The organism is Phyllobacterium chamaecytisi (genome assembly GCF_020164455.1).
Classification (GTDB): domain Bacteria; phylum Pseudomonadota; class Alphaproteobacteria; order Rhizobiales; family Rhizobiaceae; genus Phyllobacterium; species Phyllobacterium chamaecytisi.
Genome location: NZ_JAIQWW010000007.1, coordinates 115343 through 172082, shown reverse-complemented (window position 1 = coordinate 172082; position 56740 = coordinate 115343). Strand labels below are relative to the sequence as shown.

The 56740-nt window shown below is 56.1% G+C and carries 58 protein-coding genes, 2 tRNA genes, 1 other RNA gene, 1 pseudogene and 1 riboswitch (2 of these 63 cut by a window edge); of the genes and pseudogenes, 43 read left to right on the top strand and 19 right to left on the bottom strand.

Annotated elements, in window-relative coordinates; all coding sequences use genetic code 11:
• Window positions 1-1168, top strand: partial view of an AsmA family protein gene (locus LB462_RS13175; RefSeq protein ID WP_370637144.1) — the end only. Its footprint begins 2708 nt before the window's first position; 1168 of the gene's 3876 nt are visible here — the last part of the coding sequence; its start codon lies beyond the left edge, outside the window; it ends in the stop codon at window positions 1166-1168.
• A gap of 5 nt (window positions 1169-1173) precedes the next feature.
• Here the strand turns inward: LB462_RS13175 and LB462_RS13170 are convergent, their stop codons facing one another.
• The 5 genes from LB462_RS13170 to LB462_RS13150 all read right to left on the bottom strand — a co-directional run bounded on the left by LB462_RS13170 (window position 1174) and on the right by LB462_RS13150 (window position 3702).
• The gene (locus LB462_RS13170; protein ID WP_112530197.1) at window positions 1174-1665 is read right to left on the bottom strand and encodes a VOC family protein; all 492 of its coding nucleotides are present in this window, start codon (window positions 1663-1665) and stop codon (window positions 1174-1176) included.
• Between the two features lie 112 nt (window positions 1666-1777).
• Entirely contained in the window at window positions 1778-2008 is a 231-nt protein-coding gene (locus LB462_RS13165; RefSeq protein WP_224508527.1) for a ribbon-helix-helix domain-containing protein, read from the bottom strand.
• On the bottom strand, window positions 2005-2217 hold the full coding sequence (locus LB462_RS13160; protein WP_224508525.1) for a DUF4169 family protein: 213 nt from the start codon (window positions 2215-2217) through the stop codon (window positions 2005-2007). Before LB462_RS13160 ends, LB462_RS13165 begins: the two co-directional genes overlap by 4 nt.
• A gap of 1 nt (window position 2218) precedes the next feature.
• Complete coding sequence (locus LB462_RS13155) at window positions 2219-2794, bottom strand: SspB family protein (protein ID WP_224508522.1); 576 nt, start codon at window positions 2792-2794, stop codon at window positions 2219-2221.
• 209 nt (window positions 2795-3003) lie between these two features.
• Complete coding sequence (locus LB462_RS13150; protein ID WP_370637132.1) at window positions 3004-3702, bottom strand: TetR/AcrR family transcriptional regulator; 699 nt, start codon at window positions 3700-3702, stop codon at window positions 3004-3006.
• 218 nt (window positions 3703-3920) lie between these two features.
• Here LB462_RS13150 and LB462_RS13145 point away from each other — a divergent pair, with 218 nt between their 5' ends.
• Window positions 3921-5129 carry a multidrug effflux MFS transporter gene (locus LB462_RS13145; RefSeq protein WP_224508519.1) on the top strand — a complete coding sequence of 403 codons (1209 nt, stop codon included), beginning with the start codon at window positions 3921-3923 and terminating at the stop codon, window positions 5127-5129.
• An 89-nt stretch (window positions 5130-5218) separates the two neighbouring features.
• On the opposite strand, the gene LB462_RS13140 is transcribed toward LB462_RS13145, so the two are convergent.
• The 3 genes from LB462_RS13140 to ssrA all read right to left on the bottom strand — a co-directional run bounded on the left by LB462_RS13140 (window position 5219) and on the right by ssrA (window position 6508).
• Window positions 5219-5692 carry an SRPBCC family protein gene (locus LB462_RS13140; protein WP_224508517.1) on the bottom strand — a complete coding sequence of 158 codons (474 nt, stop codon included), beginning with the start codon at window positions 5690-5692 and terminating at the stop codon, window positions 5219-5221.
• The gene (locus LB462_RS13135; protein WP_224508515.1) at window positions 5673-6026 is read right to left on the bottom strand and encodes an ArsR/SmtB family transcription factor; all 354 of its coding nucleotides are present in this window, start codon (window positions 6024-6026) and stop codon (window positions 5673-5675) included. The genes LB462_RS13140 and LB462_RS13135 overlap by 20 nt, the downstream gene beginning before the upstream one ends.
• Window positions 6027-6150: 124 nt before the next feature.
• Window positions 6151-6508, bottom strand: a transfer-messenger RNA (tmRNA) gene (gene ssrA, locus LB462_RS13130).
• 145 nt (window positions 6509-6653) lie between these two features.
• Between ssrA and LB462_RS13125 the strand changes: the two genes are divergently transcribed.
• The 6 genes from LB462_RS13125 (at window position 6654) to LB462_RS13100 (ending at window position 10965) form a co-directional block, all read left to right on the top strand.
• Entirely contained in the window at window positions 6654-6965 is a 312-nt protein-coding gene (locus LB462_RS13125; RefSeq protein ID WP_210000530.1) for a DUF2853 family protein, read from the top strand.
• A 140-nt stretch (window positions 6966-7105) separates the two neighbouring features.
• Window positions 7106-7900, top strand: a complete 795-nt coding sequence (locus LB462_RS13120; protein ID WP_224508514.1) for a thymidylate synthase — start codon at window positions 7106-7108, stop codon at window positions 7898-7900.
• Window positions 7901-7954: 54 nt separating this feature from the next.
• Window positions 7955-8455: a dihydrofolate reductase gene (locus LB462_RS13115; RefSeq protein WP_183663455.1), complete on the top strand. Its 501-nt coding sequence runs from the start codon at window positions 7955-7957 to the stop codon at window positions 8453-8455.
• Window positions 8456-8698: 243 nt separating this feature from the next.
• Entirely contained in the window at window positions 8699-9808 is a 1110-nt protein-coding gene (gene hflK, locus LB462_RS13110) for an FtsH protease activity modulator HflK (protein ID WP_224508512.1), read from the top strand.
• Entirely contained in the window at window positions 9805-10764 is a 960-nt protein-coding gene (gene hflC, locus LB462_RS13105) for a protease modulator HflC (protein WP_224508510.1), read from the top strand. The genes hflK and hflC overlap by 4 nt, the downstream gene beginning before the upstream one ends.
• 15 nt (window positions 10765-10779) lie before the next feature.
• Complete coding sequence (locus LB462_RS13100; RefSeq protein ID WP_112530022.1) at window positions 10780-10965, top strand: DUF2065 domain-containing protein; 186 nt, start codon at window positions 10780-10782, stop codon at window positions 10963-10965.
• A gap of 249 nt (window positions 10966-11214) precedes the next feature.
• On the opposite strand, the gene LB462_RS13095 is transcribed toward LB462_RS13100, so the two are convergent.
• Together LB462_RS13095 and LB462_RS13090 are read right to left on the bottom strand one after the other, a co-directional pair.
• A tRNA-OTHER gene (locus LB462_RS13095) sits at window positions 11215-11311 on the bottom strand.
• Between the two features lie 91 nt (window positions 11312-11402).
• Complete coding sequence (locus tag LB462_RS13090; RefSeq protein ID WP_224508508.1) at window positions 11403-12605, bottom strand: hypothetical protein; 1203 nt, start codon at window positions 12603-12605, stop codon at window positions 11403-11405.
• A gap of 388 nt (window positions 12606-12993) precedes the next feature.
• On the opposite strand from LB462_RS13090, the gene LB462_RS13085 reads away from it, so the two are divergent.
• Entirely contained in the window at window positions 12994-14541 is a 1548-nt protein-coding gene (locus LB462_RS13085) for a DegQ family serine endoprotease (RefSeq protein ID WP_224508506.1), read from the top strand.
• Between the two features lie 175 nt (window positions 14542-14716).
• Here the strand turns inward: LB462_RS13085 and serB are convergent, their stop codons facing one another.
• Entirely contained in the window at window positions 14717-15604 is an 888-nt protein-coding gene (gene serB, locus LB462_RS13080) for a phosphoserine phosphatase SerB (protein ID WP_224508504.1), read from the bottom strand.
• A 26-nt stretch (window positions 15605-15630) separates the two neighbouring features.
• Between serB and miaA the strand changes: the two genes are divergently transcribed.
• The gene (miaA, locus tag LB462_RS13075) at window positions 15631-16515 is read left to right on the top strand and encodes a tRNA (adenosine(37)-N6)-dimethylallyltransferase MiaA (RefSeq protein WP_224508502.1); all 885 of its coding nucleotides are present in this window, start codon (window positions 15631-15633) and stop codon (window positions 16513-16515) included.
• 1 nt (window position 16516) lies between these two features.
• On the opposite strand, the gene LB462_RS13070 is transcribed toward miaA, so the two are convergent.
• Window positions 16517-18400, bottom strand: a complete 1884-nt coding sequence (locus LB462_RS13070) for an ATP-binding protein (RefSeq protein ID WP_224508501.1) — start codon at window positions 18398-18400, stop codon at window positions 16517-16519.
• A gap of 375 nt (window positions 18401-18775) precedes the next feature.
• Between LB462_RS13070 and LB462_RS13065 the strand changes: the two genes are divergently transcribed.
• The 12 genes from LB462_RS13065 to ilvC all read left to right on the top strand — a co-directional run bounded on the left by LB462_RS13065 (window position 18776) and on the right by ilvC (window position 30059).
• Window positions 18776-20581, top strand: a complete 1806-nt coding sequence (locus LB462_RS13065) for an acetolactate synthase 3 large subunit (RefSeq protein ID WP_255626575.1) — start codon at window positions 18776-18778, stop codon at window positions 20579-20581.
• Window positions 20582-20602: 21 nt separating this feature from the next.
• The gene (gene ilvN, locus LB462_RS13060; RefSeq protein ID WP_112530013.1) at window positions 20603-21175 is read left to right on the top strand and encodes an acetolactate synthase small subunit; all 573 of its coding nucleotides are present in this window, start codon (window positions 20603-20605) and stop codon (window positions 21173-21175) included.
• Window positions 21176-21290: 115 nt separating this feature from the next.
• Window positions 21291-21884, top strand: coding sequence for a LysE family translocator (locus LB462_RS13055; protein WP_224508499.1), 594 nt, complete (start codon window positions 21291-21293; stop codon window positions 21882-21884).
• A 38-nt stretch (window positions 21885-21922) separates the two neighbouring features.
• Entirely contained in the window at window positions 21923-22543 is a 621-nt protein-coding gene (gene nthA, locus LB462_RS13050) for a nitrile hydratase subunit alpha (protein ID WP_224508497.1), read from the top strand.
• A complete protein-coding gene (gene nthB, locus LB462_RS13045; protein ID WP_224508495.1) occupies window positions 22540-23199 on the top strand; it encodes a nitrile hydratase subunit beta in 660 nt (219 codons plus the stop codon). The genes nthA and nthB overlap by 4 nt, the downstream gene beginning before the upstream one ends.
• Window positions 23186-23548 carry a nitrile hydratase accessory protein gene (locus tag LB462_RS13040; protein WP_224508493.1) on the top strand — a complete coding sequence of 121 codons (363 nt, stop codon included), beginning with the start codon at window positions 23186-23188 and terminating at the stop codon, window positions 23546-23548. Before nthB ends, LB462_RS13040 begins: the two co-directional genes overlap by 14 nt.
• A 1-nt stretch (window position 23549) precedes the next feature.
• Entirely contained in the window at window positions 23550-23981 is a 432-nt protein-coding gene (locus tag LB462_RS13035; RefSeq protein WP_224508491.1) for a hypothetical protein, read from the top strand.
• A 105-nt stretch (window positions 23982-24086) separates the two neighbouring features.
• A complete protein-coding gene (locus LB462_RS13030; RefSeq protein ID WP_224508489.1) occupies window positions 24087-25214 on the top strand; it encodes an ATP-dependent DNA helicase in 1128 nt (375 codons plus the stop codon).
• Between the two features lie 100 nt (window positions 25215-25314).
• The gene (locus LB462_RS13025; RefSeq protein ID WP_224508487.1) at window positions 25315-26055 is read left to right on the top strand and encodes a pyridoxine 5'-phosphate synthase; all 741 of its coding nucleotides are present in this window, start codon (window positions 25315-25317) and stop codon (window positions 26053-26055) included.
• Between the two features lie 142 nt (window positions 26056-26197).
• Window positions 26198-28123, top strand: a complete 1926-nt coding sequence (locus LB462_RS13020; protein WP_224508485.1) for a potassium transporter Kup — start codon at window positions 26198-26200, stop codon at window positions 28121-28123.
• Between the two features lie 236 nt (window positions 28124-28359).
• Complete coding sequence (locus LB462_RS13015; RefSeq protein WP_224508483.1) at window positions 28360-29013, top strand: TetR/AcrR family transcriptional regulator; 654 nt, start codon at window positions 28360-28362, stop codon at window positions 29011-29013.
• Between the two features lie 26 nt (window positions 29014-29039).
• Window positions 29040-30059 (top strand): ketol-acid reductoisomerase, encoded by a 1020-nt coding sequence (ilvC, locus tag LB462_RS13010; protein WP_224508482.1) that lies wholly within the window; start codon window positions 29040-29042, stop codon window positions 30057-30059.
• A 133-nt stretch (window positions 30060-30192) separates the two neighbouring features.
• Here the strand turns inward: ilvC and LB462_RS13005 are convergent, their stop codons facing one another.
• Window positions 30193-30681 carry a RidA family protein gene (locus LB462_RS13005; protein WP_224508480.1) on the bottom strand — a complete coding sequence of 163 codons (489 nt, stop codon included), beginning with the start codon at window positions 30679-30681 and terminating at the stop codon, window positions 30193-30195.
• Window positions 30682-30877: 196 nt separating this feature from the next.
• Here LB462_RS13005 and LB462_RS13000 point away from each other — a divergent pair, with 196 nt between their 5' ends.
• Window positions 30878-31573 (top strand): TetR/AcrR family transcriptional regulator, encoded by a 696-nt coding sequence (locus LB462_RS13000; protein ID WP_224508477.1) that lies wholly within the window; start codon window positions 30878-30880, stop codon window positions 31571-31573.
• Between the two features lie 81 nt (window positions 31574-31654).
• Here LB462_RS13000 and LB462_RS12995 read toward each other — a convergent pair whose 3' ends face one another.
• The gene (locus tag LB462_RS12995) at window positions 31655-31996 is read right to left on the bottom strand and encodes a BA14K family protein (protein WP_224508475.1); all 342 of its coding nucleotides are present in this window, start codon (window positions 31994-31996) and stop codon (window positions 31655-31657) included.
• Window positions 31997-32120: 124 nt separating this feature from the next.
• Between LB462_RS12995 and LB462_RS12990 the strand changes: the two genes are divergently transcribed.
• The 4 genes from LB462_RS12990 (at window position 32121) to LB462_RS12975 (ending at window position 35163) form a co-directional block, all read left to right on the top strand.
• Window positions 32121-33236 carry an endonuclease/exonuclease/phosphatase family protein gene (locus LB462_RS12990; RefSeq protein WP_224508474.1) on the top strand — a complete coding sequence of 372 codons (1116 nt, stop codon included), beginning with the start codon at window positions 32121-32123 and terminating at the stop codon, window positions 33234-33236.
• A 15-nt stretch (window positions 33237-33251) separates the two neighbouring features.
• Window positions 33252-33965 carry an NUDIX hydrolase gene (locus LB462_RS12985; protein ID WP_224508472.1) on the top strand — a complete coding sequence of 238 codons (714 nt, stop codon included), beginning with the start codon at window positions 33252-33254 and terminating at the stop codon, window positions 33963-33965.
• Window positions 33966-34040: 75 nt separating this feature from the next.
• A complete protein-coding gene (locus LB462_RS12980; protein WP_224508767.1) occupies window positions 34041-34973 on the top strand; it encodes a PhzF family phenazine biosynthesis protein in 933 nt (310 codons plus the stop codon).
• 114 nt (window positions 34974-35087) lie between these two features.
• Window positions 35088-35163: transfer RNA gene (locus LB462_RS12975), tRNA-Lys, on the top strand.
• 63 nt (window positions 35164-35226) lie between these two features.
• Here LB462_RS12975 and LB462_RS12970 read toward each other — a convergent pair.
• Together LB462_RS12970 and LB462_RS12965 are read right to left on the bottom strand one after the other, a co-directional pair.
• Window positions 35227-36704: pseudogene (locus tag LB462_RS12970) on the bottom strand (arylsulfatase).
• A 128-nt stretch (window positions 36705-36832) separates the two neighbouring features.
• On the bottom strand, window positions 36833-37513 hold the full coding sequence (locus LB462_RS12965) for a GntR family transcriptional regulator (RefSeq protein WP_112528787.1): 681 nt from the start codon (window positions 37511-37513) through the stop codon (window positions 36833-36835).
• A 215-nt stretch (window positions 37514-37728) separates the two neighbouring features.
• On the opposite strand from LB462_RS12965, the gene LB462_RS12960 reads away from it, so the two are divergent.
• The 9 genes from LB462_RS12960 to LB462_RS12920 all read left to right on the top strand — a co-directional run bounded on the left by LB462_RS12960 (window position 37729) and on the right by LB462_RS12920 (window position 48838).
• A complete protein-coding gene (locus LB462_RS12960; RefSeq protein ID WP_112528785.1) occupies window positions 37729-38856 on the top strand; it encodes a sugar ABC transporter substrate-binding protein in 1128 nt (375 codons plus the stop codon).
• A gap of 72 nt (window positions 38857-38928) precedes the next feature.
• Entirely contained in the window at window positions 38929-40470 is a 1542-nt protein-coding gene (locus LB462_RS12955; protein WP_224508470.1) for a sugar ABC transporter ATP-binding protein, read from the top strand.
• 50 nt (window positions 40471-40520) lie between these two features.
• A complete protein-coding gene (locus LB462_RS12950) occupies window positions 40521-42533 on the top strand; it encodes an ABC transporter permease (RefSeq protein ID WP_224508765.1) in 2013 nt (670 codons plus the stop codon).
• A gap of 11 nt (window positions 42534-42544) precedes the next feature.
• Window positions 42545-43351 (top strand): SDR family oxidoreductase, encoded by an 807-nt coding sequence (locus LB462_RS12945; RefSeq protein ID WP_224508763.1) that lies wholly within the window; start codon window positions 42545-42547, stop codon window positions 43349-43351.
• A gap of 7 nt (window positions 43352-43358) precedes the next feature.
• A complete protein-coding gene (locus LB462_RS12940; protein ID WP_224508468.1) occupies window positions 43359-44306 on the top strand; it encodes a 3-hydroxyacyl-CoA dehydrogenase in 948 nt (315 codons plus the stop codon).
• Window positions 44303-45265 carry a 3,5-dioxohexanoate:acetyl-CoA acetone transferase gene (kce, locus tag LB462_RS12935; protein ID WP_224508466.1) on the top strand — a complete coding sequence of 321 codons (963 nt, stop codon included), beginning with the start codon at window positions 44303-44305 and terminating at the stop codon, window positions 45263-45265. The genes LB462_RS12940 and kce overlap by 4 nt, the downstream gene beginning before the upstream one ends.
• 9 nt (window positions 45266-45274) lie before the next feature.
• Window positions 45275-46147, top strand: a complete 873-nt coding sequence (locus tag LB462_RS12930; RefSeq protein WP_224508463.1) for an SMP-30/gluconolactonase/LRE family protein — start codon at window positions 45275-45277, stop codon at window positions 46145-46147.
• Window positions 46148-46157: 10 nt separating this feature from the next.
• The gene (locus LB462_RS12925) at window positions 46158-47036 is read left to right on the top strand and encodes an SMP-30/gluconolactonase/LRE family protein (RefSeq protein WP_224508461.1); all 879 of its coding nucleotides are present in this window, start codon (window positions 46158-46160) and stop codon (window positions 47034-47036) included.
• A 104-nt stretch (window positions 47037-47140) separates the two neighbouring features.
• Window positions 47141-48838, top strand: a complete 1698-nt coding sequence (locus LB462_RS12920; RefSeq protein ID WP_224508460.1) for an FAD-dependent oxidoreductase — start codon at window positions 47141-47143, stop codon at window positions 48836-48838.
• Between the two features lie 67 nt (window positions 48839-48905).
• On the opposite strand, the gene LB462_RS12915 is transcribed toward LB462_RS12920, so the two are convergent.
• From LB462_RS12915 to LB462_RS12905, 3 genes are all read right to left on the bottom strand, one after another.
• Entirely contained in the window at window positions 48906-49256 is a 351-nt protein-coding gene (locus tag LB462_RS12915; RefSeq protein WP_224508458.1) for a hypothetical protein, read from the bottom strand.
• Window positions 49257-49372: 116 nt separating this feature from the next.
• The gene (locus tag LB462_RS12910) at window positions 49373-49954 is read right to left on the bottom strand and encodes a histidine phosphatase family protein (RefSeq protein ID WP_224508456.1); all 582 of its coding nucleotides are present in this window, start codon (window positions 49952-49954) and stop codon (window positions 49373-49375) included.
• 37 nt (window positions 49955-49991) lie between these two features.
• On the bottom strand, window positions 49992-50882 hold the full coding sequence (locus LB462_RS12905) for a fatty acid desaturase family protein (RefSeq protein ID WP_224508454.1): 891 nt from the start codon (window positions 50880-50882) through the stop codon (window positions 49992-49994).
• Between the two features lie 313 nt (window positions 50883-51195).
• Between LB462_RS12905 and LB462_RS12900 the strand changes: the two genes are divergently transcribed.
• The 7 genes from LB462_RS12900 to LB462_RS12870 form a co-directional block, all read left to right on the top strand.
• Window positions 51196-51540, top strand: coding sequence for a RidA family protein (locus LB462_RS12900; RefSeq protein WP_224508452.1), 345 nt, complete (start codon window positions 51196-51198; stop codon window positions 51538-51540).
• Between the two features lie 403 nt (window positions 51541-51943).
• Entirely contained in the window at window positions 51944-52219 is a 276-nt protein-coding gene (rpsU, locus tag LB462_RS12895; protein ID WP_112528763.1) for a 30S ribosomal protein S21, read from the top strand.
• 214 nt (window positions 52220-52433) lie between these two features.
• Window positions 52434-53003, top strand: coding sequence for an NADPH-dependent FMN reductase (locus LB462_RS12890; RefSeq protein WP_224508450.1), 570 nt, complete (start codon window positions 52434-52436; stop codon window positions 53001-53003).
• Window positions 53004-53048: 45 nt separating this feature from the next.
• Window positions 53049-53165: riboswitch (TPP riboswitch) on the top strand.
• 205 nt (window positions 53166-53370) lie between these two features.
• Entirely contained in the window at window positions 53371-55191 is a 1821-nt protein-coding gene (gene thiC / locus LB462_RS12885; protein ID WP_224508761.1) for a phosphomethylpyrimidine synthase ThiC, read from the top strand.
• Window positions 55192-55195: 4 nt separating this feature from the next.
• Entirely contained in the window at window positions 55196-56161 is a 966-nt protein-coding gene (gene thiO / locus LB462_RS12880) for a glycine oxidase ThiO (RefSeq protein ID WP_224508448.1), read from the top strand.
• Entirely contained in the window at window positions 56158-56355 is a 198-nt protein-coding gene (gene thiS / locus LB462_RS12875; RefSeq protein ID WP_224508446.1) for a sulfur carrier protein ThiS, read from the top strand. Before thiO ends, thiS begins: the two co-directional genes overlap by 4 nt.
• Window positions 56356-56357: 2 nt before the next feature.
• On the top strand, window positions 56358-56740 hold the beginning of the coding sequence (locus tag LB462_RS12870) for a thiazole synthase (protein ID WP_224508444.1). The gene runs 391 nt beyond the window's last position; the window shows 383 of its 774 coding nt (coding positions 1-383); the start codon lies at window positions 56358-56360; its stop codon lies off the right edge, out of view.

The window sequence follows — 56740 nt, the reverse complement described above, 5'->3', positions numbered from 1 at the left end:
CAATGCTGCGGAAGCCCCGGCGGGGATTCTTGGCACGATGGGTAAATTCCAGACGATTGCCACCCTGAAAGACGGCTCGCTTCGTCTCGACGATGTAAAGGGCGATCTGTTTGGCGGCCAGGTCCATGGCATGTTCGAGTTACGCAATACCAGCGGTACAGGTCTGGCGACCGGACAGTTTACGCTCGACCAGACGGCTCTCGAGGCCCTCTACAAGCCCGACGAAGACCAGACACCGTTGAAGGGCAAGGCGAAAATATCGGCCTCTGTCAATGCGACGGGTACTTCGATTGCCGAGATGATGGAATCTGTCGCCGGCTCAGGCGTGGTCTCGGTCGCGGATCTTGCGATCAACGCGATCAATCCTGGCGCGCTGAAGCCGATCCTTCAAGCGGCGGACGCGATGGAAGGGCCGGTCGCCGCCGCTGCCGTGACCGCCACGATTGGCAAATATTTGCATGAAGGCACGTTCAATGCCGGGGCTGCGGAATTTGCCTTCACGATTGCCGGCGGCATGGCGCGGACCTCGACATTTCAGCTTCAAAGCGAAGCCGCAACGCTGGCTGCTGATCTGCGGCTCAATTTTTCCGATATGAGTGTTGCATCGCAAGGGCGTTTTACCTTCGATCCCGGCAAGGCCGTGGTTGCCGGGGCCGACCCGCTTGTCGAGTTCAGTCTGGCCGGTCCATCGGATAATCCAAAATTGGCTTTGAACCGGCAGCCGCTTGAACAGTTCCTGACCCAGCGCACGCTGGAGCGCGAACAGCAGCGCGTGGAAACGATGCAGGCCGCGCTTGTCGAAAAGCAGCGTCTGCGCCGCGAGGTGCAACTCTATCAGGCCCGCGCGAATGAGCGTGTGCGGCTTGCCGAAGAAGCCCGGCTCAAGGCCGAACAGGAAGCGCGTGCAGCTGCTGAACGCGCCGAAGCTGAAAAGCGCGCCGCAGAGCAGCGGGCTTTAGCGGAAAGACGTGCAGCCGAGGAGGCGGCACAAAAAGCGATCGAACAATCGCAACCGGCACCAGCCCCGGCCGCGCCACAGCCGCAAACGCCCCCCGGACCGGGTGGCGCTGCAGCGGCGCCGCAGGGCACTGGTGCGCTCGACAAGCAGTCAGTCGATGAGTTCCTGAAAACGCTCGAGCCCAAGTCCCTGGACCCGAAGATTCAGTAACGCCATTAATCGCTGGTGCCGTTATATGCGTCCTTGATCTTCTGGATATCGATTTTGTACATCTTCATCATCGCTGCCATGACACGGTCGGCTTTCGCCTGGTCCTTGTCCCGCAGCATTTCGGGAAGAATAGTGGGAACGATCTGCCATGACAGGCCAAATTTGTCCTTGACCCAGCTGCAGGGGCGAATTTGTCCGCCATCGGCCGTCAGTTTTTCCGTCAGTCTATCGACTTCTTCTTGGGTACTGCAGTCAATGGAGAGCGAAATACCCTCGGAAAACTGGAATTCCGGCCCCCCATTCAAGGCAATATATTCCTGGCCTGCAAGCTGGAAAGTGGCGACGAGCAGCGAGCCTTCCTTGCTTCCCCCCTCTTTGCCCCAGTTGAGTCTATTGATAATTTTGCTGTCCTCGAAGATGGACATGTAAAAATCCATTGCCTCTTCGGCGTTTCCGTTGAACCAAAGGCAGGGGGTAATCTTTTGTTTGGCAGGCATCGCTTTCCCTTTCATAGCGGTTTGCACTATCTGTAAGACGAATGAGGGCTTGCCGTTCCGACACGGCAGGATAATTTTTTTCCGCAAGCGATTGATGAGTCAAAACAGGTGGCTATCGCCGCTTATTGCTGTCGTTCCTCACCCAGTCCAGCGCATAGATGCGCAACGCCGATGACAGGTTGGAGCTGCGATCACGGCTTTCGTCAATTTCGGCAATCAAGCCCGCAAGCGTCACGCCGCGGCTAGTCGCGATCGATGCAATGATTTCATAGAAGGGGTCTTCGAGCGAAAAGCTCGTACGGTGTCCGCGAATGGTGACCGAGCGTTTACGGACGCCGCTCACTTGCCGTCCGGATCGTCTTCTGTAGAGGAAGGTTTTGTTTCAAACCGATGGTCGTCAAGAAAGCGTGCTTTCTTGCGATTGGCTTCCCGGTCAAATTGCTTCTCGGCCTTGGTCCGTCCGAACAGGATCCTGTTGTCGGCTGCAGTCTTCTCAACAGCCTCTTTGGCCTTGCGCTTCTTGACCAGTCGAAGATTGACGATCTCGGCCAAGTTATTTCTTCTTGCGGAAAGAATCCAGCGACACCACGGACGCGGTGGCTTTGTCTCCGGTCCCCTCGGTATCTGATTTGTCGCCAGCCTTGACCGGCTTTTTCACCGTTTTCACCGGTGGCTTCGGCTTGGTGCTGGGCGTTGCAAGCTTGGGCTTGTCGCTCTGCTGGACGGGAGCAATGCTGGTTATGCCCTGATCATTGTCGCCAACTGTTTCTTCGACCTCGACATCAAATTCCAGTTCGAAATTCACTGACGGGTCGTAGAAGCCGCGAATCGCCGAGAAGGGGACGACCAAACGTTCGGGTACATCGCCAAAGGAGAGCCCGACTTCGAAAAGCACGTCGGTAACCTGCAGGTCCCAGAACTGATGTTGTAAAACGATCGTCATCTGTTCCGGATATTTTTCGTGCAGACGCGACGATATGCGAACACCTGCCGCACCGGTTAGAAAAGTGACAAAGAAATGATGGTTGCCGGGAAGACCCGCCTTGGCGACTTCGCCAAGCACCTTACGAATAACGCCGCGAAGCGCTTCCTGGGCAAGTATATCGTAGCGGATCATATCTTGTGGCATGCACTCTTATCCCATGGATTCACCCCTCCCTGTCAAGCGGAGATGGCTAACATCATTCAACCATTATGGCGCATGGCTAGCGGAATTGCGACCGCTTGTCTGCCGCACAAAAAAATTTTACGTTCGTCAGGAAAATTGACGAACGTAAAATACAATTTAAACGTCGTTTGCGGCGAATTTTAAGATGAAAATATCAATTTCAGCGGGTACTAGCTGACGACCGCAAGGGCAGGTGTTCGCGGCGCCGCCTCGCTAGCAGGCCCTGCATAGGCGCGGATGAAAGTCTGCACAGCGTTGCGCGCAGCACTTTCAAGTTGTTCATCGGTCGGCGTACCGCCGAACAGCGTGATCATTTGCAGATCGGCGTTGACCAGGGCAAGAAACTGGCGGGCAGCAAGGTCGAAATCGTCGATCCGCAGCACACCTTTGTGGCTGAGGCGTGCAAAAAGAGCGCCCAGAGCCGTGCCGATCTTGCCCGGGCCATGCTGGCGCCATGTTTCAAAGAGGTGCGGATAACGCTCGCCCTCGGACTGCACAAGCTTGCGCAGGAACTTGCCATCCTGATTGCACAGGCAATTTTTCGTGAGACGAACAGCAAAGGCTGTCAGATCGTCCTCAAGATGATCCGACTTGTCCGGAAAGGTTGATAATATCGAAAACAACATGGCGTTGGCGCGGTCCATGACATCCTCGACAACCGCGGTGAACAGAGTTTCCTTTTCGCGGTAGTGGTTGTATATGGTCTGGCGGGAAACGCAGGCCTCTACGGCAATTTCGTCGATACTCGCTCCTGAAAAACCTTCACGACAAAACACCTGGGCGGCGGCATCCAATATTGAAATGCGTTTTGCGCATTGACCGCGCTGGGTATGGCCCATTCCGGCTCTTGGTTCGTTGCGATTTTTCATGGACAGAAGATAATGCGTCTTGACGTTTTAGACAATAGTGTCTAGTTTGACATTTGTGTCCAAGTTTGTTGACACAGCATTTTTGCCCTGTTGATGCGCTGTCCTCCCAAGCTCGCGCACTCATATCGGCCCCCGAAAATCAGTTTGAACCCTCCTGAGAGCGAAGTGGCGCGAAGACAATCCGGTTTTTGCGCCGCGGTTTCTGAAAGATCACCATCATGACGAGCTCCTTCTTTCGTAGTGCCCTCATCCTTGGCCTTCTGACAGCCATCGGTCCCTTTGCGATCGACATGTATCTTCCCGCGATGCCTTCCATCGGACAGGATCTCGGCGCGGAAAACAATGCCGTGCAAATGAGCCTTCTGGCCTTCTTTATTCCATTTGCGGTTGCCCAGCTTTTCTATGGGCCCATCTCCGATATGTGGGGGCGCAAGGCACCGCTCTACATGGGCATCGGACTTTTCGCCGTTGCGAGCATCGGCTGTGCGCTGGCAAGCGATGTAGAGACTTTGATCGCATTCCGCTTCCTTCAAGGCATTGGCGGCGCCGCTGGCATGGTTATCCCCCGCGCTATCGTTCGCGATATGCATACGGGCGTACAGGCCGCGCGACTGATGTCGCTGCTGATGCTGGTTTTCAGTATCTCGCCAATCCTTGCTCCGCTGACAGGCAGTGCCGTCATCGTCCTTTTTGGCTGGCGCGGCGTATTCTGGGCGGTGATGATCGCCGCGTTTCTCGGTCTGATCCTGCTGTCGACGCAGTTGACAGAGACGCGGACCAAGGACGCCCGCGCGGAAAGCGGTTTCGGCAGCGCCATGGCAGCTTATCGCCTGCTGTTTAAGGACGGAAACTTCCTGACGCTCACGTTCATCGGTGGTCTTGGCCTGTCCAGCTTTCTGGTCTATCTGGCCAACTCACCCTTCGTGCTGATCAACCATTACGGATTGACGCCGACACAGTACAGTTTTGCCTTCTCGATCAACGCGGTGTCGTTCTTTGCTGTCTCGCAGCTGACGGGTTGGCTCGGGGCTCGCTACGGCCTCGTTCGCGTGATGCGCAATGCTGTGACAGGCTTTTCGCTGGCCATGGTCGCCATGGTCGTCGTCATGAGCCTTGGCTTCAATCAGCTGCCGGTCATGGCGACCTTCCTCTTCATCGGCTACGGCTTCCTCGGGCTTGTCCTTCCGACAACCGGTGTGCTTGCGCTTGAAGACCATGGAGAAATCGCCGGCACGGCATCGGCATTGATGGGGACGCTGCAGTTCGTTACCGCCGCTGTCGCCATGGGTATTGCCGGTGCGTTCTTTGACGGAACCGCCTTGCCGATGGCGGCAGGCATTGCCCTTTGCGCCGTCGGTGCATTGATCGTCACGCAGACAACAATCGCTCGCCGCCGCGTTGTCGAGGCGGAAGCCGCCGCAGAATAAGATTCCTGACCCTCCATCAGATGCAAAGAGAAAGGCCCGGAACGATGTCCCGGGCCTTTCTCATGTCGAATGTTTGATCGGGAGATCTGTCAGTCCTGCGCGAGCAGCTCTTCCAGCCGATCGAAGGCACTGTTCCAGCCCTCCCGGTGACCGTCGCAATCTTCAGGCGTATCGAATTCGCTCTGTTGGAATGTCATTAGTGTCTTGCCGTTCTGATCTTCGAAATTGATCTTGACGAGCGTCTCGAGGCCTGGCCTGCCGTTCTCCTGATCCCAGGCGAAGGTGAATTCCAGGCGCTTGCCCGGCACGATCTCGCGATAAACGCCGCCGTGCCACAGCTTCTCGCCGCTTGCTTTGCTATCGAGGCAAGCGCGCCATTTGCCGCCAACCCGCAGGTCCGATTCAACGTAGCTTGCCGGATAATCGCGCGGGCCGAGCCATTGCAACATGCGTTTTGGATCTGAGAAGGCATCGAAAACCAGCACGGGCGGCGCGCTGAAGATGCGCGTTATGGTCAGAACGCGACCGGCCGAGGCGTTCGTTTCAACGTTGGTCTGTGCCATCGTGATCTCCATTTGTCTGTACCTCCTGCAGATATTCTTCCAGCCGGTCGAAACTGGTTTCCCAGAAGCGCCGGTAATGTTCGAGCCAGTCCCTCACTTCCTTAAGCGGAGCCGCATCGAGACTGCACGGCCGCCATTGCGCCTCGCGGCCGCGAATGATCAAGCCAGCGCGTTCGAGCACCTTGAGATGCTTCGATACTGCTGGTCCGGACATGCGAAACGGTTCGGCTAGTTCCGTCACCGAGGTCGTGCCCAGCGCCAGACGCGCCAGGATCGCCCTGCGTGTCGGGTCTGCCAGTGCCGAGAAGATGTTATCGAGACGATCGGTTGTCATTTTAATGCTGAACCACTCGGTTATTTAACTATTTGGTTTTATATGCCGCAATGGGGCGCACGTCAAGCCTTTGCACGGGCCGAGCGGGAAGGGGCGAGGGAAGGGAATGAATGGAAGGGGGAGTAGTGAAGGCTTCTGTTGCCAGGTGCCTCCGAACCCCGCCTAGAAGTGCGAACCCCTAGGACTTGATTTGAAGCTATCGCACCGCATTAAGCGGCGAGACGTGCTTCCGCATAGTTGTCGTTTGCAACTACTAGGTTAGCCCGATAACGGTGGTACAATGCCGGGCAAAAGTTCGATCTTTACACTCTTGTCGATCCTATTTCGCCCCCGCCACAAAGCAGCGAAACCTGCTGCGTTCTGGTGGAGGCGCCGGGTACCGCCCCCGGGTCCAATAAGCTTATTACATCGTCCGTTTATCACCATAGCTGGCCGAAGCCAGCAGCTCTTATATAGGAGCTGTTTAGCCGAATTGAAAGAGTGGATTGACTTGGAACTGATGCTGGGGAATGTTTCGGGGGTGTCTAGAGAGCCATCGCCTCATGCATCTGCCAGTTTGTGCGGTGTCTTCATTGTCAGGGAGGTTGCAATGCCACGCATTGAGCCTAGCAATCAGGGGATTTTTCGATGAGTGACTATCTAAAGGATGTTCGTCATTACGATGCGGCTGCCGATGAGGCGACTGTCGCGAAAATCGTCAAACATCTCGGAATTGCTCTGCGCAACAGGGATTCTTCGCTGGTTTCCTGCACAGATCCGGACGAATTGAAGCGTGTTCGCACCAATTGGGTCGAAAAGAAGCTCGGCCTCACAGATACCGCCAAGGCCGATGCCGCCATCGAATCCGTGTGCGCGGCCATGAAGGCGGACAGTTCGAAGAGCCGCGTCACCTTTTATTACCTGACCGCCAAGGCTCTCGGCGCTCTCGGCAAGCTCTGATCATTTTAGGCCAGCCAATCCGAATCGTCCCCGGCGAATCACCGGGGATTTTTCATTGGGTGCATGAATTTCATCAGCGCAGCCCTGTGGATCACGCACAAGTTTAAGTGTTTCGTCAGGCGAATCTGCTAAAAGAAATCATGCGCACTTATCTCGATCTTCTTCAGCATGTGCTCGATACGGGCGCCGATCGCGGCGACCGCACCGGTACCGGTACGCGGTCCGTTTTCGGCTATCAGATGCGTTTCGATCTGGCCGCCGGTTTTCCGATGCTGACGACGAAAAAGCTGCATCTGAAATCCATCATTTATGAACTTCTGTGGTTTCTGAAGGGCGACACGAACGTCGCTTATCTCAAGGAAAACGGCGTCACGATCTGGGACGAGTGGGCCGACGAGAATGGGGACCTCGGCCCCGTCTATGGTGCCCAATGGCGCTCGTGGCCGGCTCCGGATGGCCGGCACATCGACCAGATTGCGAATCTTTTGAATCAGATACGCAAGAATCCTCATTCAAGACGTTTGATCGTCTCGGCATGGAATCCGGCCTTGGTCGATGAGATGGCGCTGCCGCCCTGCCATTGCCTGTTCCAGTTCTACGTGGCCGATGGCAAGCTCTCGTGCCAGCTCTACCAGCGCTCGGCGGACATTTTCCTCGGCGTACCCTTCAACATCGCCTCTTACGCGCTGCTGACGATGATGGTGGCGCAAGTCACCGGGTTGAAGCCCGGCGATTTCGTTCACACGCTCGGCGATGCCCATCTCTATGCCAATCATTTCGAACAGGCGAAGCAGCAATTGATGCGCAAGCCCGGTCCATTGCCGACGATGCAGATCAATCCGGACGTTACCGATCTCTTTGCCTTCAAATATGACGATTTCCATCTGATAGATTATGTCGCCGAGCCGAGCATCAGGGCGCCGATCGCGGTGTAGACGCCGCGTTCAGGTTTGCGGGCGAAATGTTTGTTTGAAACGGATGGATGCCACATGATCAGTTTTGTTGTTGCGATTGCCGAAAATGGCGTGATCGGCCGCGAGAATGGCTTGCCGTGGCGGTTGTCCTCGGATCTGAAGCGTTTCAAGGCAACGACCATGGGCAAACCCATCATCATGGGGCGCAAGACATGGGATTCGCTTGGGCGGCCCTTGCCGGGCCGTACAAACATCGTCATCACGCGCGATCCGGCCTTTTCCGTTGAAGGTGTCATTGCCGCCCGGTCTATCGATCAGGCACTGATGATTGCGGGAAGCCATGCAGGTGCCGACAAGGTCAACGAGATTTGCATTATCGGCGGCGGCGATATTTTTCGGCAGTCGTTGAATCGCGCCGACAGGCTGTATGTCACCTGGGTTCTCGCCGAAGTCGAAGGCGATGTCGTTTTCCCTCCCATCGATCCGAAGGTATGGACCGAGGTTTCCAGCGAGGATTTCCCGGCGGGTGAAAAAGACAATTATGCAACACGGTTTGCCATCTACGAACGCGGTTAATTTTGGCGTCTGTCGATATTCACGCCAAAGCGAGGCGAAAACGGCAGCTTTCGAGCAACGGAGCGCAGCGTACATTTGGTACGTGAGCACCGGAAGCGCAGAAAAACGCCGTTTGCAGACCGCTATGACGTGAATAAGCGTCGCCACGCGTTGAAAGCGCGCCTCGCCATCCCTATAAACGGGAAGTTGGATTAGCGGGAGGAAGCCACGGGGTGGCGCTTTCGTTCAAATTAAGAGGTAGGAATGCCCTGGAGTAATCAGAACGGCGGCGGCGGCCCATGGGGTGGCGGCGGTAATAATAGTGGCGGCGGTGGCCCTTGGGGTCAAAAGCCGCAAGGTGGCGGAGGCAAAACCCCTCCCGATCTCGAAGATATATTCCGCCGTGGTCAGGATCGTTTGCGTCAGGCGCTTCCGGGTGGTTCGGGCGGCAGTCCGGCGATCTGGGGCCTGGCCGCACTTGCGCTGGTGGCTTTCTGGCTTTTCCAGTCGATATACACAGTCCAGCCGGACGAACGCGCTGTGGAGCTGCGTTTCGGCAAGCCCAAGCCTGATATCGCCGAGCCGGGCCTGCATTTCCATTTGTGGCCAATCGAATCCTACGAAAAGGTCGAGATCGTCGAAAAGCAGAAGAACATTGGCGGGCAGGGCGCTCGCGGCGCCAAAGAAGGCCTGATGCTCTCCGGCGATCAGAACATCGTCGATGTTCAGTTCTCCGTACTGTATCGCGTTTCCGATCCCGTCGCCTATCTGTTCCATGTCGAAAATCCGGAAAACCTCGTGCAGCAGGTTTCGGAAAGCGCCATGCGCGAGATCGTCGGCCGCAGTCCGGCACAGGATATCTTCCGCGATAACCGCGCTGGCATCGCCAATGACGTGCGCGCCATTATCCAGAAGACGCTCGACGATTATGGCGCGGGCATTGCGATCAATGCCCTGTCGATCGAAGATGCGGCGCCGCCGCGCGAAGTGGCCGACGCGTTCGATGAAGTTCAGCGTGCCGAACAGGACGAAGACCGTTTCGTCGAGGAATCGAACCAGTATTCCAACCAGAAGCTGGGTCAGGCCCGCGGTGAAGGCGCGCAGATCCGTGAAGATGCGGCTGCCTATAAAAACCGTATCGTCCAGGAAGCAGAAGGTGAGGCGCAGCGCTTTACCTCTGTCTATGACCAGTATGTCAAGGCGCCGGAAGTCACTCGCAAGCGTCTCTTCCTTGAAACGATGGAGCGTGTACTGAAGGATTCGAACAAGGTGATCGTCGATCAAAGCGGACAAGGCGTCATACCTTATCTGCCGCTGCCGGGTTTGACCGCCAAGCCTGCCCCCGCCACCACCACAGAGGGGACAAAGCCATGAACCAGAATCGTGTTCCGCTTCTCGTTGGCCTTATCGCGTTCATCGCACTGTTGGCCTATTCGTCGCTTTTCGTCGTCAGGGCCGGCCAGCAGGCCATTGTCCTGAGGTTTGGTCAGATCGTCGATGTGAAGGCCGATCCCGGCATTTACTTCAAGTGGCCTTTCGGCTTCCTTGAGGCCGACAATGTCCAGATGATCGAAGATCGTCTCCTGAGCTTCGAACTCGACAATATCCGTGTTCAGGTTTCGGGCGGCAAGTTCTACGAGGTCGATGCTTTCCTCGTCTACCAGATCACCGATCCGCGCAAGTTCCGTCAGACCGTATCGGGCGACGTCACATTGGCCGAAGCCCGGTTGCGTACGCGTCTCGATGCGGCGTTGCGTGGTGTCTATGGTTTGCGTGGCTTTGAGGCTGCCCTGTCGGACGAGCGCGCCGGCATGATGAACGAAGTGCGCCAGCAACTGCGCCCCGATGCGGAATCGCTCGGCCTGCAGATCACTGACGTGCGTATTCGCCGGACGGACCTGACGCAGGAAGTGTCGCAGCAGACGTTCGACCGCATGAAGGCAGAACGTCTGGCGGAAGCCGAGCGCCTGCGTGCCCGCGGCCGTGAAGCAGCACAGCGCATCAAGGCCATCGCCGATCGCCAGGTTGTCGAAATCATCGCGGAAGCCCGCAAGGAATCGGAAATTGCCAGAGGTCAGGGTGAAGGCGAGCGCAGCCGTATCTTCGCCGACGTCTTCTCCAAGGATCCGGATTTCTTTGCGTTCTATCGCTCGATGACGGCCTATGGCACGGCGCTGGATAATACGGGAACGACGATGGTGCTTTCACCGAATTCCGAGTTCTTCCGGTATTTCCAGGATTCGAATGGTGGTCTGCCTCCGGTCAGCGGTGCTACACCGCCTGCCGCCGGTGCTACGCCGCCTGCTCCACCCGCTCCCGCCCCTCAATAGGGGCGGGTTCATATCATGATCGATTTCATTGATGCCGTAGGGCTGTTCCTCGTATTCGAGGGGCTTCTCTACGGCCTTTTCCCGCTCGTTGCCAAACGTGTTGCCCGCGATGTCAGCGAACAGCCGGATGGCTTCCTGCGCATCGCCGGCGTCGCCTCCGTAGCCATCGGTGTGGGGGTGGTGTGGCTCGCACGGGGGTAGCGCGGGCCTGCCAAGTCTAGCTTAAACCCTTGATGCAGCGTTATCTCTCCCCTTGTGGGAGAGAAAGCGATTTCAGCATCTTGAGCCCTTTGCTCAAGTGCTAGAAATCGCAAGAGAGGGGATTTTAGATGCTCAGCACATCCCCTCTGTTGGATTTTCCAAGGATTTAGCAAAGGCTAAATCCAGGAAAATCCTTTCTCCCCCACAAGGGGATAACCCGCCAACCTTATTTGCGGCAAAATGTCGGAGACGTGACGGCGGGGCTCGAACCCGCAACCTATCCGCCCTCGGATGTGATTCCATCCAAGTAGAAAACGAATTGCTCTTCCGATTGAGCTACGTCACGTCCACGATGCGAACGGCATCGATGAGTAACCAAATACCCTGTTCAAATGGACCAGAGTTGACGCGAATCTTCCAAATTCGATTCATTGGCGTCAACTTGGTGTCCGTGGGGCTCTCTGGCGATTGCCGAGATTTATGGCCAACTGAAGCAATCTTGCTTCGTGATCCTCGTGCTCGCGCATTTTTCCATCCCAATCTATCTTCATCTGAGATGCCCACATTATGAATGGACCGTGCGCTTTGTCATTTCGTTCTGCTTTTTCGATTGCCTCAGCGAGTAGGCATCCCGCGAGAATCCTTGATTCAACAGACATTGAAGAATCATTAATGCTAACTTTTAGATCCTCGATTTCGGACTGGACCTTCAACGCAGCCTTCTTCACGTCATAGAAGTTGTCTTCATCCCTCTCACGTTCTCGAGCTGGACCGTATTCTATTTCGTGCTCATCGACTTCAGCACGCTCTTGGCTTCGTGCATATCGGTTGATGGCCCCCGCCAAACTCTCGTCGGCTATGCCTGTGGCAATCTCGAAAATTACGCTACACATTGCGGAAAAATCCGAACCGGGCGTCGTGACAAGCTGCGGACCTCCCCAACCGAGCGATAAGGAATACGCACAGTCCACAATATGCGTCTTGGCTTGATTGTCCCGCGGCCTGATAAAATCGGATTCATGATGAGCGCGATAAAGATTGAAACTCAAGAAATGCGAGAGAAATTTCAAATCATTCTGAAGCTGCCAGAAGGGCCGGACTTCGGTTTCATCACCATGCAGATGCTTTTTATATGCCTTGTAGATACTTTCGAAATCATAGGAATAAGGCGAATCTGGATCGTCCAAAAGTTTATTCACTTCGACAATCTTTGAATGAAGCTTATCGATTTTAGCTATTGTTTTCTTTCTGTTTGCTGTCCTTCGACCGCTTTCAAGTATCACCGCGTAGTCAGACGCGCAGTCGGAGACCATATTCAGCACGTTGAGAGCGTGCTTCTTTTCGTCCAACCTCAGGTAACGAAGAACAGCGGGAAATAGGGCGCACAGTCTTTTGACTAACGCCTTTTGACGAGACACTTCTTGCTTTGCGTCATCGTCGGAAATGTCCGCTTTGATGAATAGCCTGAGCCAGCCGCGGTTTAAATAATCGCCCGCACCGGGTACCAGCGAATTTGCAAATGCTATCTCGTCTTGGTCTTTGTGCTCGACGTCATGAAGGAGGTTTAGCATGGCCCCAACGGAGACGGGGCCATCAGCAAACAATTCGTCCAAGTCCCGCTTGGTTGCTCGAACTCGCATACACTCCTCCAATGGCATCCACCTGATCATGCCTCAACAGGGTTGATTGATCAGACAACGAATATACGCGTAGTAAGGCAAATCCAGCGCCAGTCTTAACGCGATCAGTATAAGCACACACACATCTCGGTGCGTGGTTCGACAAGCTCACCATGAGGGAAGTTGGCGGATGGCAAATGAAAACAGCCAACGTGTGTGCTCTTGGCTCCCTGCAAATCTCCTGCCTCCCTCATGGTGAGCTTGTCGAACCAAGCACTCGAGTTCCGTCAATTCATCAACTCTTGAATTGACTGATCTGAAATAAATGCTGCAATAGCCGCTCGGTCATATTTATGTCGCCTCTCGCCGTTCTGTTGTATCATTCTGTTTCCGATAAGGGCCCGAACGTATGTTTTTCAAGACTGGTCGCCTCGTTCTCCGTTCCGCAACCGCGGCTACCGCGCTGATTGCGCTGACCGCGACAAGCCTCAACCCGGCATTTGTCGGTGTCGCGCGGGCGCAGGTGCAAGCTCCGGTTGTGCCGAACAGTCAACAGCCGCGAGCACAGGGGCCGGCCTCCGTTGCCGACCTTGCGGCGGGCTTGCTCGATGCCGTGGTCAATATCTCGACCTCGCAGACCGTCAAGGGACAGGATGGGGAATCGGGCCCGGTGCCAATGCCGAAGGTGCCTGATGGCTCGCCCTTCCAGGAATTCTTCGACGAATATTTCGGCAAGCAGAATCCTGGTGAGAGCAATCCTTCGCACAAGGTCCAGTCGCTCGGTTCGGGTTTCGTGGTCGATGCGGCCGAGGGCATCGTCGTCACGAACAATCACGTGATTGCCGATGCCGACGAGATCGAAGTCAATTTCAATGACGGTTCCAAGCTAAAGGCGACGCTTGTTGGCAAGGATACCAAGACCGATCTTGCCGTGCTAAAGGTCGATCCGAAAAAGCACAAGCTGGTTGCGGTCAAGTTCGGCGATTCATCGAAGACGCGTATCGGCGATTGGGTGATGGCCATCGGCAATCCCTTTGGCCTCGGTGGCACCGTGACCGTCGGTATCGTCTCTGCGCGCAACCGTGATATCAATTCCGGTCCCTACGATAATTTCATCCAGACCGACGCTGCGATCAACCGCGGTAATTCCGGCGGACCGCTGTTCGATATGTATGGACAGGTCATCGGTATCAATACCGCCATCATTTCGCCGACCGGCGGATCGATCGGTATCGGTTTTGCCATTCCGGCCGAGCTTGCGTCCGGCGTCATCGCGCAGCTGCGCCAGTTTGGCGAGGCGCGTCGCGGCTGGCTTGGCGTGCGCATCCAGCCTGTGACTGACGATATCGCCGAAAGCCTCGGCATGACATCCAGCAAGGGCGCGCTGGTCGCCGGGATCATCGAAGGCGGCCCGGTCGCCAATGGTGCGATACTGCCCGGCGATGTGATCACGCGTTTCGATGGCAGGGATGTCAACAACGTCAAGGATCTTCCACGTGTTGTGGCGGAGAGCCCTATCGGCAAGGAAGTCGATGTCGTCGTTGTCCGCAAGGGCAAGGAGCAGACTGTCAAGGTTACGCTCGGCCGCCTGGAAGACAGTGATCAGGCGGATGCCAAGAAGGACGACCAGACGACTGGCGAGGACGGCGCCGCCCAGAACGTGGACGTGCTCGGCATGAGCCTTGGAAAACTCGACGATGCCACGCGCAAGACGTTCGGCATCGCCAAGGAGGTCGAGGGCGTGCTCGTGACTGAAGTGCAGAACGGCTCGATTGCCGCCAACAAGCGCATCGCCGCGGGCGATGTCATCGTCGACATTGCACAGGAGACCGTCTCGACGCCTGAGGATGTGGCGGCGCGGATCGAAAAACTTCGCGACGAGGGCCGCAAGAATGCGCTGCTGATGCTGGCGTCGAAAACCGGCGAGCTGCGGTTTGTGACGCTTCAAATGGACTGATTTGAACGGCTGGATTCAACCGCGGCATTTTTCTCTCAGAGATTCAGGATCGCATGCAAGTCTGCGCAAGAATGACCCAATCCTGCACAAGAACTGGCGAATCTGACGCAAGAAGTGTCGATTCTGGCGCAAGGTTTTCAACCACAGCGCGAAAAATGGTTGTGGGGACGCGAGTTCAGGACACAAAATCGGTTTTTCGATAGCCCTGGATATAGAGAAGTGCGGTCAGATCACCATGGTCGATCCGCACCTTTGCCTGTTCCGCAACGATCGGTTTGGCGTGGAGCGCTACGCCAGTGCCTGCCAGCTGCAGCATGCCGAGGTCGTTGGCGCCGTCTCCGACCGCGATCGCATCTTGCGGTGAAAGGCCAAAACGCTGGCAGATGGAGGTGAGCGCCGCGACCTTGGCCTCACGGCCGAGGATCGGTTCCTTGACCTCTCCCGTCAAGATTTTTCCGTTATCTATCAATGTGTTGGCGCTGTTCTCATTGAAACCGATCATCTCGGCGATACGCTGGGTGAACACGGTAAACCCGCCTGAAACAAGCGAAGTATAAGCCCCGTGTTTCTTCATTGTGCGGACCAGTTCCGGCCCACCCGGCATGAGCGTGATGCGGCCGGCGATCACCTTGTCGATCACTGTATAGGGCAGTCCTTTCAGCAGCGCGACGCGTTCACGCAGCGCAGGTTCGAACGCGATTTCGCCATTCATCGCCCGCGCAGTGATCGCCGCAACTTTTTCGCGGAGGCCAGCTTCTTCGGCCAGTTCATCGATACATTCTTGCTGGATCATGGTCGAATCCATGTCGGCAATCAAAATCTTCTTGCGCCTAGTATCTTGATTTTGCACGATAATATCGATCGGAGCGCCGTCGATAGCCCGTACCAGTTCAAGATGCGCTGAAGCAGCATCGGTACCGTCCCTCAAAGCAAGATCGCAGGCAATCCCGTCGGCCAGCCAATAAAGACCTGTTGCATTGACCGCCGCCGAGGCTTTAATCCCGAGCGATGGTACAAGGTCCGATGTGGCGGGATTGGCGATGAGCGTGGCCATCAAGGGCATAGGGCAATTTCCGATTGGGCGTTAGCGTGGCGAAAAGACAGATAATCCTGATAGCTGGACCGACGGCAAGCGGCAAGTCGGCGCTTGCGCTTCGTTTGGCGGACGAAACAGGCGGTGTGATCGTCAATACCGATTCAATGCAGGTCTATGATGTCCTCAATCTCCTGACCGCGCGGCCAGGTCCGGACGATCTCAAAGCCGCGCCCCACTATCTCTACGGGCATGTTTCGCCGAGCATCGCCTACTCGACCGGACGCTGGCTCTCGGATGCCGAAGAAGTTCTGAATAGGCCAGAACTAGCTGAAAAGACTATGATTTTTGCTGGTGGTACCGGGCTGTATTTTCGTGCACTTCTCGGAGGGCTATCGGCAATGCCTGATATTCCGGCGGATATCCGGGCGCATTGGCGTCAGCAGGATGCGGAGCTCGGCTCAGGGGAATTGTACGCGATTCTTGACGAGAAAGACCCGTTGGCGGCGTCTACCTTACGTCCGACCGATAGCCAGCGGATTGTAAGAGCGCTCGAAGTCATCGATACGTCGGGTCGGTCCATCGTCGAATGGCAGAAGGCAACCGGCAGATCGCTGATTGACTCTGGAGCTGCGCGCAAGATTGTTATCGAGCCCGATAGGAAATGGCTTGGCGACCGCATAGCATCGCGCTTTGAAACGATGATGGAAACTGGAGCCCTCGACGAGGTCAAAGCATTGTTATCATTGGGACTTTCGAGTGAACTCCCTGCCATGAGAGCGATCGGCGTGCGCGAAATTGCCGAGGTCCTTGCCGATCGGCTGGGTCCAGAGGAGGCCGCAGAACTAGCGACGATTGCCACCCGTCAATATGCGAAGCGCCAGATGACATGGTTCCGCAACCAGCTCGGCGACGATTGGGAAAGGTTGCCTTATCCGTGACTCAGGTCTTGTCGTTGCGGAACGTACGGATCAGGTCGCTGGCACGGAATCGGTCGGTCCCTTCCGGTTGCGACTTGGGCGGTTCCTCTTTGCGGATTGCCGCATCGATATTGCGCCACTGGGTTCTTACGGGCTCCTGAGCCAAGGGAACCGTATGCCTCTGGCTCGCAACAGGATTGCCAATACTCTCGACGATATCGAATGCGTCGTCCTGACTGCTCGTGCTTTCTGCTGCGTTGAGCTGACGCATTCGCATCAAGATCGTATCGAGAGAGAGGTAAGAATCGCCGAGCCGTACGGATTGCTGGCTTTTGGTCATATGTGCGGCCGGCAATTGGTCAGGCGCAATTGTCTCGAACATCATGCGCATCGGCGTCGGAACGGCCTCACCAAACGCGATCGCTTCTCGATTGGCAATCGATGACAGAAATCCAATCGTGCTTTGCGATGCGCCGGTAATGGCGCCGCGAATGATCTCCTGATCACGCTCATTTCCAAGGCGCATGGCAAACACGGTGCTGCATTGGGAAAGAATGGTTGCATCAAGCTCGCCGGGACGCTGCGTGATGACCGCGAGATAGACGCCATATTTGCGGCCCTCCTTGGCAATACGGGCAATTGCCTGACGCGTCGGCCAGAAACCCGCATTGGCATCCGCGGGAATGTAACGATGCGCTTCCTCGCAGACAACGAGCGTCTGTGCGCGGCCGTCGCTCGACACCGCGAGGTCGAAAGCCATGCGGCAGAGTACCGAGGCAACGGAATTCACCACTTCCGATGGCAATCCAGCCAATTGAAAGACGCAAATTGGACGATCGTTCTTGGGTATGCGGAAAATGTGGCCAATCGTCTGGCGCATCGTGTCCATCGTCGTCGGGGCCGAAAACATGAAGCGGTAGCGGGGGTCGGTAACCAGCGCTTGCAAACGCTGCCGAAGCGCCTTCATGATCGGCCGATCCGTCTTGCCTTCCAGCTGGCCAATACGCTCATCGATCAGCTTGATGAGATCAGTGATGCGATATGGCGTAGGCGTATCGGCGGTCATCGATGAATAATCGCGGTCTTTTTTGAGGAGCGAAGCGGCGGTCGTCGCTTCGGAACTGGCAAAGCGCTCCCGCGCAATCGGAATCAGATCGCGCAAGGCATCAACTTCGGCTGGCACCGTCGGCCTCCCGCGGAAGACAGCTTCTGCAAACTCTTCCAGCCTGAACAGCCAATAGGGCAACTCCAAGGTGTTGTAATCGATTGAGATTGCATGATCAGGAAAAGCGCTTGCAAATTCGTTGTGGGGATCGAGGATCAGGACGCGTAAATCGGGTCGCTGCGCGATGATTTTACGCAAAAGCAGGGAAACAGCGCTCGATTTACCCACGCCGGTACTGCCGAGAACGGCAAAGTGTCGCGAAACCAGACTATCGATCGAGATCAATGCCGGGATCGATGCATTTTGCGACAGATGCCCGACCGATACGGTGTTCTTCAGGCTTGCCGTGTAGATAATTGCCAGATCTGTCGCGCGAATCCGATGTGCTACGGCGCCCATGTGCGGATAATTCGCAATGCCGGATGAAAAGGTCAACGAGCCATCATCATGCTCATTAACCTGTCCGATAAGTTCGACATGGATGCGAATGCTCTGGTCGGCTTCGACGACCCATTGCGCTTCATGGGTGTTGACTTCATAGACGAGCCCAACCACGCGGTTGTTTCCGACTTGAATGGAAATCAACTGGCCGACTGTCCAGTAGTCATCCGATGCTGCGATGGACGGCCCGGTCAACGCGTAAATGACGGCTTTTTCGCCGTTGCATTCGATGACGTGCCCATCGGTTCGATTGCGAACGAAGGGTCTGGGTTGTTCAGCCGGCAAGGCTTCAGCGTTCATCGTTGGTGACCATTCCGTGAACTGATAGCAGTGTGTTGACAAGACTTGTCGGGTCACCCTAATTCGAAGGCATTGAGATTATCTTAGCGTGATTATGACAATTGTTTCGACCGGTTTCAGGCTCAGTGCTGGTCATTCGATTTGATTTGCATTTTTGCCGTTGACGTATGGAATTTGCTTAACTATCGTCCGCGACCATGAAAACAGTTCTTATCGTCGTGGGATCGCGCATGGGCAGGGTGTAGTAAGCACCCGGCGAAAGCTCCCATGCGCGATACACAGGCTCCTTCGGGGGCCTTTTTTATTTCCAACATTTCAGTTAGAGCAAACACCTTCTGAAGGGCCAAGGGCCGCAGAATAGACGGGAAGAGACCGATGAAAGCAGACAAGCAGGATAGTGACAGCCGACCATCGCAACGACGTGAAATGACTGGTGCCGAGATGGTCGTCCAGGCGCTCATTGATCAAGGGGTAACCGATATTTTCGGATATCCGGGTGGCGCAGTGCTTCCGATTTACGATGAACTCTTCCAACAGGACAAGATCAACCACATTCTGGTCCGGCACGAACAGGGTGCGGGTCATGCCGCGGAAGGCTATGCCCGCTCCACCGGCAAAGTTGGCGTTATGCTGGTCACATCAGGGCCCGGTGCAACCAATGCTGTTACGCCGCTGCAGGATGCGCTGATGGATTCCATTCCGTTGGTTTGCATCAGTGGACAGGTCCCGACGAGCCTGATCGGTTCGGATGCCTTCCAGGAGTGCGACACCGTCGGTATCACGCGCCCTTGTACCAAGCACAATTGGCTGGTGAAGGATGTCAACGATCTGGCGCGTGTTCTGCACGAGGCCTTCCACGTTGCCAAAACAGGGCGTCCCGGTCCCGTCCTTGTTGACGTTCCGAAGGATGTTCAGTTTGCAACCGGTATGTATACACCGCCGGAAGTCTCGCCGCGCACCAGCTATCATCCCAAGATCCAGGGTGATATCGAGGCGATCAAGCAGGCTGTTGCTCTGATGCTGACGGCAAAGCGCCCTGTGATCTACTCGGGCGGCGGTGTTATCAACTCCGGCAACGAAGCAAGTAAATTGCTGCGGGAACTCGTCGAGCTCACCAATTTCCCGATTACCTCGACATTGATGGGGCTTGGCGCTTATCCGGCATCCGGCAAGAATTGGCTTGGTATGCTGGGCATGCACGGAACCTACGAAGCCAATATGACGATGCATGATTGCGATGTCATGTTGAACATCGGTGCGCGCTTCGATGACCGTATTACCGGCCGCATCAGCGGTTTCTCGCCAAATTCCAAAAAGATTCACATCGATATTGATCCGTCTTCGATCAACAAGGCGGTTCGGGTTGATGTTCCGGTCATTGGTGATGTTGCCCATGTGCTCGAAGATATGATTCGCCTGCTGCGCGCGTCGTCGACAAAGCCTGACGAAAAGGCGATCGATCAATGGTGGTCGCAGATCGACAGGTGGCGCTCACGGAAATCTCTGTCCTATACGCGCAACAAGGACGTGATCATGCCGCAATATGCGCTGGAGCGGCTGTATGCACTTACCAAGGATCGCGACACCTATATCACGACCGAAGTAGGCCAGCACCAAATGTGGGCGGCGCAGTTCTATCATTTCGAAAAGCCCAATCGCTGGATGACATCAGGCGGTCTCGGAACGATGGGCTATGGCCTACCGGCAGCGCTGGGTGTGCAGATTGCGCATCCTGACTCGCTGGTTATCGACATCGCCGGGGACGCTTCGGTGCAGATGACTATGCAGGAGATGAGTGCTGCTGTTCAGTATGAAGCACCGATCAAGATCTTTATCCTAAACAACCAATACATGGGAATGGTCCGCCAGTGGCAGCAACTGCTGCATGGCAATCGACTGTCACATTCCTATACGGAAGCCTTGCCCGATTTTGTCAAACTGGCAGAAGCCTATGGCGGTCACGGTATTCGCTGCGAAAAGCCTGGCGATCTCGACGATGCCATTCAGGAAATGATCGACGTCAAAAAGCCGGTACTTTTCGATTGCCGCGTGGCTAATCTCGCGAACTGCTTCCCGATGATCCCTTCCGGCAAGGCTCACAATGAGATGCTTTTGCCGGATGAGGCCACGGATGATGCAGTCGCCAACGCCATTGATGCCAAGGGCAGACAGCTCGTTTAAGAAAACCGGAGAAAATAACAAATGAACGCTCAAAACCTAGCCTCCGGTTCGGCATATTTCATTGCCAAGGAGACTGAACTACCAGTCACGACAGTTCTATCGGTCCTGGTCGATAACGAGCCGGGCGTCCTTGCACGCGTGATTGGCCTATTCTCCGGACGGGGCTATAACATTGAAAGCCTTACGGTTTCCGAGACAGAGCACGAGCAGCATCTATCGCGCATCACAATCGTGACGCGCGGCACACCGCATATTCTGGACCAGATCCGCCACCAGCTGGAACGCATTGTTCCGGTGCATCGTGTGGTGGATTTGTCTGTGCGTGCAGATGAACTTGGCCAGAGCGGGCCAATCCAGCGCGAATTGGCGCTGGTCAAAGTCGCAGGTCTTGGCGAGCACCGCAATGAAGCATTGCGTCTGGCCGATGCGTTCCATGCCAAGGTGACGGACGCAACGACGGAGCATTTCATCTTCGAGATCACTGGCAAAGGTTCGAAGATCGATCAGTTTATCGCGATCATGAAGCCGCTTGGCCTCGTCGAGATTTGCCGGACAGGGGTTGCCGCCATGAACCGCGGTCCCATGGGAATGTAGCCAGGCTTTAGTACTCTTGTCAGGGGCTTAATTGTATCCCTGACAAGTCCCGCCTTGAGCAAGATATCGCCAGGCCCTATGTGTGCCTCTTTTTACCGGGGTGCTGGGTATCAAAATGACACTCGAGATTTTTCTGACCCTATTGGTGTTCGCTTTCGTCACGTCGATAACGCCGGGACCAAATAATTTCATGCTGCTGACGTCCGGCGTCAATTTCGGCTTCAAACGCACGATTCCCCACATGTTCGGTATTGGCTCGGGTTTCTTTACTCTGCTTATTGGAGTGGGTTTGGGACTTGGCGCTTTGCTGCAGACCTTTCCGCTTCTTTATACGGCCCTGAAATTTGCCGGCGGTGCCTATCTGATCTATCTCGCCTATAAGATCGCCATGTCGCGCTCCCTGAATCCAGTTGATGGCAAGGCGCGGCCGATGACGTTCCTGGAAGCTGCCGCATTCCAGTGGATCAACCCGAAAGCGTGGGTGATGGCTGTGACCGCCATGGCAACCTATACGTCGCCGCAAGCTTATTTTACGACGGTTTTAATCGTGGGGATCGCGTTTGCGATCGTGAACATCCCATCCGTTTCGAGCTGGGCAGCCTTCGGGCAAATCATGCGCGGTTGGCTTGCTGATTCAGCGCGACTTAAATGGTTCAACATCACAATGGCGGTTCTGCTCGTGGCCACCTTGTGGCCAATGTTGAAGTAAGCTTGCGCTGACCGCTGTTGGCGCATAGGATTTTCTCCATGCCACACGACCATGACGACCACCATCACGATAATGAGCTTGATCTTATGGCTGCACGCGTGCGCGCCTTGGAAACGATTTTGACGGAGAAGGGCCTGATCGACCCGCAGGCGATTGATGTGATCGTCGATACGTACGAAACGAAGGTTGGTCCACGCAACGGAGCGAAGGTTGTCGCAAAAGCCTGGTCGGATCCAGAATATGCCGGTTGGCTGAAGCGCGACGCAACAGCAGCAATTGAATCCCTGAGTTATACCGGGCGGCAGGGCGAGCATATGCAGGCAGTATTTAATACGCCGGACACGCACAATCTCGTCGTGTGCACGCTGTGCTCATGCTACCCGTGGTCGGTGCTGGGCTTGCCTCCCGTCTGGTATAAATCACCACCTTATAGGTCCAAAGCTGTTATTGATCCGCGTGGTGTATTGGTCGAGTTTGATTTGGTCCTTCCCGAAACCACCAGGATTCGCGTCTGGGATTCGACTGCCGAACTGCGCTATCTGGTTGTACCAATGCGCCCCGAAGGTAGCGAAGGCCTGAGTGAAGAGCAGCTTGCCGATCTCGTCACACGCGACTCCATGATCGGGACGGGGCTGGCACGCGCACCGGAGACAGCATGAACGGGCCTCAGGATCTTGGTGGACAGATGGGTTTTGGCCCTGTTGCGCCCGAAAAAAATGAGCCGTTGTTTCATGCCGATTGGGAAAAACGGGCAATGGGCATGACAATCGCCGCAGGCGCGATGGGGCATTGGAATATCGACGAGAGCCGTCATGCGCGAGAGAGCCTGCATCCGGCGGATTATTACGCCTCCACCTACTATGAAATATGGGCCAAGGCGCTGGAGGTCCTGCTCAAGCGCCATGGATTTGTCCACCCACTGGAACTCGATGAAGGCCGCTCATTTGGCAAAGGAACTCAGCCAAAACGTGTTTTGAAAGCGGAAAATGTCGCTGCTGCCCTCGCGAAAGGCGGTCCTTGCGATCGCCCTGTGGCAGGTGAGCCACGCTTCCAGCCAGGCGATCGCATCCGTACCCATAATTTCAATCCGGAAACGCATACGCGACTGCCGCGCTATGCGCGCGGCAAGTTGGGGGTAATCGAAGCTGTCCGTGGTGGCTTTGTCTTTCCGGATTCCAATGCTCACGGCAAGGGTGAGAACCCCCAATATGTTTATACGGCGGTCTTTACTGCGCCTGAGATATGGGGCGATGGAGCCGATCCTACGTTGACCGTCAGTATTGATGCCTGGGAGAGTTATCTTGAGTCTGCGTGAGCTGATCACTCACTCGCGCGGACTACCCGCGAGCGGTGACGGTCCGGTATTTGCCGAACCTTGGCAGGCGGAAGCCTTTGCAATGGCGGTTGCCCTCCACGACCGCGGGTTGTTCACCTGGGAGGAGTGGGCGGCCACGCTTTCCGGCAAACTGAAACACCCTGGCGCGCTGGATGATGCTAGTGACTACTATAGTTGCTGGCTTGAGGCGCTGGAATCGCTGATCGCCTCCAAGAATGTTGCGGATAGCCATGATATCGATCAATTGGCCGCCGCTTGGCAACGCGCTGCTCATGCGACACCGCATGGCCAACCCATCCGCCTCGAAAATGATCCGGACCGATCCTGAGATGAATATACGCTCACTCGCTACACTGCTGGTCTCCACTTTCATGTTGTTTACCAGCCATGCCTCGGCACAAGACACTTCGTGGTCGACGCCGAACGAAGACGATCTACGCAGAGTCATCACCGGAGCGACTCTTACGGGCGAAGTCAAAGCTGAGCCGCCGTTCAACTTCACTGAATTCCTCGGCCCGGATGGCAAGTCTCGCGGGAAGATGATCCAATGCTGCAAACCAGAAGAGGTTGCGACGAAGGGCATGCCCTACGCCGGCGAGTGGGCCCTTGAGAATGACAATCTTTGCTTGACCTATGAGGGCGAGGACCAGAAGATTTGCTGGACGTTGCAGGTCAATGGCGATCGTTTTCGCATGACGAATCAACAATTCGGCCGTATTGGCGAGGGACAGATACGGCCCGGAAACCCGGATAACCTATAGGGTCAGACGCCATTTCGATCATATCAATGGGTCTTGACCCTAAGTCTAATGCTCCTCGCGTCCATTTTCCTTGCCCTTTGACGGCGAATCCTGTCACTCAGGACTATGCAATTATCACCACAACAGGATGAAGCGCTCCGGGCCGTTTCAAAATGGTTGAAAGACGGGCGCGGCCCGATTTTTCGGCTTTTCGGTTATGCCGGTACCGGCAAAACGACGCTTGCCCGCTATTTTGCCGAGCATATTGACGGTGACGTTCAGTTTGCGGCTTTTACCGGCAAGGCAGCGCAGGTGCTCCGTTCGAAAGGCGCTTCCAACGCCCGTACGCTGCATTCTCTGATCTATCGGCCGCGAGGTGAAGAGGCGGTCGAGAACGAGACCACTGGCAAAACCAGCATTGCTCCGACATTTTCCTTGAATCGCCAAAGTCCGGTGTCCAAGGCCAAGCTCATCGTCGTCGACGAATGCTCCATGGTTGATGAGCAATTGGGACGGGATCTCATGAGCTTTGGCACGCCAATCCTTGTGTTGGGTGATCCCGGTCAGTTGCCGCCAATATCCGGCGGCGGTTTTTTCACCGAGCACGAGCCAGATTATCTCCTGAGCGAAATTCACCGGCAAGCGCGCGACAATCCCATCATTCGTCTGGCACTCGATGTACGCGAGGGCCGTGAGTTCACGTTCGGCGATTTTGGTGCGGCAAAGGTGATTTCGAAGACGGACGTCACACAGGAACTGGTGCTCGGTGCCGACCAGGTGCTCGTCGGTACCAACCGCACGCGCAGGCGCTACAATCAACGTCTGCGAGAGTTGAAGGGTTTTTCCGCGTCTTTTCCACAGGCTGGTGACAAACTTGTGTGCCTGCGCAACGACCCCGCAAAGGGCCTCCTCAACGGTTCGCTTTGGAAGGTCATGACCTCGTCGCGTGAAACGGTGAAACCCGGGATCAATCTTTTGGTCGCTCCAGAAGATGAGGAGCCGGGGAGGGGCGTCGCCAAGATAAAACTGCTGAAATCTCAATTCGATGATCCGGACGCCGAAATACCATGGCAGACCAAGAAGCGGTTTGACGATTTCGACTACGGCTATGCTCTGACGACCCACAAGGCGCAAGGCTCGCAATGGGATGAAGTAGTGCTCTTCGACGAAAGCTATGCTTTTCGCGATACCCGCGAACGCTGGCTCTATACCGCAATTACCCGGGCTGCAGAACGCTTGACCGTCGTGCGATGAACCAGAGGACTCAATCTTTGAGTTTAGATGAAATAGCATTATTTTATGTCGCGTTTCTGCTGTAAAGAAGACGCCAGTGCTTCCGCGTACGAGTTAGATCATGACCGCATCACTCTCCATCAACCTCAATGCGATCGCGATGCTGCGCAACAGACGCGATCTGCCCTGGCCCAACGTTATTAGTCTTGGACGCATCGCCTTGGCGGCGGGCGCATCCGGTTTGACGGTGCATCCGCGCCCCGACGAGAGACATATCCGTTTTTCCGATTTGCCCGCAATACGAGCGCTTATCGACGATGAATTCCCGCAGGCCGAATTCAATATCGAAGGGTATCCGACGCCGGAGTTCCTGGGCCTCGTCGCTGCAAATGAACCTGAGCAGGTGACGCTGGTGCCTGATGATCCGGCACAGGCGACATCCGATCATGGCTGGAATTTGGAACGCGATGCGGAATTCCTCCGGCCAATCATCTCTGGCCTCAAAGCACAAGGTATTCGCGTTTCATTATTCATCGATCCCGACCCCGATACACCTGCCATGGCCAAGGCGCTTGGCGCTGACCGGGTTGAGCTTTATACTGGCCCCTATGGAGGCGCGTACGATGATCCGCGCCGCGAGGCCAGCGAACTTGCAAAGCTGGAATCGACCGCCTTGGCGGCGGCAAAAGCAGGGATTGCAGTGAATGCAGGGCATGATCTGACGGTCGCCAATCTACCGGCTTTGGTCAAAAAAATGCCAAATCTTGTTGAGGTTTCTATAGGTCATGGGCTTACAGCGGACGCTTTGGTGCACGGGATGTCTGGTGCTGTGGAAAGATTTCTCAATGCGCTTCAGACCTAGCCCTTTGATTCGGGTGCAGGATTTGCTTTGCTATGCATTTTTGCATATCATGGGCGAACAGCTATGAAAAAATGGCGATTGATATTGCGCTGCAACACGACTAACTCGTCCGCCCACGCTGTCAGAGCGAGGGAAAACCTGTATGAGTGAACAACAATTGGATGACGAGAACTGTGATAACGGTCCCGTCGTTCATGAATCGGAACCCCATCACAAAGAGGCCTTTCCGGTTCTTGTTCTTGGTGCCCTCGGCGTCGTCTATGGCGATATCGGCACAAGTCCGATCTACGCCTTTCGCGAAGCGCTCCATGCTGCTTCGCTCGATGGAACGTTGAGCCGCACCGACGTTCTTGGCGTTGTTTCAATGATCTTCTGGGCACTGGCCCTCATAGTAACCGTCAAGTATATTCTATTTGTTCTGCGCGCCGACAATGACGGCGAGGGCGGTATCCTGTCTCTGATGGCTTTGGCACGGGCGAGCTTCAAGACTCGCCCGCAGCTTATTCTAGCTCTCGGAATCGTTGGCGCATCGCTGTTTTATGGCGATGCGGTAATTACGCCGGCAATTTCGGTGCTTTCGGCCGTTGAAGGCCTTGAGATCGTCACACCGCGGCTGACACCGTTCATCGTGCCGATCACTCTGGTGATCCTTCTAACCCTTTTTTCCGTTCAGCGCTTTGGTACTGCGCGTGTCGCGACCATTTTTGGCCCGATCACGCTGCTATGGTTTCTCGCTATCGGGTTTTTTGGGTTATGGCACCTTGCCGACGACTGGAGTGTTTTTGCTGCCGTTAATCCCGTCTATGCCGTTGAATACATTATAGATAATCCGGTTACCGCATTCCCCACTATCGGCACGGTGTTTCTTGCTGTTACGGGAGCAGAGGCCCTCTATGCCGATCTTGGACATTTCGGGCGCAAACCGATCGCGACGGCCTGGATGTGGATTGTCTTCCCTTGTCTTCTGCTGAACTATTTTGGGCAAGGCGCATTTATTCTGGCAAACGGTGACTCAGCAAAGAATCCATTCTTCGAAATGTTTCCGCACTGGGCTCTTTTGCCGATGGTGCTACTCGCTACGATGGCAACGGTTATTGCCAGTCAGGCGGTTATTTCGGGTGCCTACTCGCTGTCGCGGCAGGCTGTGCAACTCAATCTTTTGCCGCGTCTCAACATCGAGCACACGTCAGAGAAATTATCCGGCCAAGTCTATCTGCCGCGCATCAACGTGCTTCTCGGTCTCGTTGTTGTCCTTTTGGTGCTCGGTTTTGAGCGATCATCAAATCTTGCATCTGCTTATGGTATAGCCGTGACCGGTAACATGCTGGTCACGACCATCTTGCTTTTCATCGTCATGAGCAGAATTTGGAAGTGGCGCTTGTGGGTGGCGGTATCGGTGACCCTTTGCTTCCTGATCATCGATCTTACCTTTGTCAGTGCCAATCTTATTAAGGTCGTAGATGGTGGTTGGGCATCGCTGGTCGTCGCATTGCTCGTGATCCTGATCATGTTCACGTGGGTGCGGGGCAGCCGTCAGCTCTTCGAAAAAACCCGCAAGGGCGAAGTGCCACTTGATCTCATTTCGAGGAAAATGGCCGAGAACCCGCCAACGCTCGTACCAGGTACTGCTGTTTTTCTGACAGGTGATCCAAAGAGCACGCCAACCGCGCTGATGCACAGTCTCAAACATTACAAAGTGTTGCATCAGAATAACGTTATTCTAACGGTGATCACCGCACCGACCCCTTTGGTTAAAAAGAGCGAACGGGTGCGTATCGAGCCTATAAATGACCTCTTCATGCGGGTTACTCTGACCTTTGGTTACATGGAACGCCCCAATATTCCGCGCACACTTGCGATCTGCCGGAAGCAGGGATGGAAGTTCGATATCATGACGACCTCTTTCTTCCTGTCGCGTCGATCCTTGAAAGCTTCGGCCCGATCGGAAATGCCGCGCTGGCAGGATCGGCTGTTCATTGCGCTCGCCCGGACAGCCAGCGATGCGACCGAATACTTCCAGATCCCCACCGGCCGCGTTGTGGAAATCGGTACGCAGGTCAACATCTAGTACGGCATCCATTCTACCCGGCACACCAAAATATCACGCGATGGTTGCAATTCTTGCGTCGGTTTCGCGGTTTCTTGTTCCTTTTTGGGGTATTCTTGTGCGGGTTCCGAACTTTTCTATGCAAGAATTGATTGGGCAGAGCGAGAAATTTGTCCTGTTTTGGCCTTGTCAAATTCTTTGCGCCGTACTAGAACCACTGCCGTAACGTACGGTACGGTACGGCAAGGGAGCCGAAGGTGCAATTAGCGGTCGACGTTGGCGAGAACGCATTGACTGAGCGTCAGAAGGACGTTCTTGATGCTGCGCTTGCACTCTTGGTCGAAGCAGGGGACGCGCTGACGATGACCAGCGTCGCGCGCCGCGCCAGCTGTTCCAAGGAAAGCCTCTACAAATGGTTCGGTGACCGTGATGGACTGCTTACGGCGACCGTCCAATGGCAAGCCTCGAAGGTAAGGGCCGTCCCTGTCAATCCTGAGGCGTTCAATCTTGCTTCGCTGACCGCCGGCCTCCAGCGTTTTGCTTCAGATTGGCTGCATGTCCTCTCCGGGACTATTTCCGTGGCGCTTAACCGCGTGGCCGTTGGTCATGCCGGCAGCGACAAGCACGACCTCGGCGTCATCGTTCTCGAGAACGGACCCTTCGCCATGGCTCGCCGGCTCAAGCCATTGCTGCAACTCGGTCGAGATACTGGTCTGCTGCATTTTAACGAGACAGATGAAGCGTTTCGCACCTTCTTCGGACTGGTTGTCCGGGATGTGCAAATCCGGTTGCTGCTTGGCGACCGGCTGGAATTGACTGATGCGTCGATCGACCGGGATTCCCTTCGCGCGACGCAACAGTTTCTGGCTCTTTACGGAGCTCAAACGGAAGCGGCCGAAGGTGGCCACTAGGTCCTCACATTGGAAGGAATAAATCGATGCGCGTATATTATGACCGCGATGCGGACATCAACCTGATCAAATCGAAGAAGGTTGCAATCATCGGCTATGGTTCGCAGGGCCGTGCCCATGCACTCAACCTGAAGGACAGCGGCGCCAAGGACGTGCGCATCGCGCTTCGCCAAGGTTCGGCGACTGCCAAGAAAGCGGAAGCCGATGGCTTCCAGGTCGTCAGCGTGGCCGAGGCGGCCAAATGGGCAGACCTCATGATGATGGCGACGCCCGACGAACTGCAGGCGGACATCTACAAGGATCACATTGCCGACAATATCCGCGATGGCGCAGCGATCGCTTTCGCCCACGGTCTCAATGTGCATTTCGGTCTTATCGAGCCGAAGAAGTCGGTCGACGTGGTCATGATCGCGCCGAAGGGTCCAGGGCATACGGTTCGCGGCGAATACCAGAAGGGTGGCGGCGTTCCTTGCCTGATTGCTATCCACCAGGATGCGTCGGGCAATGCACATGACCTCGCTCTGTCCTACGCATGCGGCGTTGGTGGCGGCCGTTCCGGCGTCATCGAAACCAACTTCCGCGAAGAGTGCGAAACCGATCTTTTCGGCGAACAGGTTGTTCTCTGCGGCGGTCTGGTCGAACTGATCCGCGCCGGTTTCGAGACGCTCGTTGAAGCAGGCTACGCGCCGGAAATGGCCTATTTCGAATGCCTGCACGAAGTGAAGCTGATCGTTGATCTCATCTATGAAGGCGGCATCGCCAACATGAACTACTCGATCTCCAACACCGCGGAGTGGGGCGAATATGTTTCCGGTCCACGCATCATCACTGCCGAAACCAAGGCCGAGATGAAGCGCATCCTGACCGATATCCAGACGGGCAAGTTCACTTCCGACTGGATGCAGGAATACAAGGCCGGCGCATCGCGCTTCAAGGCCATCCGTCGCAACAACGACAAGCACCAGATCGAAGAAGTTGGTGAAAAGCTGCGCGGCATGATGCCGTGGATCGGCAGCAACAAGCTCGTCGACAAGGCCAAGAACTGAGATTTGACCTTGGTTAAATAGTAAAGGCCGGTGGAACGATCCACCGGCCTTTTGTTTTGGCGAGCCTGCTCGTTGCTCACAAGTCGCAGCGACGACGGCAAGCAGAGGAGCGGCCTTAACGCGAAAGCGGTCGCTATTCTAGAAAGACGATGGCCTCCACCTCGAAGAGCATGGGGTCAATTGCAAGCTTGGGAACGGGAATCAGAGTCTGCGCCGGCAGCGCCTCGCCGAACATTGCCTTGACGTTTTTGGTCAACACATCAAGCTTGGAAATATCGTGATCGACCACGAAGACCGTGAGCTTGGCGACTTGATCGGGCCGTGCTCCGAGCGCATCGAGGGCGGTGCGCAGATTAGCGTAAGCCTGCTTAACCTGGACAGCGAATTCGGGCGACAAAGCTCCCGTGCTGTCCTGCCCGCCCTGTCCGGAAATGTAGGCCACTCGGGCTTCGCGGGGGGCAATCACCGCCGTGCTGTAGCCATTCGGCGTCGGGTCGTAAAGGTTTTGTGGATTGACGATAGTGAGCTTGAGATCCTTCTCATTTGCTGTCGTCGCTTTGGGAATTCCCATAGTCATAATGATTAGCCCTCCGATAAGTAGATGCTGGGTTGCGTGTGACATGATTTTCTCTTGACTCTCCGGACTGCGGGCAAATTGGCCCCGCGATCGACAGGATTGAACATTTACTCATCGTCCGTATGACCGACTCGTACGCTGTACGATTTAACGCATCGTACAGCGTACGAGTCAACTGATCAGGATCGACATTTGAAGCATTGTCGGCCTAAATTGACGTTCTGATGGACAAGGAAGATGAATGGCAGCCAAACGAACCGGCGCGCAGAGCAAACGGTCTCAACGGATAGGTGGGTCACTCCAGTCCGCGCGGGAGCCGCATAGTGAACAGCCACTCTCTCTAGAACGCATCGTGGCAACCGCGGTAGAACTGCTAGACGGCCAAGGAGTCGACGGATTGAAGATGCGTCAGCTGGCCGATCGCCTCGGCTCGGGCGCGATGAGCCTATATTGGCACGTCGACAACAAAGAGGCGGTCTTTGATCTGGCGCTCGACTCGGTGCTCGAATATCGCGGACCGCCGCAAACAGTTGAGTCTCAAGACTGGCGCGGGGAAGTCGTTCATATGCTCGAAGACTGGCGTGCCAGCATGCTGCGCCATCCCTGGTCGGCATCGCTGTTGCCGCGCCGGAGGCTCGGCCCGAATATCCTCAGTCGCCTTGAACGGCTGAGCAATACCTTGACCAGAGGCGGTGTAACGGACGCAGATCTAAATGTCGCGATATGGTCGCTTTGGAACTATGTCATGGGCGCCACCATCACCCGGGCGAACTTCAACCTCTCGGACGACGACATGGCCGCCGCGCAGCAGCGACTTACACGCCTCAGCGAACGTTACCCGACGATCGAACGCACTCGTCTGCTGTTGGATAACGATTGGGATGGCGCCTTCCGAAAAGGCCTAGACTCCCTACTTGATGGTCTCTCTCCGAGATGAGGCGGAACGAAGTTTGGGCTAAAGCGACCGTCGCGAAACTCCCGCACACCAGCCTTTCGTTTTGGCTAGCCTGCTCGTTGCTCACAAATCGCAGCGGCGGCGAGGGCCAGTGAAGGGCTGGTACGTATTGTCGAAAGCCCGATAGGATTGGTATTGATCGCGGCAACGTTGAACCTGTGTTCGGCCGGATGGGCCGATGGGGCGATGCACGCGAAAATCATAGCAGGCCGCCGATCCGGTGCAGTTGCGCAAAGCAGGATTGGATGGGGTACCGCTGCCTGGAATATAAGGCTTTCTCGGAACCGCATCGAGCCCGCGTGGTGCCGGGCGATAGCCCTGGATTTCCTGCGCTGATACGCTGACAAGCTGGGTCGTCAGAATAAAGCCGAGGGCCGTGAGTATGATCGTCAAGGCTTTCATCATCGTTCTGTCCTGATCCCGAATACATACATATAAGGACTTGTTGCGCGGATCGCCACTGGTGGGAGCCGGTCAATGCGGCTAGGTTGTCGTTCCCGTCACATGGTTCAAACGCTTGAGTCTCCGCATGTCCGTTCGCATCGCCACTTTCAATGTCGAGAACCTCATGAATCGTTTCGATTTTTCGGGATTCAAGAACAATCTCAACAAGGACCGGACGTTGCAGCTGTTCCAGATAGAGGATGAGGAACAGTACCGGCAGCTTGAACAGGGGCGGGCGATTGCCTATGCCGACGACACGCGGCAATTGACCGCGCTGGCGATCGCCGAAACCCATGCGGATATTCTCTGCCTGCAGGAGGTGGATAATATCGGCGCGTTGAACGCCTTCGAGTTTGGCTATCTGTTCAAGATGGTCGGCGAGGGCTACCGCCACAAATTCATGGTCGAAGGCAATGACAGCCGTGGCATCGACGTCGCGGTATTGATGCGCGATCAGACCCGCTACGGCGAGCCCATCGAATTTGTCGGCATGACCAGTCACGCGCATCTCACCTACAACGATCTCGGTATTCACAATCCTGAACTTGCCTTGCTTGGCATCGAGCCGCATGAACGTATCTTCAAGCGTGATTGCCTGGAAATCGACGTGCGCATCGGCGGCAAGCCGCTGACGCTTTTTGTCAGTCACTTCAAGTCGATGGGCTCACCGCGCAACGGCATGGACGGTCGCGTATCGACCATGCCCGTGCGGGTGGCGGAAGCGACAGCCGTCCGGCGGATCATCGAGGACAAGTTTGCGACAAGCGGTGGCGCGGCGAGCAAGCGCTGGGTGATCTGCGGCGACTTCAACGATTATCGCGAAAGGGTGGTCATCGGTGGGGATTCGCTCGTTGGGTATACCTTCGCGCCAGTGAGTGAGCCAATCAGCAGTCTCGACATTCTGCTGAACGACGGATTTTGCGAGAATCTGGTGGAACGGCGGCCGGTGATGGACCGTTGGACGCTCTATCACACACGGGGACCAGACGAGCGGCATCTGTGTCAGCTCGACTATATTCTCGCCTCACCGGCACTCGTGCGCAGCAATGCAGATGCGATACCCGATATTATCCGCCGTGGTCAGCCTTACCGGACGATCTTTCCGCCCGATCAGAAGGTGGAGCTTTTTCCGCGTATCGGCTGGGATCGCCCGAAGGCCAGCGACCATTGCCCGGTTTCCGTAACTTTGAGTATGGTTTGAGTGGGTCGCGACCTAATGCATGATATTCCAGAGAAGACCGTCATCCCGCTCCATAACGCGGTGATCCGCATTGACAGCGCACCACTTGAATATGGAATTTCAAATGAGGCGGCAATTGCTGCTGGATGGGTGAGTGCGATGGCAGCCAATCCGGCCATCTTCAATGGGCCGTTCTTCATGGCGGAAAAGGCGGGAGTGGCGGACGATGCGTTTCAGGCGCGATATCACCGCACGCGATTTGCCACGATGATGCACTGGAAGGCCGATGCAAGAAACGTGAAGCCTTGGCATATTTTCGCCGTCGGTGTGATCGTTTCAGGGGATAACAAGCTGATCGCCGGGCGTATGGCCGCTTCGACATCGGCAGCCGGCCGCATCTATTTTCCGGCGGGTTCGTTCGATGAAGAGGATGTCGCGGGCGACTTCATCGATATTGACGGCAACATGCACCGGGAAGTCGAAGAGGAAACCGGCGTCAAGCTCTCAGGGGCCGGAAAGCGCGACGATCAGCTATACCTCGTCACTGCCAGCCGCAGCATCGCTTTGTTCCGGCGTCACTATTTCGATGCCAGTGGAGAGGAGCTGCTGAAGCATATTCGCGGCCACATTGCTGCTGAAGAGGATTCCGAGCTCGACGACATCACCGCGATTTCCGCTGCGGGGGAAATGGGCGAGGCGACGCCATGGACGTTTCGCACATTTGCCGACTGGCATTTTCGCCAAGGCTGAAGTCCGTACTGAATGTCACCGTCACAAGGTTTGACTTGTACGGAGGCTACCTTACTCTATTTTTTCCGGACGCTAATAGGGAGAGAGCAAATGGCCGGTCGCCACTACGAGGTCTATGATGTCTTCACCGACGAGGTGCTGGCCGGGAATCCGCTGGCGATCGTGCACGATGCCGACGGCCTCGACGATATTGCCATGCAGCGGATCGCGCGCGAGTTCAATCTTTCCGAAACTGTTTTCGTCCTGCCTGCAAAGAACCCGGCACATACGGCGTGGGCGCGTATTTTTACGCCCGATTATGAAATGCCGTTTGCAGGACACCCGACCGTCGGGACCGCAGTCGCCCTGGCTCAGAATCGATTTGGCGAAGTCAAGGGTACCCAGGATGCACTTATCATCCTGGAGGAGCAGGTGGGGCCCGTCCGCTGCGGCGTCAAACTCAGCGAAAACGGCGCGTTTGCCGAGTTTGATCTGCCGAAGCTTCCGCAAGAGGTTCCTTATAAATACGACAAGATCGCCATCGCCAATGCGTTGCGGCTCGAGCCAAAGGAAATCGGCTTCGAGAACCATGTTCCGAGCATCTGGGATGCGGGTGTACCTTTCATGCTTGTGCCGGTGCACGGACTCGAGGCGGCGGGGCGCATCGTTATCAACCAGATCGCGATGAAGGACGTGGCGCCGACCATCGGCCATCGCCAGCTGCCGGTCTATGCCTATTGCCGCGAAACGATGCTGCATGACAGCCATTTTCACTCGCGCATGTTCGTGAGCGATGAGGGCACCTATGAAGATCCGGCAACGGGTTCTGCAACGGCGGCGTTTGCCGGTGCAATTCATGCGTTCGACGAACCGCTGGACGGCGTGCTGCGCCTATCGATCGAACAGGGATATGAAATGGGAAGGCCATCGCGCTTGCAGCTCGAGCTGGATATCGTCGACCAGAAGCTGACCGGGGGGCGCATTGGGGGCTCGGCGATCAGGGTCGCGGAAGGCCGGCTGTTTGTATAGTCCTCAACCCGACGTTGTTCCGGTGCAAAGCCGTCATAAAGTTTTCAAGAAGGGCTGGACAGGCAAGATTTGCCCCGTTATAGAGCCCTCACTTGTCGCCGCCAAACGGCTGACGGGCACATAGCTCAGTTGGTAGAGCAGCTGACTCTTAATCAGCGGGTCGTAGGTTCGATCCCTACTGTGCCCACCATTTAAAACCAGCATCTTAGACGATTTTGTTCAAGATGCTGGTTTTCCTCCTCCGCCTTGTCGTTCACCCTCTCGGCATCAGCGACTCCACGATTTGGTCCACTGTGAAGCTCGCCGGCTTAGCACGTGGCGGGAACTCCTTGAAGCTTTCAAGCCATTCGGCAACGAGTGCCTGCGCAGCATATTGCAGTGGGACGTGCTCGGCGAACCACTGCGCATAATAAAAATTGCTTTCTTCGCCACGCTCGAACGGATCGGAGCGAAGATCGAAGAGCTTGGGAATGCGCATCTTTGACAATGGTTCGCGCCAGACATCAAGCCCTGTGCTTCGCTGCTCGCTGAATACCACTTTGTACTGGTTGATGCGCAGCGCCATCAGGTCACCGTCGTCGCTCCAATAGAGGAAGCCCTTGCGCGGGGATTCCTTTTCTTTTCCGGACAGGAAGGGCTGAAGGTTGAAGCCGTCAAGATGGACCTTGAAGGTCTTGGCGCCGATTTTGTATCCTTTTTTCACTTTTGCAGCGAGGTCGGGCTCACCCGCGGCAGCGGCAAAAGTCGGTATGAAATCCTGTAGCGAGCAAATGTCGTTGATGACACGGCCAGGCTCGATGACTCCCGGCCAGCGCATAACGCAGGGAACCCGCCAGCCACCTTCCCAATTGGTGTCTTTCTCACCCCGGAAGGGTGTGGCACCACCATCCGGCCACGACAGGACCTCGGCGCCATTGTCCGTTGTGAAGACGACAATGGTATTGTCAGCGACACCAAGCTTCTCGAGTTTGTCCAGCAACTGGCCGACATAGCCGTCCAGTTCCACCATGCCGTCCGGATAGAGGCCGTGCCCCGTCTTGCCGACCGACATGGCTTCAGATGCGTGAAGACATGCATGCGCGTGGTGTTCATGTAGCAGAACCAGGGTCCGCCTTCCTTGGTCTTGCGCTCCATGAAATTGAGGGCCGCCCCCATAAACTCCTCGTCCACTGTTTCCATACGCTTGCGCGTAAGCGGACCAGTGTTTTCAATAACTTGTTTGCCGACCTTGCCGTATTTAGGATCGACGGTCTTGTCGTCTTTGTCGGACGCCTTGCACTTGAGGACACCGCGCGGGCCGAACTTCTCGCGAAACTTCGGGTCCTTCGGATAGTCCGTATATTCTGGCTCCTCCTCGGCGTTGAGGTGATAGAGGTTGCCGAAGAACTCATCGAAACCATGAACAGTCGGCAAATGCTCGTTGCGGTCGCCGAGATGGTTTTTACCGAATTGGCCGGTGGCATAGCCGAGATTTTTCAGGAATTGAGCAATCGACGGATCCTCGGCACTGAGGCCCAGCGTCGCTCCAGGCATACCAACCTTCGTCAGTCCGGTCCTGATTGGTGCTTGTCCGGTGACGAAGGCAGCCCGTCCAGCAGTGCAGCTCTGCTGGCCGTAGAAGTCCGTGAACATGGCACCTTCTCGAGCGATACGATCGATGTTAGGTGTCCGATACCCCATGATGCCGTGGTTGTAGCAGCTGACATTGAACCAGCCGATATCATCGGCCATTATGAAAAGAATATTGGGCTTGTTGGGTTTTGGTGCCTTGGCCATCGCTATTCTCCCAGTTATGGGCGAGATATTAGCTACGGCGGTGATGCCAAGAAGTACGTAACAGTTACAGATGCGATCCCGCCTCAGCTCACCAAGTCCACGAGCACATCATAGGCCGCATCGATATCGGCCTGAATGGCTATTTTAACCGCCTCGCCATCGTGAGCGCATAGCGCGGTGAACATCGATTGATGGTGCTCGTTGGCTTTGGTGTAATTGCCGGAATCATGCAGCATGTTGAAGTATGGGCTGACCTGCAGCCAAAGATTCTCGATGATGTTGAGAATGCTCTCCGACCCAGCCGCCCGGTAGATCGAGAAGTGAAACGCGTAGTTCGCTCGCAGGTATGATTTGATATCGCCAGAGGCGTTGGCTTTTTCCAGTGCTTTCAGCAGCGAGCGCAGAGTTTCCAGTTCGCTATCTTCGATCCGCTCGGCGGCCCATTTGCCCGCAAGTGCCTCGATCTCGATGCGAACATTGCGCAGATCAGTGAGCTTGGCCCGGCTCAACCGCGGTATGCCGATGGAACGCCCGGAAACCACGGTCAGCGCATTGGCCGCTGTCAGCCGCCGCAAAGCTTCCCGCACCGGCATGGCGCTGACGCCGAAGGCATCGGCAAGGCTTTGCACGGGAACCATCTCGCCCGGAACAATGCCGCCTTCAAGTATCAGGCTGGCAATCTGGCGATAGACGCGGTCCTGCAGCGTCTCCTTGGAAAGCGGGAGAATTTCAACACCTGGTCTCCTGTAACCGGCTTCAGCCATTCATCACCTTTTTTGCGGCGGGTGCCCCTTTAACGTGGAATGCAGTGTCCACCACAGCGCGTCAAGCGTTTCTCCTTATCTAACAAATCTTATGCACGATCAATGGTATTTCATCATTGATCTTTGATCAAATGGTGCTACGGTTGGCTGCAGGAACGACGAGAGGGAAGAGGAGCCCGCTCGGAGATGTTTTCCAGTGTCAGGGAGGAATTATAATGGGAATTGGATCAATCATCCGGCGCGCAGCCGCTTGTGCCTGTCTTGTGTCGGGCATGGCCATGATCGGCCACGCCGACGCTGCGGAAAAACACAAGATTTTTCTGAGCATGAGCTTTATCGGCAATGACTGGCAGGCCGAGGCCGCCAACATGGTCAAGGCCATGGCTGCCCACAAGGACTATGCTGACAAGGTGGATCTGCAAGTCCAGGTTGCCGGTCCCAATGCGCAGCGGCAGATTCAACAGATCAACGCAATGGTACAGGCTGGCGCTGAAGCCATTGTCATTTTCCCGATTTCACCGACCGCACTCAACCAGGTTGTCAAGAACGCGTGCGATAAGGGCGTCAAGGTATTCGCCTATGATGGCGAGATCACCGAGCCCTGCGCTTATAACATAGCGATCGATCAGGAAGAGGCCGGCCGCGTCACAGCGGAATGGCTGGTCAAGAAGCTAAATGGCAAGGGCAATATCATTGCGATTACCGGCGTGCCCGGAACGTCCGTCGACAATCTTCGTACCAAGGCGGCCAAGGAAGTCTTCGCCAAGCATCCTGATATCAAGATCGTCGGTGAAGCGGTTGGCATGTGGAGCCAGGCCGTCGCACGCACCGAACTCTCGAAGATCCTCGCAACCCGCAACTGGGACGACATCAACGGGCTTTGGATGCAGGTCGGCTGCTTTACCGCAAATTCGATGCAACTCGAAGCTGGCAAGAAGCCGGAGCAGCTTCTTCCTTGCGCAGGCGAGGGCTCGAATGGCGGCCGTATCCAGATGCTGCCGGCCGGAACCGAGGCAGAGGGTGCGACACCTCCCTATGCACCCATGGGTGCGCCGCGCATTTCCTATGCATCCCCGCCATATTCGGGCGCATTGGCGCTGAAGCTCGCCGTCGATGCGATCGAAGGCAAGGAAGTGCCGAAGAAGACTGTACTGCCGCTGCCTCTGGTCACCAACGAGACCATCAAGCTCTGCCAGGAAGGTACGTGGCAGGAAATGAAAGACGGCTGCAACGCATTCAAACCGTCCATCGTCTCCAATCCGGGCTGGTTTGCGTCGATCTTCTCGGAAAAGACGCCCGAAATCGGTCTTAATGCAGCATTGGTCGGTCAACCCGAGAACTAAGCGTAGGCGCGCGGAGTGGCTACCGCTCCGCGCAACTTGGCTTATCCCGATGATTTGAGCAGGACCGGTGGGATGAATTCACCATTCGAACAATCCGCCATTGAAGTGACCGATATTCGCAAGGCGTTTGGCGCCACGGTTGCAGTCGATGGCGTATCCTTCCGCATCGAGCCTGGAAGTACCCATGCTTTGCTCGGCGAAAACGGTGCGGGCAAATCAACGATTGTCAAATTGCTATCGGGACTGCTGCGTCCTGACGAGGGGCACATATCGGTCTTTGGTGAAAGAGCAGCGCTCAATGCCCCAAGGGCGGCGCATGCGCTCGGCGTCCAGACTGCATTTCAGGAAATGACGCTGGTCAAGGATTTGACGGTGCTCGACAATATGCTGATGCCCTATGCGCCGATGGGGATAACCGGCATGATCCGCCGGTCTGCGGCGCGTCACGCCATAGCGCAACATTTGCAGGAGCTCGAATTTGCGGTCGATCTCGACGCTGAAGTCGGCACACTCGATCTTGCCATCCAGCAAAAGATAGAAATTGCCCGTGCACTTTATCGCAAGCCCCGAATTCTTCTCCTGGACGAACCAACATCGACGCTTGCGGGCAGTGACGTCGAATGGCTGGGCCGGATCATCGCCAAGCTGAAGGCGGCAGGGACGACCATCGTTTTCATCACGCATCGCATGCGCGAGGTGCGCGCCTTTTGTGACACGCTGACTATCTTGCGCAATGGACGCCACATAACCACGTGCGCCGTTGCCTCCATTACCGACGGCCAAGTTATCGAGAGCATTGTCGGGCGATCGATTGCCCAGACTTTCCCGGCGCGGCCCAAAGGCGAAGCCGCATTTGGTGCGCCGGTGTTGGGTGTCCGCAACCTGCGGGCTGGTCACAAGCTGCGCGATGCGAGTTTCGATCTGCGGAAAGGCGAAATCCTCGGCGTTGCCGGACTGCAGGGCATGGGCCAGCTCGACCTTTTCCTGACGTGTTTTGGCATGACGCAGGTGACCCATGGCGATATCCTTGTCGATGGGCGCAGGGTGCGGTTTGCTTCACCGGCGGATGCACTCAAACCCAATATTGCGATCGGGCTGGTGCCTGAAGACCGAAAGACGGAGGGCCTGTTCCTGAAGCTTAGCGGAACGCTCAACGCATCCCTGCCGGTGATTGACAGGTTCTCACGATTTGGACTGATACAAAGTGATCTGGAACGCCAGGCCGTGCGTTCTGCTTTCGGTACCGTCGAGGTTGATCAGCGCGCGCTTTGGACCAGGGCGGGCGCTTTCTCCGGAGGCAACCAGCAGAAGATCGCAATCGCCAAATGGCTTGTCGCTCAAAGCCGTATCCTGCTGCTGTTCGATCCGACCCGCGGTATCGATGTCGGCACCAAGCACGAACTTTACGTCATGATGCGCAACTTCACCGACGCCGGAGGTTCGATCCTCCTGCATTCCACCGAGGTTCCCGAGCTTGTGCATTTATGCGACCGGGTTCTGGTCCTTTATGACGGGCGGATTGCGGCATCGCTGTCGCGCGATCAATTGACCGAAGCCTCGATCATGCGGCCAGCCCTTGGCCATGACAGCGCAGCAAAAGAGGCCGCCGAATGACGATGACGACCTCGACTGCCACGAGCCGTAACTGGACTTCCCTGTTCAGCATGTCGCCTGAGCGGCGCAGCGTACTCATTGCCATCGCCGTGTTTCTTGGCCTGCTTGCTCTGGTGGATTTTGTCAGCACCGGGCCGCTCAGCTATTTCGACATTTCGTTCCTTTCGAGCGGCGGAGCAACGTCGGCGATTGCTGCAATCGGACAAACAATCGTCGTTCTTTCCGGCGGTTTCGATCTGTCGGCCGGGGCGGTGATTTCGCTGGTCAATGTGGTGTTGGCGCAAGGCATGGACCCGGCGGCGGCACAGACAAGCGTGGTGTATTGGACCTGTGTCGGAATCGGCGTTGGCATGCTGACCGGCGCTTTCAACGGCATTTTCATCGCATTCTTCCGGTTGCAGCCCATCGTGGTCACGCTGTCGACCATGTTCATTGTCCAGGGTCTGACGCTGCTGGTAATGGACAAGCCCGGTGGCTTCGTCGCGCCTGACCTTGGGACCTTCTATCTTGGTGATGCAATACCCGGCTGGCTGCCCATGCCGCTGGTGGTGATCGGTGTTGTTCTACTCGCCTGGCTCTGGCTGAAGAATACGCGGTTCGGTACTGCGATCTATGCGGTCGGCAGCGATCCTGATGCGGCTGCCGCCATCGGCGTCAGGGTCAAGCTCACCAAATTCCTGGTCTATGTTATCGCCGGCGGCTGCTATGGCCTGGCTGGCGTCTTCATCAGCGCACAGACGGGCAGCGCCGATCCACTGGTTGGCAATCCGCTGCTCCTGTCGATGTTCGCGGCTGTGGTCGTTGGCGGTACGCGTCTCGGTGGCGGACGTGGCGGACCGCTTGGCACCGTCTTCGGCGCCTATATCCTCATGATGGTCGTAAATATTCTCCTCGTTCTCAATGTGTCGGCCTACTATTCGACCATTGCTGAAGGAACCATCCTGATACTTGCAGTCCTCGCTGGATCGATCTCGTACAGTTCGACGCTCGCCAAGCAATTGCGCAGTGCGCAAGCGCAGTTCAGTGCCTGGCGTCAGGGCCTGCTGCCCTCGCAACTCGATCGCACTGACCGGCGGATGAAAATGCCATCGTCCGCCGAAGGCAAACCGGTAGCGTCGTCATTCGTTTCGCGCAACAGCGAGACGATCCGCTATGCACTACCGGCATATTTGTGTCTGCTCGCCGTTGTCATAGTGACTCAACTCTGGCTTGGCCGGGCAATTCTGAACCCGACTTACTGGAACTCGCTGGCGGTCCTGTCCACCTTCCTCGCCATACTGGCTTTGGGGCAGGGTACGGTGATCCTGACCGGAGGCCTCGACCTCTCGGTTCCCTGGACTATAGGCATTGCAGGCATCCTGCTCGCAGGTATCGTCAATGGTTCCGACGCGGCTCTCGTCTACGCTTTACCTGCCGTTCTTCTCATCGCGTGCCTTATCGGATTTATCAACGGCGTTGGAATCGTCGTACTCGGCATATCGCCGATCGTCATGACGCTGGCCATGAACGGCATCCTGCAGGGCTTCGCACTGGTCTATTCGCAAGGAACGCCAGCGGGATTTTCGTCGCCGATGCTCCGCTGGTTCATGACGGGAAAAATCTGGACTGTCACGCCGGTCGTGCCGTTCATGGTGCTTTTTGTCGTTGCCGCCGTATTCTTGCTCGGCCGAACAGCTTTCGGACGCAGGGTCTACGGTATCGGCAATGGATTACGGGCGGCGCAGCTCTCGGGCATCGCGGTCGGACGCACGCTCATTCTTGTCTATGTGCTCTCCGGCCTTTGCGCCGGGCTTGTCGGGGTATTGCTCACAGGCTTCTCGGGGCAAGCAAGTCTTGGCATGGGCGACGATTATCTGCTGCCATCGATCGCGGTGGTGGTGGTTGGTGGCGCCCTGATTACCGGCGGACGTGGTCACTATCTCGGCATGCTGGGTGGGGTGTTGCTGCTCACCGCACTGCAAATGTTCCTGGCGGGAACGACGCTGCCCTATGCAACGCGGGCGATCCTGTTTGGCCTTGTCGTGCTTGGTGCAGTTATGGCGCTTCGTGAGAAGCGGTCTTAGGAGGACAAATGATGAATAAAATTGCACCGGCATCTGCGGAAGAATTCTTGGGTGGTTTGCGCGATCAACGGGTGCTGGTCACGGCGGGGGGCTCCGGTATTGGCTACGCAATTGCCGCAACCCTTTCAGGGCTCGGTGCCCGCGTCGCGATCTGCGACATATCCGAATCGCTGTTGAACGAGGCGCAGAAAAGCATCGCCCCTGCACACGCAACGCTCGCTGACGTCTCCCGCGAAGAAGATGTCGACCGGATGTTCGAGGAGGTGTCCTCGTCACTGGGTGGTCTCGACGCGCTCATCAACAATGCGGGCATTGCCGGTCCGACTGGCGGTGTCGATGAGATCAGCACGGAGGACTGGCGCCGGTGCATCGACATCTGCCTGACCGGACAGTTCCTTTGTGCGCGGCGCGCCGTACCGATGCTCAAGGCATCCGGAGGCGGATCGATCGTCAATATGTCATCGGCGGCAGGCAAGCACGGTTATGCGTTTCGCACGCCATATTCGGCGGCCAAATTCGGCGTGATCGGCTTTACTCAAAGTCTCGCCAAGGAGCTCGGGCCGCATGCTATTCGTGTCAACGCGATCCTGCCTGGCATTGTCGAGGGACCGCGCATTGAAAACGTCATCAGCAACCGTGCGAAGCAACTTGGTATCTCGCATGAGGAAATGACCGAACGCTATCTTGAGAATGTTTCGCTGCGGCGGATGGTCAGTCCCTACGATGTCGCAACGATGGTCGCCTTTCTACTTTCAAATGCGGGCATAAACGTTTCGGGCCAGTCGCTCGGCGTTGATGGCAATGTCGAAACTCTGTGAGGTAGCAATGCAAAAGACAGCGATCATCGGCAGCGGGTTCATCGGCAGAGCTTGGGCCATCAGTTTTGCCCGTGCCGGCTATCAGGTGAGCCTGTGGGATCAAGCGCCGGACGCCGTGGCCAAGGCTCGCGACTATATTGCAGATGTGCTCGCCGATCTTGAGCGGAACGACTTGCTCAACGGGCATTCGCCGGAAGCCGTGCTGTCGCGCATCGTAGCCGAAACAGACCTCGCAAAGGCGCTGGAAGGTGCAATCCACATTCAGGAAAATACCCCGGAAAATCTCGAAACAAAGATCAAGGTGTTTTCGCTCCTCGATGAGAATGCCGATGCGTCGGCCGTGATCGCGAGTTCGACGTCGGCCTTGCTTCCTTCGAAATTCACCGAGCACCTGAAAAACCGCCAGCGTTGTCTTGTCGTTCACCCGATCAACCCGCCATATCTTATTCCTGCTGCCGAAGTTGTGCCGGCGCCCTGGACCTCAAATGAGGTCGTGGAACGGACCCGCGCCTTCTTGATTGCGGCGGGCCATGCGCCGCTGGTCATGAAACGCGAGCTCGACGGGTTCATCATGAACCGCATGCAGGGCGCGCTTCTTGAGGAAGCCTTTCGGCTGGTTGCCGATGGATATGCGACGGTCGAGGATGTCGATATCGGTATTCGTGACGGACTTGCCCTCCGCTGGTCGTTCATGGGGCCATTCGAGACCATCGATCTCAACGCACCGGGGGGCGTGCGCGACTACGTCGAGCGCTATCAGATAATCTATGAGCGGCTGTTTCCGCAGATGCAGCGCCGCGTCGACTGGGCGGGCGATGTGCTCGAAACCGTTGAGGCCGGCCGACGCGAAAAGCTGCCCCAGGAAAAGCTGGTCGATCGCCAGGTCTGGCGCGACCGCCGCCTCATGGCACTTGCGGCGCACAAAAAGAAATCAACGCAGGAGTTCGGACAATGAGCGAGACGACACGACTGACAAGCGGTTCGAGCACAAAAGGCAAGGTCATCATAACATGCGCCATAACCGGTGCGATCCACACGCCGACAATGTCGCCTTATCTACCGATCACGCCCGATGAAATAGCCAAGGAAGCGCTTGCGGCAGCAGAGGCGGGTGCCGCGATTCTGCATCTCCATGCGCGCGATCCGGAAACCGGCAAACCGGACCAAACCCCGGAGGCATTCGCCAAATTCCTGCCGCGCATCAAGCAGAACACCAATGCCGCCATCAATATCACCACCGGCGGCAGCCCTTACATGAAGGTTGAAGAGCGGGTGAAACCGGCGGCAACCTTCAAGCCGGAGGTGGCGTCGCTCAATATGGGTTCGATCAATTTCGGGCTCTATCACCTCGTCGACAAATACAAGGAGTTCAAGTTCGATTGGGAGAAACCGCATCTGGAGGCCACGCGCGATCTGGTATTCCGCAACAGTTTCAAGGACATCGAGTACATTCTTGCGACTTGTTACGATAACGGCACGCGATTCGAGTTCGAGTGTTATGACATCGCGCACCTCTATAATCTCGCGCATTTCGCCGATCGTGGATTGGTAAAGCCGCCATTCTTCGTGCAGTCAGTTTTTGGACTTCTGGGCGCAATCGGCACGCATCCCGAAGACGTCGCGCATATGAAACGCACTGCCGACCGCCTGTTCGGTGAGAATTATCGCTGGTCGGTGCTCGGAGCTGGATCTAGCCAGCTTCGCATTGCCGCTCAGGCGGCGGCGCTGGGCGGCAATATCCGGGTTGGCCTCGAAGACAGTCTCTGGGCCGGCAAGGGCAAGCTGGCCAAGTCCAATGCCGATCAGGTTCTGCTCGCACGCAAGATCATCGAAGGGCTCGGCATGGAAGTGGCTACTCCAGACGATGCACGTGCGATCCTGCAACTCAAGGGCGGCGACAAGGTCGCGTTCTAGGAGGATAGGATGCTGCGGATCGAAGTTTTCAGCGAAGATCGCAATCAGCTGGGCGAGGGTCCCCTGTGGGACGTCGAGGAACAGCGTTTGTACTGGATCGATTCCTACGCACCTGCGGTCTATTCCTGTGATGCAAAGGGTCGAGATCGCAAAAGCTGGAACCTGCCAGAACCGGTCGGCTCACTGGCACTGCGCGAAAAGGGTGGCGCTATCGTTTCGCTGCGGAACGGATTTCACACGCTGGATTTTGAAACGGGTTCTGTTGAGCTGTTGCATGAAACCCATCCGGGCGAGCTTCGGCCGCGCCTCAACGATGGAAAGGTTGACCGCCAGGGACGCTTTGTTGCTGGTTCAATGGATTTCGAGGAGCGCGACCCGGTGGGAACGCTCTTTCGCCTCGATCCCGATCTTTCGCTGCATACGCTCGATACGGGGATCATTTGCTCGAACGGGCCCTGTTTCAGTCCGGACGGAAAGACACTCTACTTCGCCGACAGCCACAAGAAAGCGATCTACGCTTATAGCTACGACACGGCGTCGGGCACGGTCGGGTCGCGGCGCGTGTTCACAAGCTTTGATAATCTGCGCGGCTATCCCGACGGTGCGACTGTCGATGCGGAAGGATTTGTCTGGAGCGCCGAAGTGTATTCCGGACGGCTCATCCGGTTTGATCCGAATGGTGTGATCGACCGTATTGTCGGCCTGCCTGTGCAATCAACCACGAGCATCACCTTTGGCGGACCGGATCTCGATATCGCGTACGTTACGTCGATGGCTCGGCCGTTCAACAATCAATACCACCGCGAACGCGAGGCCGGGTGCATGTTTGCAGTGCATGGACTTGGCGTTCGCGGTCTGCCGGAACCGCGTTTCAAGGGATGATGGAGGAAACATGAAAATCGATGTGGTGGTGGACGTAAAGACCACGCTGGGTGAAGGCCCGCTGTGGGACGTCGAACAGCAGCGGCTTTACTGGATCGACAGTTTTGATGGGCGTGTGTTTCGCGCGACGGCCGATGGCCGGGAAATCCGCTCCTGGGATGTCCCGATGAAAATCGGCTCGATGGCGCTGCGCAAGGATGGAAATGGCGCCATCGTGTCACTGGCGCGCGGATTTCATCTGCTCGATTTCAAGACAGGCGATGTCGAACTCATCCATGATCCGGAGCCGGACAAGTCGGCAAACCGCATCAATGACGGCAAGGTCGATAAGCAGGGAAGGTTTATTGCAGGCTCCATGGACACGATGGAGAGCGGTCCGAACGGCGCGCTCTACCGTGTCGATCCCGACCTCAGCGTGCACAAGCTCGACGATGGTATCATCGTTTCGAACGGGCCATGCTGGAGCCCCGATGGAAGCCTGTTCTATTTCGCGGATTCGTGGTCGGGCGAGATATGGGTTTATGACTATGACCAGGCGACAGGAAATGTGTCCAATCGCCGGACCTTTACCAAGATCGACACATCGAGAGGCGGTGCCGCCGATGGCTCGACGGTCGACGCGGAAGGCTTCCTTTGGAACGCACAGGTCTATGACGGCAAGGTCGTTCGCTATCGGCCCGACGGCACCGTGGACCGCGTCATCGACATGCCGGTGAAAAAGGTCACCAGCATTATGTTCGGCGGTCCGGATCTGGACATCATCTATGTGACATCCATGGCAAAGCCGCCCTTGCCAAGATTTCCGGGAGATGGTGTCTTGCGCGGCAGTCTTTTCGCGATCACCGGGCTTGGTATCAAAGGTATACCCGAGCCGCGGTTTGCAGGCTGAGAATCTGGACACCGAACCACATTGCGCCGCGTTGCCCTGCAGAAGAAAACGGCCATAATGACAGGCAGAAATCTTGGCAAGCAAACCAGCGCGAGTGTGCCGTTATGAGTCAGACAGAATTCAGCGGAGACATTTCATCCGACGCGAGTGATCCCTACGCGCGCAGAGCCCAGACCTTCCCGCGTCTCGACGAAGAGATGGTGGACCGTGTTTCGTCATTTGGGTTCGACTTCAACGTAGCCAAAGGTACTATTTTGTACAGCCGCGGCGAACGTCAGACCGATTTCTTTTTGATAAAGTCCGGCTCGATCGAAATACTCGATCTCGGCGATGACGGTGTACCAAGGGTCCTCACCGTTCAAGGCGAACGGGAGTTCACTGGGGAACTCGATCTGTTCAACAATCGCGAGAATCTTGTCTCGGCTCGAGCGGGCGAGGATGCGCACCTTGTGCGCGTTGAGCGCAGTTCGTTCCTGCGGATGATGTCGGCTGAGCCGGATATCGGTGAAATCATCACGCGGGCGCTGATCCTTCGCCGCGTTGGATTTATCAAACACGGTCAGGCTGGCGTTGTCCTGATAGGGCCGAGCCATGCCGCCGACACATTGAGGTTGCAACGGTTTCTCACACGCAACAGCTATCCGCACAGGCTGGTCGACTCCGATGTTGACCCGCATGCAAAGGAAATGGTCACGGCGCTCAAGATTTGCTCGCTGTCGCTACCTGTCATTGTTCCTCCAGGAAAAGCGGTCCTGCAAAATCCGACCACAGGCCAACTCGCTGACGTTTTAGGGCTGACAGAACGCATCGACCCGAACGATGTCTATGATGTGCTCGTTGTTGGCGCCGGCCCTGCAGGTCTCGCATCCGCGGTTTATGCGGCATCCGAAGGACTAAAGACGATCGTTATCGAAGGGGTTGCGCCAGGCGGGCAAGCCGGTACGAGTTCAAAGATCGAAAACTATCTGGGATTTCCCACGGGAATATCAGGTCAGGCATTGGCCGGTCGTGCTCAGGTTCAAGCACAGAAGTTCGGGGCACGTCTCGCCATCTCGCGTATGGCCGTCTCCATCGATTGCGGCAAGCTGCCTTACCGGGTTGTGCTCGACGACGGGCAGACAGTTTTGGCCCGAGCGATTGTTGTTGCCACCGGAGCCCGTTACCGCAAGCCAGAGCTTTTGAATTACGAACGTTTCGAGGGTCAGGGCATTCACTATGCGGCGACGGCCATGGAAGCGCAGCTTTGCCAGGAACAGGAAGTTATTGTCGTTGGTGGCGGCAATTCAGCGGGGCAGGCGGCGATGTTCCTGTCTCATTTAGTCAAGCATCTGCACATTCTGGTCCGGGGTCCAGGTTTGAAGGAGACGATGTCTGATTATCTTGTCCGACGCATCGAAAAATCGCACAAGATCTCGTTGCATCCCTATACCGAAATTTCTGCAATTGACGGCGATCGATACTTAAACAAGGTAACGTGGACAAATCGATCGACGGGGGTGAATGAGACCCGGTCTATTTCGAATATCTTCATGATGATTGGTGCCGCTCCGAACACGGAGTGGCTGGACGGCTGCATCAAACTGGACAAGTCCGGTTTCATCGAGACCGGTATCATGGCCGGTGTGGTTTCGAGCGGATCGCCATTCGAAACCTCAGCATCTGGCATATTCGCCGTAGGCGATGTCCGAGCGGGCTCCGTCAAACGCGTTGCATCCGGTGTGGGCGAGGGGTCTGTGGTTGTTCAGGCCATACACCAATATCTGAGGCAGATCCCTACGGCCCCAGCCACTAAGGCAGGTTAAAACGTCACCTGCATGATGATCCTTGCAGGCACAACATGCACTGCCCCCTGTGTGTGCGGCCATCCACTCAACACTTTTCGGCTGAGTCGTCCTCGTTGCCGGAATTGCCATCGTTCTCGCTCAAGGCCGCCGCAATTTGTCCGGCGGTCACCCTTTCGCGCATTGTTGGTCTGGAGCTGTCCTCGGTGATGTCCCTGAATTCGAGACTGATTTCCCGGTTGGCGGCGACGGCTGCGATGAGATCTGGATCGCGCATGCCCCGGTCAAAAAACATCATGACATTTCGTGCCAGGCGGTTGGCGCGCGGATCGGTCTTTGGTGACCTCTTCAGCAGCGCTGAAGCTTGCGCAAAAGCATGCTCCATTATCTGCCAATCAGCCGACGAATAGGTCAGTTCTTCCGTTCGAGAAAAAGGCATGGTTCCCCCAAAAGTCCAGCCGCCTTGTCACGTAATCAGATGATCATGGGCATTTCAATGGATATATCTGCATGAGAAGGCGTGGCGCCGGAATCCCTTCAATCAGTGGAATCAAGTCACTTTTGATTCCACCTTCTTATGACGGGTTCAGTGAGGTCGTGTTCGTAGCCGAGGATACTTATGCTCGCCGTATCGAGGACGAAGAGTCCACCGGCTTCAGGTTGTAATCCGAGCCAGCGTGCCGCAAGGACTCTCAAGAAATGAGAGCTCGAGAATATCAGTATCGTGCCATCGGTTTGGCGGAGCTGGCCAATAATCAAATCCGCCCGTGCGCCCACATCCGATGACAGTTCACCGCGCGGACAGCCATCCCCGAACAGACGCCATCGGGGACGTTCGGCGAGAATCTGCTTCGTCGTCAATCCCTCATATGCCCCGTAGTCCCACTCTGCCAATTCTGCCTTCGTCACAGCCTTTGAGCCAAATCCAGCAAGCGCGCACGTCTTCGAAGCACGTTGTGATGGACTTGACCACACAGCGGAGAAAGTCAGGCCCGACAGACGGGCGGCGATGTTGCGCGCGGCCTCTTCCCCAATGGGTGTCAGTGGTATGTCCGTACGTCCCGTGTGCTTGCCGGAGGCACTCCATTCTGTTTCTCCATGGCGAACGAGATAGATCTCCGGAAAAGCACTACTCATATGGACTCCTTTTGATGATGCACGTCGAGCTGATCGTTTAACGAATCTGCTCAATGTATTTGGCGTGGAACCGGACGTAGCCATCCTCGGTCTGCTTGAGCTCAGTCTCGATCAACGCATGGAATTCCGGCAGTCGGTAAAAAGGAACAGTGGGATAAGCGTGGTGCTCGGCGTGATAAGGCATGTTCCATGCAAGTTTGCGCACCAGCCAAGTCGTGGTGGTTGTCCTGCTGTTCTCGAGCATGTTGGCGACATACGGGCAGCGGCCATGTTCGGCCAGAAGATAGATGCGCAGGAAAGGTTGTCCCAATATCGCCGGCAGGACCCATACATACACAAGAACTGCCGTCTGCAGGTAAACGGAGACAGCGATCATCAAGGCATAGACCGCAATCATTATCTGTGCCTCGCTGCGGACCTTCCGGTGACCTTTTGCCGGCACAAATGTATCGCTGCAATGCCCCGACGCGTTTATTACAAGCGTCTTGATGTGGCCCCACCAGACAGGAATGCCGGACAGGTGCACGGGATACTGCCGCACGGTTTCTGGCTTGGGGGACATCAGCTCAGGATCGTTCTCGGGATCCTGAGTGAAGCGGTGGTGGGCCAGATGAAAGTAGTGAAACCAGTCCGAGGGCAGCACAAGCAGGACGCTGCAGACGCGCGCAACGCAGTCGTTCAACCACTGCGTCCTGAACGGCGTGCGGTGGATGGACTCGTGTATAAGGGTAAACAGGAACACGATCAGAATCCCCTGCAGGATCATCAAGAGCGGCCAAAGGGGTATCCGCACGGCAATCAACCATCCGAGCAGAATGATTGAGCCCCAATGGACGGCGAGTTGAAGAAGGCCGGCAAGGTCTGATTTGGCGGTCAGACGATTGCGCTGCTCCGATGTCAACGATGCAATGACAGTCCGGTGATCCATGCGGCAATGATAATCGAACGGGCCGATCTTTCATATAACGCTCGCAAAATTTGACTCTCCCGTATGTGGCAAATAGTGTGTCGCCGAATCGACTGTTATTGACGTTCGTTGCTGATGTTGCGCGCCGTTACGGGCAGAAAATCATTCAAAATCAAAGCGCTATGATGTTGAAATAATCGTGGTGCTCAATCAGCGGGTCTAAGGCTTGATCTGCAACAACGCTACTATCCTTTGAAAACAGGGCCGCATCGGCCCTTTTTCATGCACGCAAGGCAAGCATTAAATTGCCAGAAAATCATTAGAGGAGATTTCCATGAGCATTCGCCGTATTGAAGTTGGTCCACGCATGAGCCAGGTCGTAATCCATGGCAACACAGTCTATCTCGCCGGTCAGGTCGGCAGCCCAGGCAAGAGCGTGACAGAGCAGACCAAGGATGTCCTGGCTTCGATCGACCACTTGCTCAAGGAGGCCGGCACCGACAAATCCAAGCTGTTGCAGGCCATAATCTGGCTCGATGACATGAAGGATTTTGGCGAGATGAATGCTGCGTGGGATGCTTGGGTCGATCCGGCAAACACTCCGGCACGCGCAACGGGCGAAGCCAAGCTTGCAACGCCGGAATACAAAGTCGAGATTATCATCACTGCCGCGATCTAGGATGTGTTGATATTCACGCCATGACGGTCTGCAAGCGGCATTTTTCTGCGATCCGGTGCTCACGTACTTCAAGTACGCTCCGCTCCGGTTCTCGAAAGCTACCGTTTTCGACTCGTCATGATCGCGAATCTCACTGCACCCCAGAATCTTCTCTGGTCCTGCATAGTCAGACTGAATCGGCTGAGATTGACAGAACATAAAAATATCCCGGCTGAGTCACCAGAATAGTTGGCGTCGTGGCAGGAATACTCAAGTAAATTGCTTGAGCGCACTGGATTTTTGGCGCGGAAATGAATAAAGTCCGCGCTTCTCCGGATTGCCGTAGGGGCAATTCTTCAAACGCTTGTCTGATTGTGGCTCATTTCCTTCCGCAAGGCGAGACAAGCATGGGTAAGGAAAACGATTGCAAGTTCTCGTCCGTGATAACAATGTTGAACAGGCCCTTCGGGTCCTGAAGAAGAAGATGCAGCGGGAAGGTCTCTTCCGCGAAATGAAGGCGCGCCAGGCTTTCGAAAAGCCATCCGAGCGCCGTGTCCGTGAAAAAGCAGAAGCCGTTAGTCGTGCCCGCAAGGCTGCACGCAAGCAGGCTCAGCGCGAAGGCCTGTTGCCAGGTCCGAAGAAAAAGGAACGCGTTGCCCGCCCAGCCGGCAACAATGGTAGCGATTACAACAACCGATAATTCATGACCGGGCATCCGGTTATAGATAAACGCGACAGAACCCGCATGGTCCAGGCCGTAGCGGGTTTCGTTTTTTAAGGACCTTTGCCAATCTACCCTGATGTCTTCATGCCGAACATAATGTGCGGCGGTTACCAAAAAGTGCCCGCTTGTTGCTGTGGCAGCGGCTTCCTATTCATAGTCAGAGAATCATTCCTTATGGAGACAGGTCGAAATGGCACTCAAGCTCAATATCATCATAGCTAGCACGCGGCCGGGTCGTGGTGGTCCGGCAGTTGCAAACTGGTTCAATGAATTTGCCAAGCAGGATGGCCGATTTGAGGCTGTTCTCATCGACCTTGCTGAGATCGACCTGCCAATCCTCGACGAGCCGAACCATCCCAAGATGAAGAAGTACGAACACGCTCACACGAAGAAGTGGAGTGCGATCATCGACTCGGGCGATGCCTATGTGTTCGTTACGCCGGAATATGACTACAACGCCCCGCCGTCCTTGACGAACGCGCTGGTCTATCTGTTTCAGGAGTGGAGTTACAAGCCGGCGGGTTTCGTCAGCTATGGCGGCGTATCGGGCGGGTTGCGTTCCGTAGAATCGGTGAAGGGACTGGTCGCCGGCCTGCATATGGTGCCCATACCGGAAGGGGTTCCTGTTGCGAACTATAGGCAACTCATCAATGACGAAGGCGTGTTCGAGCCAAACGATCTAATGAAAACCGGCGCAACGACGATGCTGACCGAATTGCTCAAATGGGCGACGGCTCTCAAACCTTTGCACGCTTCGTGAACGATCGACCTGCTTGACAACTGCGTCATCAGCGGGTCACATAAACACATTCACCAGGGGAGTCCCGACAAGGGGCTGAGATACTGCTGGCTTTTGCAGCGCAGTGACCCGTTGAACCTGATCCAGTTCATACTGGCGTAGGGACGGTGCAAAAGTCTTCGCATAGAGTGCCCTGGCACTCGGTCTCTATTCAGACTCGCGAACTCCTTTCATCCTTCCGGCACAGAACTGGGTTTCCACGCACTTGCTGCGCCATGCGTCCACTTGGATGGACGCATAAAGGTCGCAGCAACACTTTTAATGGCTCATGGTCCTTATCCAAAAGGAAGCACTTTTTGGGGTCATGAGCGGGCAAAGGAACCTGATGATGACCGTTTTTAATCCAACTATTTCAAGCACGCCGACCGTCTCGACCGGACCACTGCCTGCGTCGATCAAGATTTACAAAACCGGACACGTTCATCCGGATATCCGCATCCCAATGCGCGAAATCGCGGTTCACCCGACTGCCGGTGAGCCCAACGTCACAGTCTATGATTCCTCAGGTCCGTATAGCGATCCGTCAGCAGAAATCGATATCGCCAGGGGCATCCCGCGTGTCCGCGAAAGCTGGCTCGCCGCGCAGGGCGATGTCCATTCCTATGACGGCCGCCGCATTATCCCAGCGGATAATGGCTTCGCCACGGGCGAACGGCTGACGCCGGAATTTCCCATCCGCAATAATCCGTTGAAAGCAAAGGACGGCAAGGCCGTTACCCAGCTTGCTTATGCGCGGGCAGGTATCATCACGCGGGAAATGGAGTATGTCGCGATTCGCGAAAATCTGGGCCGGGAGAGTGCAAAGAATGGTGCGGTGCGCGATGGCGAATCGTTCGGTGCATCAATCCCCGATCACGTGACACCGGACTTCGTCCGCGAAGAGATAGCGCGGGGCCGCGCGATCATTCCCGCCAATATCAATCATCCCGAGCTTGAGCCGATGATTATCGGACGCAACTTTCTGGTCAAGATCAACGCCAATATCGGCAATTCCGCAGTGACGTCTTCCATGGCCGAGGAAGTGGAAAAGATGGTCTGGGCTACGCGCTGGGGCGCGGACACGGTGATGGATCTCTCCACCGGGCGCAACATTCACAATATACGCGAGTGGATTATCCGGAATTCGCCGGTGCCGATCGGCACGGTGCCGCTCTATCAGGCGCTGGAAAAGGTCGATGGCATTGCGGAGAACCTCACATGGGAGGTTTATCGCGACACGCTGATCGAACAGGCGGAGCAGGGGGTGGATTATTTCACGATCCATGCCGGTGTGCGGCTGCACTATATTCCGCTGACCGTGAACCGCGTCACGGGCATTGTCTCGCGCGGTGGTTCGATCATGGCCAAGTGGTGCCTGCACCACCATCGCGAAAGCTTTCTCTATGAGCACTTTGAGGAAATCTGCGATATCTGCCGCGCCTATGATGTGAGCTTTTCGCTGGGTGATGGTTTGCGGCCCGGCTCTATCGCCGATGCCAATGATGCGGCGCAGTTTGCCGAACTCGAAACCTTGGGCGAACTCACCCAGATTGCCTGGGCCAAGGATTGCCAGGTGATGATCGAGGGCCCCGGCCATGTGCCGATGCACAAGATCAAGGAGAACATGGACAAGCAGCTCGCAGTTTGCGGCGAGGCGCCATTCTATACGCTCGGACCGCTGACCACGGATATTGCGCCCGGTTATGATCACATCACGTCCGGCATCGGCGCAGCGATGATCGGCTGGTTCGGGACGGCGATGCTTTGCTATGTGACGCCCAAAGAGCACCTTGGCCTGCCGAACCGCGACGATGTCAAAGTTGGTGTGATCACTTACAAGATTGCCGCGCACGCTGCTGACCTAGCCAAGGGACATCCTGCGGCTCAACTGCGCGATGATGCGTTGTCACGGGCACGTTTCGAGTTCCGCTGGGAGGATCAGTTCAATCTGTCGCTCGACCCGGAAACGGCGCGGCTCTACCACGATGAAACCCTGCCGAAGGAAGCGCACAAGGTGGCGCATTTCTGTTCGATGTGCGGGCCGAAATTTTGCTCCATGCGGATCTCTCACGACATCCGTGCCGAGGCGCAAAAGGAAGGCATGGCTGCTATGGCGGAGAAATTTCGCGACGGCGGCGATCTCTATATGCCGTTGAACAAAGGTGCCTGAAGGAATGAACGTTCTTGTAAAGGGCGCCGGCGTGGCCGGATTGTCGGTCGCCGACGAATTGACGTCACGCGGCGCGCGTGTGACGGTGCTCGACCCGCAACCGGGCGGCCGCGCGGCGGCATCCTGGTTTGCGGGGGGTATGCTTGCGCCTTATTGCGAGCGGGAAAGCGCTGAGCAAGCAGTTGTCGAGCTCGGGCTTGGTGCCGCTGACTGGTGGGAAGCGGCGCTGCCCGGCTCAGTGACACGCAATGGTACGCTGGTTTTGGCGCCAATCCGTGACGTCAGGGAGCTTGAACGGTTCGGCTCGCGAACTTCAGAATTCGAGTGGGCTAACGAGGATACTGTTGCAACACTGGAGCCTGATCTTGCCGGACGCTTCCGCAAGGGCCTGTTTTTCAAGGATGAAGCACACCTTGATCCTCGACGCGTGTTGATCAGTCTTGCGGCGAAGCTGGCGGAAGCAGGTGTCGCATTCGAAACCGATCCAGTGCGGACCATGACAGCTGGATTTGACTGGACCGTGCAGTGCACAGGCTATTCCCGCAAAGATCAAACCATACGCGGCGTGCGCGGTGAAATGCTGATCCTGCGTACCGCCGATATCTCCTTGGCACGTCCTGTCCGGCTCGTTCATCCGCGCTTTCCCATCTATGTCGTACCCAGAGCGGATCATACGTTCATGGTGGGTGCGACAATGATCGAAAGCGACTCAGCGGGTCCGATCACCGTGCGCTCGATGATGGAATTGCTGAACGCTGCCTATAGTTTGCACCCTGCCTTCGGCGAGGCGGAAATTGTGGAAACGGGGGTGGGCATTCGACCTGCTTATCCAGACAATCTGCCGCGTGTCGTCCGCGAGGGTAACACCATCAGCATCAACGGTCTCTACAGACACGGTTTTCTGCTCGCCCCGGCGATGGCCATGCTGGTGGCGGACGTGGTTTTGAAGGAAAGGAGAGCAACCCGATGAAACTGCTCGTCAATGGAGAACCGCACGATGTGTCGGCGCAATCGCTCGATGCTTTGCTTGCCGAACTGGAATTCGAAGGCGAATGGCTGGCGACGGCATTAAACGGGGAGCTCGTGCGGTCACCGGAACGTCAGAACTGCCGCCTTGACGAGGGCGACCGGGTTGAGATCCTTACGCCGCGGCAAGGAGGCTGAGTATGCTGAAACTCTATAATACCGAACTTTCGTCGCGGGTTTTGCTGGGAACAGCGCAGTATCCTTCGCCCGCTATCCTTATGGATGCAATCAAGGCGTCCGGCACGGAAATCGTCACCGTCTCGCTGCGGCGGGAAATGGCAGGCGGCAAATCCGGTGACAAGTTCTGGTCGCTCATCCGGTCGCTTGGAACACATGTACTGCCGAATACGGCGGGATGTCATACGGTGAAAGAAGCTGTGCTGACGGCGCAGATGGCAAGGGATGTTTTTGCGACCGACTGGATCAAGCTCGAAGTCATTGGCAATCACGATACGTTGCAGCCGGATGTCTTCGCGCTGGTCGAGGCTGCCCGGATATTGTCCGATGACGGCTTCAAGGTGTT

Coding starts and splice junctions, on each gene's coding strand:
- LB462_RS13170 (WP_112530197.1), bottom strand. CDS start 1,665: ATGCCTGCCAAACAAAAGATTACCCCCTGCCTTTGGTTCAACGGAAAC.
- LB462_RS13155 (WP_224508522.1), bottom strand. CDS start 2,794: ATGCCACAAGATATGATCCGCTACGATATACTTGCCCAGGAAGCGCTT.
- LB462_RS13150 (WP_370637132.1), bottom strand. CDS start 3,702: ATGAAAAATCGCAACGAACCAAGAGCCGGAATGGGCCATACCCAGCGC.
- LB462_RS13145 (WP_224508519.1), top strand. CDS start 3,921: ATGACGAGCTCCTTCTTTCGTAGTGCCCTCATCCTTGGCCTTCTGACA.
- LB462_RS13140 (WP_224508517.1), bottom strand. CDS start 5,692: ATGGCACAGACCAACGTTGAAACGAACGCCTCGGCCGGTCGCGTTCTG.
- LB462_RS13135 (WP_224508515.1), bottom strand. CDS start 6,026: ATGACAACCGATCGTCTCGATAACATCTTCTCGGCACTGGCAGACCCG.
- LB462_RS13125 (WP_210000530.1), top strand. CDS start 6,654: ATGAGTGACTATCTAAAGGATGTTCGTCATTACGATGCGGCTGCCGAT.
- LB462_RS13120 (WP_224508514.1), top strand. CDS start 7,106: ATGCGCACTTATCTCGATCTTCTTCAGCATGTGCTCGATACGGGCGCC.
- LB462_RS13115 (WP_183663455.1), top strand. CDS start 7,955: ATGATCAGTTTTGTTGTTGCGATTGCCGAAAATGGCGTGATCGGCCGC.
- hflK (WP_224508512.1), top strand. CDS start 8,699: ATGCCCTGGAGTAATCAGAACGGCGGCGGCGGCCCATGGGGTGGCGGC.
- hflC (WP_224508510.1), top strand. CDS start 9,805: ATGAACCAGAATCGTGTTCCGCTTCTCGTTGGCCTTATCGCGTTCATC.
- LB462_RS13100 (WP_112530022.1), top strand. CDS start 10,780: ATGATCGATTTCATTGATGCCGTAGGGCTGTTCCTCGTATTCGAGGGG.
- LB462_RS13090 (WP_224508508.1), bottom strand. CDS start 12,605: ATGCGAGTTCGAGCAACCAAGCGGGACTTGGACGAATTGTTTGCTGAT.
- LB462_RS13085 (WP_224508506.1), top strand. CDS start 12,994: ATGTTTTTCAAGACTGGTCGCCTCGTTCTCCGTTCCGCAACCGCGGCT.
- serB (WP_224508504.1), bottom strand. CDS start 15,604: ATGCCCTTGATGGCCACGCTCATCGCCAATCCCGCCACATCGGACCTT.
- LB462_RS13070 (WP_224508501.1), bottom strand. CDS start 18,400: ATGAACGCTGAAGCCTTGCCGGCTGAACAACCCAGACCCTTCGTTCGC.
- LB462_RS13065 (WP_255626575.1), top strand. CDS start 18,776: ATGAAAGCAGACAAGCAGGATAGTGACAGCCGACCATCGCAACGACGT.
- ilvN (WP_112530013.1), top strand. CDS start 20,603: ATGAACGCTCAAAACCTAGCCTCCGGTTCGGCATATTTCATTGCCAAG.
- LB462_RS13055 (WP_224508499.1), top strand. CDS start 21,291: ATGACACTCGAGATTTTTCTGACCCTATTGGTGTTCGCTTTCGTCACG.
- nthA (WP_224508497.1), top strand. CDS start 21,923: ATGCCACACGACCATGACGACCACCATCACGATAATGAGCTTGATCTT.
- nthB (WP_224508495.1), top strand. CDS start 22,540: ATGAACGGGCCTCAGGATCTTGGTGGACAGATGGGTTTTGGCCCTGTT.
- LB462_RS13035 (WP_224508491.1), top strand. CDS start 23,550: ATGAATATACGCTCACTCGCTACACTGCTGGTCTCCACTTTCATGTTG.
- LB462_RS13030 (WP_224508489.1), top strand. CDS start 24,087: ATGCAATTATCACCACAACAGGATGAAGCGCTCCGGGCCGTTTCAAAA.
- LB462_RS13025 (WP_224508487.1), top strand. CDS start 25,315: ATGACCGCATCACTCTCCATCAACCTCAATGCGATCGCGATGCTGCGC.
- LB462_RS13020 (WP_224508485.1), top strand. CDS start 26,198: ATGAGTGAACAACAATTGGATGACGAGAACTGTGATAACGGTCCCGTC.
- ilvC (WP_224508482.1), top strand. CDS start 29,040: ATGCGCGTATATTATGACCGCGATGCGGACATCAACCTGATCAAATCG.
- LB462_RS13005 (WP_224508480.1), bottom strand. CDS start 30,681: ATGTCACACGCAACCCAGCATCTACTTATCGGAGGGCTAATCATTATG.
- LB462_RS13000 (WP_224508477.1), top strand. CDS start 30,878: ATGGCAGCCAAACGAACCGGCGCGCAGAGCAAACGGTCTCAACGGATA.
- LB462_RS12995 (WP_224508475.1), bottom strand. CDS start 31,996: ATGATGAAAGCCTTGACGATCATACTCACGGCCCTCGGCTTTATTCTG.
- LB462_RS12990 (WP_224508474.1), top strand. CDS start 32,121: ATGTCCGTTCGCATCGCCACTTTCAATGTCGAGAACCTCATGAATCGT.
- LB462_RS12985 (WP_224508472.1), top strand. CDS start 33,252: ATGCATGATATTCCAGAGAAGACCGTCATCCCGCTCCATAACGCGGTG.
- LB462_RS12965 (WP_112528787.1), bottom strand. CDS start 37,513: ATGGCTGAAGCCGGTTACAGGAGACCAGGTGTTGAAATTCTCCCGCTT.
- LB462_RS12960 (WP_112528785.1), top strand. CDS start 37,729: ATGGGAATTGGATCAATCATCCGGCGCGCAGCCGCTTGTGCCTGTCTT.
- LB462_RS12955 (WP_224508470.1), top strand. CDS start 38,929: ATGAATTCACCATTCGAACAATCCGCCATTGAAGTGACCGATATTCGC.
- LB462_RS12950 (WP_224508765.1), top strand. CDS start 40,521: ATGTCGCCTGAGCGGCGCAGCGTACTCATTGCCATCGCCGTGTTTCTT.
- LB462_RS12945 (WP_224508763.1), top strand. CDS start 42,545: ATGAATAAAATTGCACCGGCATCTGCGGAAGAATTCTTGGGTGGTTTG.
- LB462_RS12940 (WP_224508468.1), top strand. CDS start 43,359: ATGCAAAAGACAGCGATCATCGGCAGCGGGTTCATCGGCAGAGCTTGG.
- kce (WP_224508466.1), top strand. CDS start 44,303: ATGAGCGAGACGACACGACTGACAAGCGGTTCGAGCACAAAAGGCAAG.
- LB462_RS12930 (WP_224508463.1), top strand. CDS start 45,275: ATGCTGCGGATCGAAGTTTTCAGCGAAGATCGCAATCAGCTGGGCGAG.
- LB462_RS12925 (WP_224508461.1), top strand. CDS start 46,158: ATGAAAATCGATGTGGTGGTGGACGTAAAGACCACGCTGGGTGAAGGC.
- LB462_RS12920 (WP_224508460.1), top strand. CDS start 47,141: ATGAGTCAGACAGAATTCAGCGGAGACATTTCATCCGACGCGAGTGAT.
- LB462_RS12915 (WP_224508458.1), bottom strand. CDS start 49,256: ATGCCTTTTTCTCGAACGGAAGAACTGACCTATTCGTCGGCTGATTGG.
- LB462_RS12910 (WP_224508456.1), bottom strand. CDS start 49,954: ATGAGTAGTGCTTTTCCGGAGATCTATCTCGTTCGCCATGGAGAAACA.
- LB462_RS12905 (WP_224508454.1), bottom strand. CDS start 50,882: ATGGATCACCGGACTGTCATTGCATCGTTGACATCGGAGCAGCGCAAT.
- LB462_RS12900 (WP_224508452.1), top strand. CDS start 51,196: ATGAGCATTCGCCGTATTGAAGTTGGTCCACGCATGAGCCAGGTCGTA.
- LB462_RS12890 (WP_224508450.1), top strand. CDS start 52,434: ATGGCACTCAAGCTCAATATCATCATAGCTAGCACGCGGCCGGGTCGT.
- thiC (WP_224508761.1), top strand. CDS start 53,371: ATGACCGTTTTTAATCCAACTATTTCAAGCACGCCGACCGTCTCGACC.
- thiO (WP_224508448.1), top strand. CDS start 55,196: ATGAACGTTCTTGTAAAGGGCGCCGGCGTGGCCGGATTGTCGGTCGCC.
- thiS (WP_224508446.1), top strand. CDS start 56,158: ATGAAACTGCTCGTCAATGGAGAACCGCACGATGTGTCGGCGCAATCG.